We start from the raw sequence: 46,658 nt of genomic DNA on the forward strand, positions 1-46,658 counted from the left end.
GAGGCCGCGGCGACGTCGCGCGCGGCCCCGGGCGATGGGGCCGACGCCGACCTGAGCCGGCCCCGCCGAGGCCCTCGCGGGACGCGCGCCGAAGCCCTCACCCCGCCCGTCGCGAAATCGACGGGGCGCGGCGCCGGGACCGGCGCGCGCCGAGATAGCCATCTTAGCTCGATCGCACGAAAGGGTATGCTCATGCGCCTCGCGAACTCGCGTCTCGTCCCGGCCCTCGTCCTCATCGCCCTGGCGGCCCCCGCCCGCGCCGGCTTCGACCCCCAGGTCGGGCAGGCCGGCTCGCAGGGGATCGCCCTGAACAGCGGCGTCTTCCAGGGGTGGGCGACGTCGGTCGTCGACTTCTCCCCCGGCCCCCAGGATGTCGCCAACCCGGGCGGGCCGCTCGCCTCGGCCGGCTCGCCCGCCGGCGCGCTGGGGTCGGCCGCGAGCGGGCTCGTCTCGCTGGGGGACGGCGGCTCGATCACCCTCGGCTTCGACGCCCCCATCGCCGACGGCGACGGGGCCGACTTCGCCGTCTTCGAAAACGGCTTCCTCTCGGGGGCGGCGGGGCTCGCGTTCCTGGAGTTGGCGTTCGTCGAGGTCTCGACCAACGGGCTCGACTTCTTCCGGTTCGCGGCGACCTCGCTCACCCAGACGGCCGCGCAGGTCGGCGGCTTCGGGCCTATCGACGCCCGCGACATCAACAACCTGGCGGGCAAGTACGTCGCCGGATACGGCACGGGCTTCGACCTGGCCGAGCTGCGCGGGCTCTCGCCGCTGCTGGACGTCATGAACATCAACTTCGTCCGCCTGATCGACGTCGTCGGCTCGATCGACCCGGCGCTGGGCTCGCGCGATTCGCTGGGGAACCTGATCAACGACCCGTACTCCACGCCGTTCGCGTCGTCGGGCTTCGACCTGACGGGCGTCGGCGTCATCAATTACGCCTCCCCCACGGCCGTCCCCGAGCCGACGAGCCTGGCGACCGCCGCCATCGGCCTGGGCCTGGTCCTCGCCGCCCGCGCCCGGCGTCGGGGCTGACCGACGCGTGTCCCCCCTCCCACCCGCGCGAGGGGGGACGCGGCTCACAGCGTCTTGAGATATTCGATGACGTCCGAGCGCTGGGCCTCCTCCAGCTTGTCGCCGAACGCATGCCCGCCAATGCCCAGGCCATATCGCGAGGCGTCGAACAGCCGGCGCGGATCCTTCGGGTCCGGCGACTCGCCCTCGGGCGCCTCGACGTACTTCCAGCCGACGTCGCGCGTGTCGTAATGCTCGAAGTCGGTGGAAGGCGGCCGGAGGTAGCGGCGTGGTCGGCTCCTGGAGTCCAGCAGCAGCCGCAGGGTCGGGACGGACCCGTTGTGGAGGTACGGCGCGCTGGCCCAGATCCCGACCAGCGGCGGCGCCTGGTAGCCGCGCTCGCCGGTCATGTCGGCGGGGTGCTTCTCGCCGAACCACGTGGAGTTGTAGTACTCCACCGCGCGGTCGGACATCCCGGTGACCCGCGCGGGGTCGGTCCCGATCACGTCGAGCGGCACGACGACGTTGGGGTAGTCGACCGTGTCCCCATGCGTGCCGTGGCAGCTCGCGCAGGATTCCTCGAACACGGCGCGGCCGCGGTCGGCGGCGGCGCGGTCGATCGGGAAGGGGTACTTCGGGGCCTCGATGCTCCGGATATAGGCGTGGATGTCGGCGAAGTCCGGCTCCAGCTCGCGGAACTCCTCGGCCGTCTTGTCGGCCATCAGGAACTGCATGATCGAGCGGGCCGACGCGGCGGGCGTGCGGCCGTCGTGGTACATCGTCTCCTTGTACTTGAGGAGCCACCACGCCGGCGCGTCCAGCTCGGGGAGGTTCGACCCCATCGGCAGCGGCAGGACGCGCCTGGAGAGGTCCGGGTTCCGTAGGCTCAGCAGCGCCATCGAGAACATCCCCGCGTTGGTCGTCCCGCGCGTGGTGTTGAGCACGAACGGCAGCAGGGGGAGCGGGCGGCCGTCGGCGCGGAAGAGGTCGGGGAAGAATCCGGCGTAGTCGATCCGGGTGTTCGGCATGCCGACGTAGCTCTTGCCGCCGATCGAGCCGCCGTGGCAGACCAGGCAGTCGACCTGGAACCCCCGGGCCGTCCCGTCGGCGCCCTCGGCGCGTTTCAGGCCCATCGGCAGGCCGTCGTTGGGGAAGGGGGCGGGATGGAACCCGTAGCGCCCGGCGAACGCCCGCGCGTAGCCCTCGGGGTCGGCGTCGGGGTCGGGGCCGGGTTCGTCCCAGAGCCGGCCGACCGCCTTGTAGGCGGCGTCCGACCATTCGGCCGAGAGGAACTGCCGCCCCTCCATCAGCCGCCGCCCGCGCTCCACCGCCGCCGGGTCGGGCGCGTCGGCAGCGCGCGTCGGCGCGAGGGCCGCGAGCAGCAGCCATGTCAGCGCGACGCCCGCGCGAATTCCGACGTCGTCGATGCGCATCGTTGCACTACCAGGGGGTCGATCGATGGGTTTCCGTCCACCGCGTTGATTCTACGCGCGGCCCCCGGGGGGACAAGGGCCGCGACGGGCGACGACGTGCGGGAATCCCCGCACTTTCTCCTGGACGCGGCGGCCCGACGTGCGGTATCTTCCGCACATCGAGACGGAGGCCGATCCATGGCGCGACTGACTCGGGGCGAGTTGAAGGTGATGCGGCTCCTCTGGGAGCACGGCGAGATGAAGCCCGCGGAGTTGCAGGCGCGACACCCGGAGCCGATCAAGAACTCGGCGCTGCGGTCGCACCTGGCGACGTTGCTGGAGAAGGGGCACGTCACCCGCCGGCTGGTCGGCAAGGCGTACTTCTACAAGCCGACCATGCGGCGACGCTCGGCGTTCCGCGCGACGCTGGGCGAGCTGGTCGACGCCTACTGCGGCGGGTCGATCGAGAACCTGGTGATGAACATCATCCGGTCCGAGAAGCTGAGCGAGGATGACCTGATCGCCCTGCGACGGCTGGCGGAGCAGGGGGCGGATCAACCGCCCCCGGGCGGCGAAGGGGGGGCCGGGCGATGATCGGGCTCGATCGGCTCGCGGAGGCCCCGACGGGCCTGTTGATCGTCCTGAAGGCGACGGCCGTCCTGGCCGCGGCCTGGCTCTGCCACGCGGCGCTCGCGCGGGCGAACCCGCGATGGCGCGTCCTCACGTGGCGGTGCGCGACGATCGGGCTGGCCGCGGTGGCGGCGCTCGCCTTCGCGCCGCCGCTGGCGACGTGGCGCGTGGCCGCGCCGGCGGTCGAGCCCGGCCCGCCCGTTATTGCCTCGCCATCGTTCCCCGAACCGGGACGGCCTCGCGAGGTCGCGCCCCCCATCGCCCCTCCCATGCCTATCGCGACGCGGGTCGCCCCTCGCGTCGATCCGAAGCCGGCCTCGACGCCCGTCGGAGCGATCGATCGCGCCACCTGGTTGACGGTCGCCTGGCTGGCGGGGGTCGCGGTCGGGCTCGCGCGGCTCGCGATCGGCTCGCTGCGGCTGAGGCGGATCGTCCGGCGCGCGAGCGAGGCGCCGACGGCGGCGAGGGAGTCCTGCCTCGCGACGGCCGAGGGGTTGGGGCTGCGGCGTCGGGCACGGGTGGTCGTCTCCCCGGACATCGCGTCCCCCTGCATCGCCGGCCTGGCGCGGCCGACGATCCTGCTGCCGGCCGGGATGGGGCTCGACGCGCCGGGGCCCGACCTGGACGCGGTGCTCATCCACGAATTGGCGCACGTCCGGAACGGCGACCTGGCGTGGAACGACCTGCTGGGGCTGGCGAGCCTCGCCTTGTGGTTCCACCCGCTCGCCTGGCGGATCCGCGTCGCGCACGCCTCCGCCTGCGACGCGGTCTGCGACGCCGTGGCCGTCGACCGCCTCGGCGACGTGGCGACCTACGGCCGGGCGCTCGCGCGACTGGCGCTGCGGGCCTCGGCCGCCCCCCCCGCCCGCGGCCTGGCGATGGCCCGCGCCTGCGACTTGCGGCGTCGCGTCGAATCCCTGCAACGCATGGTGTATCGGTCCCCGCTCCCCCGGAGGCTCGTCATGCCCGCGCTTTTGCTCTCCGCCGCGCTCATCGTCCTCGTCGGCGGCGCCGCGGTCATCCGCGCCCAGGACGCCCCCGCGAACCCGGACGAGCCACCGATGAAAACCCTGACCGTCCGCGTCGTCGAGGCCGAGACCGGCCAGGCGTTGCCGGGCGTGGAGGTGACCTACCGTCATCACGGCCGCCCGGGATCGAAGCGGGTGGACGGCAAGTTGACGACCGATGCCGACGGGTCCGCGAGCGTGAAGTACGACCCGTCCCTGGCGTCATCGAACTTCGCCATCACGCTCCGCAAGCCCGGATTCGTCCCGGCGCATGTCCTCTGGAGCGGGGAGCGACGGCCGATCCAGATCCCGGACGTCAAGGAATTGAAGATGCCTCGCGGCACGACGATCGGGGGCGTCGTGACCGACGAGGCCGGTCGGGGCATCGAGGGCGCCACCGTGACGCTCAGCGTCCCGCCCACCGAATCGGACCTGGGCAACTACCGGTTTAGCCTCGCGACCCCGACGACCGACGCCCAGGGACGATGGCGGATCGACGAGGCGCCCTCGGTCTTGCAGGGGGTGGCCGTCCGGGTCGAGCATCCTCGGTATCGCTCGTCGCATGGCGGGCTCGCCCGCGGGCTCGACGGCGTGACGGCCGTGCTGAAGAAGGGGGGAACTGTGCGGGGGAAGGTCGTCGGCCCCGACGGCCAGCCCGTGGCCGACGCCGTGGTGTCGCTCGACCGCGCCGAGTTCTCGCCCGATCCTCCGACCTCGCGCACCGACGCCGCGGGCGGCTTCTCCCTGGAGAACTGCGAGGCCGGCCCTGGCTTCCTCACCGTCCAGGCCGAGGGCCTCGCGCCGGAGGTCCGCGCCGTCGAGGTCGCGGAGGGGGAGACCACGCCGCCGACCATCGCGCTCGGGCCCGGCTCGACGCTCCGGGTCCGCGTGGTCGACGTCCAGGGTCGGCCCGTCGTCGGAGCGTACGTCGCGGTCGATCGCTGGCGAGACCGACAGTCGATCCGGTTCCGCGCGAACACGGACGCGGAGGGGCGCGTCGCCTGGCGCGGCGCCCCCGGGGACGCCGTCCTGTTCGACATCTTCCTCGATGGCTACATGCGGGCCCGCCTCGTCCCGCTGACGGCGGGGGAGGAGCAGATCGTCGTGCTCTACCCGGCCCTGACGATCACTGGCGCCGTCACCGACGCGAAGACGGGGCGTCCCATCCCGAAATTCACCGTCTTCCAGGGGCGAACCGAGCAAGACCGCGACGGCGTGACCTGGCGTCGCGACGAGCCCGCGGAGTTCACCGAGGGCCGCTACGTACAATCGATGGACTTCCCGGCCCGGTCCCACCACCTGCGGGTCGAGGCCCCCGGGTACAGGCCCGCCGAGTCGCGGGCGTTCCGATCCGACGAGGGGGCGACGACGGAAGACTTCGCGCTCGAGCCGCGGCCCGGGCTCGACGGCGTCGTGCTGCTCCCCGATGGCCGGCCGGCCGCCGGGGCCGAGGTGGCGCTCGTCCTGCCCAACATCTACACCGCGCTGAGGGGCGATCACTTCGAGAAGTACCTCGAATCGTCCATCGCGAAGGCGGGGGACGACGGCCGATTCAACTTCTCGAAGCCCGAGGGACCGTTCACGCTGGTCGCGGCCGCCGACGCGGGCCTCGCCCTGGCGACGCCCGAGGAGTTCGCGGGATCGGCCACCCTGACGCTGCGACCCTGGGGCCGGATCGAGGGGAGGGTGATGATCGGGCGGGAGCCCGGGGCCGGCGCGGGGGTGACGTTCCAGCCCGATCCCAATCGGCTCCCGCGAACGGCGACGACGTGGTGCGAACTCGGGGCCTCGACCCAGGCCGACGCGGAAGGCCGGTTCATCCTCGACAAGGTCGCCCCCTTTCCCGGCTATGTGGGCCGGGTGCTCACCACCGATATCGGCGATGGCATGTCCTCGAACTCGTGGGTCGGGATGAAGGCCGTCGAGGTCAAGCCGGGCGAGACGACCCGGACGACCCTCGGCGGTGACGGCCGCCGCGTCGTCGGCCGGGTCGTGCTGGATGGGCCGGCCGCCGCCCCCGTCGACTGGTCGCGGAACGAGCCCGCCCGGATCACGCCCAGCCCCGGCATCCTCGACAGGCTCCTCGCCCGCAACACCGGCTCGTGGACTCGCTACGCCGGGAGCTTCGACGCGGAGGGGCGTTTCCGCGCCGACGACGTGCCGCCCGGCCCCTACTTGCTGACGGTGGACGTCACGACCCCGGCGCCGCCCGGCTCGCGGCGGATCCCCGAGACGATCGCCCGGGGCCGCCTGGAGTTCGTCGTCCCAGCGGGCGACGTGGCGTCGGCGGTGGACGTGGGCGAAGTCATCGCCAGGCTCGAACGGCGTCTCAACGTCGGCGACGAGGCCCCGGCGCTCGACCTGGAGCGGCTGGACGGGCCGAAGGGGCGATTCATGCTCGGCGACCGGCGGGGGAAAGTCGTGGTGCTGGACTTCTGGGCGACCTGGTGCGGGCCCTGCCGCGACGAGATGCCGGCGCTGATGGACTTGGCGAAGGCTCACGGCGGCGACCCGCGATTCGAGCTGGTCGGCGTCTCGTGCGACGAGGCGCCGGGCGTCGCGGCCGGATTCGTCGCGAAGGAGGGCCTGACCTGGACCCAGGCGTTCGCCGGCCCGATGGGTGCCGGCGCGGCCCAGGACTACGGCGTCCGCGCCATCCCGTCCACCTTCCTCATCGGCCCCGATGGCCGCGTCCTCGCCACGGGCCTTCGCGGCGAGCAACTCCGGGAGGCCGTGGCGAAGGCGCTGGCGGCGCTGGAGCCCTCGTCGACGCGGTGATCGCGGAAATCTGGACGCGAGTCCATCGACGGGGGACATGCGCGCGCCTACAATTGGTCGAATCGAGAGGAATCGTCGCGCGCCAATCGCTCGATGGGAGGACGTGCATGGGACCCGCGGAGATCGTCGCCAGCTTGCAGCAGCTTTGCGAGGAGAGGGGCCCCAGGCTGACCACCGAGCAAATCGTCGATTGGATCGAGGACCTCAACGGCTTCGAAACCGACGCCGAGCTGATCGCCTTCGCCAAGAAGATGAAGGCCCGCCAGTACGCCCGGCTGCTCGAATACGACGACCCGGACTACGGCCGGCGGTTCAAGCGGCTCTGGAGCTTCCGCGACAAGCGCCGCAACCGCCGGTTCTACTCCGACATCACCCAGCTGCCCGCCGCCGAGCGGCGTCGGCTGCTGGAGGACTACATCAAGTTCGCCGGCCAGCTCCGGACCGTCCGCCGCGCCATGAACGACGCCCTCGCCGGCCAGAACTTCTTCGAGTTCTACGGCGACGACGACCTCCCGATCGGCGAGCCCGCCGTCGCGGAGGCCTGACGCGACGGCGTCAGGGCACTCGGAACATCGCCAGGGCGTCGAGGACGGGGAGGATGATCGACGCGATCGCGGCGGCGTCCTCGGGGAGGGCGGGGCGGATGTCCATGGCCTTTCACCCTTGCCGCAGCAGCCTCACGACCGCCTGGGCGACGCCCGTGGTGCTGGTGGGGTTCTGGCCGGTGATCAGGCGGCCGTCCTCGACGACGTGGCTCCCCATCGCGAGCCACGCCTTGCTGTAGGTCGCGCCCCGGGCCTGCAGCTCCTCCTCCAGATTGTAGGGGACGGCGTCGTCGCGGGCGAACTTGACCTCCTCGTTCCAGGAGAAGCCGGTGGCGTTCTTGCCCGCGAGGAGGTACTGGCCGTCGCCCGCGCGGACGTTCAGCAGCCCCGCGGGGCCGTGGCAGACGGCCGAGACCACCTTGCCCGAGTCCCAGAAGGCGGCGACGAGCCCCTGCAACTCCCTGGAGTCGGTGAAGTCGAACATGGCGCCGTGGCCGCCGGCCAGGTAGATCGCGCCGTATTTCGACGGGTCGACCTCGGACAGCTTCAGGGTCGATTCGAGCCGGTCCATGAAGGCGCGGTCCTTGTAGCGCCCGGCCACCGCGTCGTCGAGGACCGACTGGGCCACGCTCTCGGGGTCGATCGGCGTCTTGCCGCCGGCCGGGCTGGCGATGTCGGTCGTGAGCGCGGCCTCCTCGGCGACGTCGACGAAGTGCGTCAACTCGCCGAGCCAGAGGCCGGTGCGGTAGCCCACCGTGGCATACTCGTCGGCGCTGGTGACGATGATCAGGATGTCGCTCATGGCGGCCATGGGGGGTTCCTCATTGGGGGGCTCGGGGACGGCCGAAGGGCCTACCGCCCATGCAAACGCCGGCCCACCCGGACGCCGAGCGTCGGGTACGGGGCTTGCTATCGGAGGTATAGCGGCCCTGTCCGCCCCGCGATCCCCGAGGCGACCGACCAGCCATGCGCCACGCCGACCCGAGGCTCATCGACCCTTCCTTGCTCCGGTCCATGCCCCTGCCGCGCGCCGACCCCGAGAAGGGGAAGGTGGGGCGCGGCAAGCTGCTGCTGGTCGCGGGCTCGCCCGGCCTCCCTGGCGCGGCCATCCTCGCCGCCAGGGCCGCGCTCCGCGTCGGCTGCGGGACCGTCCGACTGGCGGCGCCGAGGTCGATCGCCACGGCCGTCGGCGTCGCGGTCCCCGAGCTGATGGTCGTCCCGCTCCCCGAGCAAGGCGACCCCGCGTCCCTCGTGGAAGGGCTGCGGGAGCACATCGAGGCCAGCGACGCCGTGGCGATCGGGCCGGGCCTGGTCGACGACGCGACGACGGCCGCGTTCGCCTCGGCATTCCTCGCCGCGACGCCGCTGCCGGCGGTGGTCGACGCGGGCGCCCTCTCCGCGTGGGCTGACGGCGGGCGTCTGGGCGGCGCGGGGGCTCGCGTGCTCACGCCGCACGTCGGGGAGATGTCCCGGATCGCGGGGATGGAGGCCGGGGAGATCGCGGGCCGTCGCGCGGAGGTCGCGGGGCGGTTCGCCCATGAATGGGGGGTGGTCCTCGTCCTCAAGGGGGCGGAGACATTCATCGCGGGCGACGGCGGGGCCTACCTGAACCGGGCGGGCGCGGACGGCCTGGGGACGGCCGGGAGCGGCGACGTGCTGGCGGGGGTCATCGGCGGGCTGCTGGCGCGCGGGGCCGACCCCACCACGGCGGCCGTCTGGGGCGTGCATCTCCACGCCCTCGCCGGGGGAGCTGCCGCCGGGCGCCTGGGCGACGACGGCATGATGGCGAGCGACGTGGTGGACGCGCTGCCCGGGGCGCTGATGAAGCTCCACGCGACGCCATCGCGGGCGCCGGCGTCGCCGCGTCGCGACGGGCCCTAATCGCCGTCGGGCGGGATGGCCTCGCCGCCGGCGCGGGTCGCGTGGGCGCTGAAGGTCGCGGGGTGCATCGAGTCCTTCAGGAATCGAACCGAGCCGTCGACCATCGCGAAGACCGCGCCATCGGGGTGGGGGCCGCGGAAGGCGGCGTGCCCGGCGCGCGTCGAGTTGAGGCCCCGGGTCGACGGCGAGAGGGGCGAATCCGCGAAGCCGAGGACCATCGCGCGGGGGTGGCCGGACGACCGGACGGGCCACGTCGGCGCCGTCGCGTGGACCGTGCCCGGGACCACGCCGGCCCACGTCGCGTCGGCGAGGTCGCGCGAGCGCTCGCCCACCAGGAACGTGTGGGCCGCGCCGTCGACGGCGTCCCTCAGCGTCCGGACGACGTTCCGGCCGAACATGCCGTCGCCGCCTTCGGCCGGCGGATCGACCGCCGTCCCGCCGCAGCCGATGTAGGACGACGGGGGCAGGGGGTCGGGCAGGATCGCGTCCTGGGGCGCATGGAACGAGACGGGCCCCGGCCGGCCCTCCGAAGGGCACAGGAAAGTGCCCATCTCCGCCGTCCGCGCCGTGCGCGAGGCGGGGGCGGCGATCGGCAGGTGGAAGTTGATGGCGTTGTAGGGCGCCGCCATGCCTTCCATGTACCCCATGGCCATCGCCCCCCACGCCCATCCCGGCCCGACCTCGACCGCGCCCGCCACGTCCGGCGCCGGGCGGACTTCGGTGAGATATCCCGGCGGGAAGGCATTCCAGGCCAGATGGTAGTTGTGCAGGGCCAGGCCCAGTTGCTTCAGGTGCCAGCGGCACTGCGACGACCGCGCCGGCTCGTGAGCCCTTCGGACGGCGGCGAGGAGGAGCGAGGCGAGCACCGCGATCACGCCCACGACGACCAGCAACTCGACGATGGTGAACGCGCCACGACTCCCGTCGGATCGTCTCATGGTCCCCTCCGATCGTCGGCCCACGGACTGCCCTCGGACGCCCGTCATCGTCGCCGCCGCCGCCGCGATCGTCAAGGCTTCGAAACGAGCGGGGCCGCCCGCGTGGATCGCGGGCGGCCCCGGCGGGCGATGCATCGAGCCCCGGCCGATCGGCTCAGGCGTGGATGGAGAAGCCCTTGCGGTAGTCGCGGCGGATGAACTTGTCGGCGTCGGGGTTCCCCTTCACCTTCATGTTCTCGGCGTCCCACTCGACCCGGCCGCCGACCCGCAGGGCGACGACGCCCAGCAGGACGCTCTCGGTGAGCCGGCCGGCGTAGTCGAAGTTGGAGAGGGCCTTGGAGGGGTCGCCTGCCTGGATGGCCTCGACGAACTCCTTGAAGTGGCCGGGCGAGCGCGGGAGGCTCGGCTCGGGCTTCTTGAAGTCCTGGAAGTTCTCCTTGGGCAGGAGGGCGTGCTCGGCGCCGTAGTCGTTCTTGGAGAAGAACGAGCCCTTGTCGCCGATGATGAGCAGGCCGCTGCCGGTCGGGTCCTCGCCGTGGAGCAGCGACTTGTAGGCGCGCTTGTCCTCGGGGAGGTTGTTGCCGCCGTCATACCAGTTGAGCGTCAGCGGGGCGCGGCCCTCGCGCTCGCCGAAGTGGGTCTTGATGATGGACCAGGTCGGGAAGGTCTGGTCGTCGACGATGCCCGAGGTCTCCACGACCTCGGCGGCCTCGGGGTCGAAGAGGCCCAGGCCCATGGCGGCGACGTTGATGGTGTGGCAGGCCATGTCGCCCAGGGCGCCGGTGCCGAAGTCGAGCCAGCCGCGCCAGTTGAACGGGTGGTAGCCGTCGTGGTACGGGCGGTCCTGGGCGGGGCCGAGGAACTCATACCAGTGGACGTGGTTGGGGATGCCGGGGTAGTCCTTGAAGCCGGGGATCCCCTGCGGCCACACCGGGCGGTTGGTCCAGACGTGGATCTCCTTGACGCGGCCGAGGGCGCCGGCGCGGAGGAGTTCGACCCCCTCGCGGAAGCCGTCCTGGGCGGTCCCCTGGTTGCCCATCTGGGTGCAGAGCTTCTTCTCGGCGGCCAGCTCGCGCAGGACGCGGGCCTCCTCGATGGACCAGGTCAGGGGCTTCTGGACGAAGGCGTGCTTGCCCATCCGCATGGCCATGACGGCGGCGGGGGCGTGGGTGTGGTCGGGGGTGCTGACGGTGACGGCGTCGATCTTGTCGCCCATCTCCTCCAGCATCTTGCGGTAGTCGTAGTACTTCTTGGCGTTGGGGTACTTCTCCCCCATCTTGTCCAGGGTCTTCTCGTCGATGTCGCAGAGGGCGACGATCTCGCCGTGCTTGCCGGCGTCGTGGGTGTCGCTATCCCCCTTGCCGCCGACGCCGATGCAGGCGAACCGGACCTTGGAATTGGGCGACTCCTCGGCCGCCCTGGCGATCGCCGGCGCGCCGGCGCGGAGGAACCCGGCCGAGGCCCCGGCCAGGGCGGAATGGGTGAGGAAATCTCGTCGCTTCATCGGCACGACTCCTTCGAGATGGCGGGAAGGCGGCCACGCCCGGGGCGGGGGGCACGATCACCCAACAGGATGACGCGCCCCGAGGGCCGCCGCAAGCGCCAGGTGCCGCGTCCCGAGCCCGTCATGCCCCCATCGACGCCGCCGGTCCCTGGGGCGGCGGGTGGCTCGTGGGTTGGCTTCGTTCGCGCGCCGCGGCCCTCGCCTGCAACAACGCAACTTCTTGACAATCCAGGCTTTGAACCCAAATCGCGTTGGCTTCGTTCGTCGTCTTCGAAGTGTTTTTCGCTCGCCGATAGTGCCGGCAGGCGTGAAACGCCCGTCCCCTCCCCCGCCGGGAGAGGGCAGCCGCGCCAGCGGCGGGCGGGGGTCGTCGCAGCGGGGGGGGGGCGTCGGTCTCGCGATCGCGAACCGTCGCTGTTTCTACCGTCCGACGACCCTCCCCCGGCCCTTCGGGCCACCCTCTCCCGGCTGGAGCGGGGACGAATCAGGGCGGGCATTCGCCATGGGCCCGCGATGCCTAACTGCTTCCGGGATGTCAAGGAGCACCGTCATCGAACAACCCGTATGGTCCGCGGGGCGATCGGCGGGATTTCAGGAATCCGATTTTTTGCGGCGGAGGATCGCGGCGATCCATTCCGTGGCGTGGAACGGGGTGCAGCCCTTGGGGACCGGGCGGTCGTCGATGAGGCCCCAGCGGTCGCCGATGTCGATGGCGCGCTCGCGGTGCTCGGGGAACCGGACGGCGATCTCCACCAGGCAGCGCATCATGGATTCCGCCGTCTTCACCGGCGCCGACTTGCAACCCGCGTCGATCGTCTCCAGGATCTCGGTGCAGTCCTCCGAGGGGAGCCGCTTGCGCAGGAGCCTGGCGACGAGCAGGTTCCAGCCGGCGCGGCCGGTCAACTCGTCCTCGGAGGCCAGCCACTTCCGGCGAAGGTCGTCCGCGCCGGGGGATTCGGCGACGACCTTGTAGGTCAGCTCGTCCAGGATCTGGACGTCGGCGGTCGAGGCGAGCAGGGCGTCGGCTTCCTCGGGCGCGAGCCGTCGCGGCGACATGATCATCGCGGCCAGGAGCATGGCGTCGGCCCGATCCGTCTCCCAGAGTTGGAGCGCCAGGTCGTGGTCGACGCCGATCTCATTCGCCAGCGCCCGCAGCGGCCCCATCACCACCCGCGGCTTGCCCGCCCCCAGGGCGTCGAGCCGTCCGATCGCGTCCGCGAGCTTCATCGTTCCGCCTCCGTTCCCGGTCCCGGTCTTCGGCTCACTCCCCCCGATCCGCCGAGGCCCGCAGCATGGCGGCCATCCCCTCGAACAGCGCGCCGAGGGTCTCCGCGGCCTCCGGGGGCGCCTCGATGATCACGCCGCCGGCGTCGCTCCGGCGGATGCTGAGCGTCGAGAAAAGCCGGCGCACCTCGCCGTCGTCGAGCGCGGGCGCGCGGGAGGCGCGGGGGGCGGGGGAGGGGGAGGGGGCGTCGGTCGGCCCGTCGTGGGCGCCGGCGTCGATCAGCACGTCGACGGGGTCCGGGGCGTCGTCGACCACCTCGTCGTCGATCTCCAGGTCGGAGGGGTCGAACGCCTCGCCCTCGATCGAGTCGCCGCCGACGGCCGGGGCGGCCCCCTCGTACATCTTCTGGGCGCGGCTGAGGAACGAGCCGGCCTGGTCGAAGTGGACGACGTCGCTCTCGCCGTCGAACAGCCCCTTGAAGAAGGCCTGCTTGGAGCCGACGAGGTCGGCGATGCGCGACTCGATGCCCTGCTCGGCGACGAGGTTGTAGACGTCGATCGGCGACTCCTGCCCCAGCCGGTAGATCCGCCCGATCCGCTGCTCCAGCACGGCCGGGTTCCAGGGCAGCTCCAGGTTGATCACGCTGTTCGCGGCGCGCTGGAGGTTCAGCCCCACGCCGCCGGCGTCGGTGGCGAAGAGGACGCGGAAGGCGGGGTCGTCGTGGAACTCGACGATGTTCTGGGTCCGCCGCCCGGCCTTCTCGGCGCCGGTGAAGTAGCCGGCGCGGAGGCGAGATTCGGACAGGAGGTCGCCGACGGCCCAGTGCGCCAGGTGGAGCATCCGCCGCCACTGGCTGAAGACGACCACCTTCCGCCCCTGGTCGATCACCAGCTGACGGATCAGTTGCCGCAGCTCGATCAGCTTCGGCGCGGCGAGCCCTTGCAGGAGGGCGTCGTCGGGGCGACGGCCCTTCAGGGTCGGCCAGACCTCGTCGAACCGGAGCTGCGCCAGGCCGTTGGAGATGATCCGCTGGGTGGTCATCAGGCTCATCAGGCGGAGGAACTCGGCCTGCTTCAGCGGCCTCCGGCGGGCGACGGCCAGGAGCTGGGCGATGGGCTGGTTGAGCGACTCGTGCTCCTCCACCTGGGCGTCGGTCATCTCGATCGGGACGCGGACGTCGGTGCGGGGGGGGAGCTGGTCGAGCACCTCCCGGCGGACGCGGCGGAGCATGCACGGGGCGAGGCGCTGGCGGAGCGTCTCCAGGTTGCGGACGCCGACGACCTCCTTGCCGCCGTCGCCCCGGACGGCGTGGACCGAGGGGAGCCGCCACTTGGGCTCCAGGGCGTCGTCGTCGACCCACTCGACGACCGACGCCAGCTCCTCGACGCGGTTCTCCATCGGCGTGCCGGTCAGCACCAGGCGGTACTTCGGATCCAGCCCCTTCACCGAGAGGGCGGTTTTCGTCTGCCAGTTCTTGATCCGCTGCGCCTCGTCCAGCACGACGAGGTCCGGCGCCCAGCCCCGGGCGACGTCGAGGTCGCGGAGGAGTTGCTCATAGTTGATGACGAGGAAGCCTTCACGGGTCTCCTCGTAGGCGGCGGCGCGCTCGGCGGGAGTGCCGTCGACGACGCGGATCGGCAGGTCGGTGAAGCTGGCCCACTCGCGGGCCCACTGCGACTTGAGGCTCGCCGGGACGATCACCAACCCCTTCCGGACGCGGCCGAGCTTCCTCAGGATCGCGCAGCAGGCGATGGCCTGCGCCGTCTTGCCCAGGCCCATGTCGTCGGCCAGCAGCATCCGGGTGCGCCTAAGGAACAGCGAGACCCCTTCCTTCTGATAGGGGTAGAGCGGCCGGGAGAGGTGCCGGAAGGCCGTCTTCAACTCCGACGGCCAGACGGCGGCGTCGACCACGCGGCGGAGGCGGGCCTTCTCGCGGGTCAGCATCGCCAGGAGGGCGGGGTCGAACCGGGGGGAGTCGGGGTCGGCGGGGACGGCCTTCAGCAGGGTCTCGACCAGGTCCAGCCGCTTCTCGGGGGCGTCGGGGAAGGTGTTGCGGAGCACGGCGCGGCGGGGGCCGTCCTCGCGGAAGAGGTAGCGGACGTCCCCCTTGGCCTGGGAGAACTTGGGCAGCTTCTCGGAGCCCTCGTGCAGCACGCGGTCGAGCCAGTCGCCGGCGCCGACGAGGGGGCGGATCGGATCCCAGGCCAGGCCCTCGCCGGGGGTCGCGGCGGCCTGCTCCTTGCGGGCCTTCGCCAGCAGGTTGGGGCGGTCGTAAATGTGCCCGAGCGCGGCGAGGACGTGCTTGCAGATCCCCAGCGAGTTCTTGAGGAAGTCGGGGCAGTCGCAGCGGGCGTCGATGGGATCGACGCCGCGGACGAGGGTCCGATAGGGGCGATGGGCGGTCGTCCCCTTGCGGCCGGTGGCGTAGAGGCCCAGGGCGCGGGCCCCTTGGGGGCGGGAGCGGATCCGCAGCTCCTCCTTCCGGGCCGAGTCGAGCCGGCGGATGAGGGCGTCCATCGCGTCGGCCCGCACGGGCCATTCCTCGGCCGGGACGATCGCGGCGACGTGGCCCGCCAGCAGGTCGGCGGGGATCGGCTTCGCCCTGCCGCCGATCTGGCCCCGGAGCGCCTCGAACGCCTCCAGCTCGCGGTCCACCTGCTCGGCCTCGCGGCCCTTCAGGACCTCGCGCGCCCTCTCCAGCAACTCGACGATGGAACTCATTGGCGGTGCTCGGCTCGCGGTGGCGATGGACGGGTCGAGCGATTGTCCCAGGCCGAGGCCGACGCCGTCAAAGGCGGGCCGGCGAGGAGGCCCCCGCGCGTTCCGGTCGCGACGATCGCGGCGGGAGGGACGCCGTCAGGGCCCGTCGGCCGGCTCGACGAGGCGGTTCTCGCGGAGGAAGGACTCCTGGAGGTCGATGGCGGAGGCGCGGGAGCGGGCCATGGCCTCGGCGTGCCGCGCGAATCCCTTGGGGCCTTCCAGGTCGCGGGGGTCGCCCGAGCGGACGTATTGGCGGGCGGCCTCGACGGCGGCGATTTGCTCGCGCTGGGCCTCGGCCAGGCGGTCGACGACCGCGCGGAGCCTGGCGTCGGGGGTCCAGACGCGGCCGAGCGTGACGAGCACGGCGCGGCCCTCGCGCTCCTGCTCCGCGAGCCGCGCGGCCAGGTCGACCCGGACGGTCTCGTCGTCCCCCGACTGGATCTCCTCGGCGATCTCCATGACCCCCTTCACGGTCTCGATCTGGCGGTCCTCGATCGGGGCGAGCTGGATGGCGAGGTCGCGGAAGAGGTCCATCGGCGCGAGTGTGTCGGCCCGGCGCTCGATCGCGACGCCGCAGGCGACGGTCACGACCGCCGCGACCGCGCCGCAGGCGAGGATCGACCGCGCCAGCCCGGCCGTCGACGCCCCCCGGCGCGGCCAGGGCGGGGCCAGGGCCAGCCCGGCGAGGAAGCCCGTCGCCAGCCCCCCCAGGTGGGCCGCCTGGTCGATGGCCGGGACGGCCGCGCCGAAGGCGACGTTGAAGACCACCAGCGCGATGATCTGCGACCGCATCGGCTTCAGGATGCTCGCCGGGATCGCGCGGCGGTGGGCCAGCAGGAACGCCAGGAGCGCCCCCAGCACGCCGAAGATCGCCCCGGACGCCCCGACGCTCACCCGCGCGGGGCCCAGCATCGTGCTCGCCAGCGCCCCGCCGACGCCCGCGGCGAGGTAGAGGGCCGAGAACCGGAGCGTGCCGTACAGCCGCTCGACCATCGGGCCGATCCCGGCCAGCGCCCACATGTTCACGGCCAGGTGGAGGATGCCCCCGTGCAGGAAGACGCTCGCCGGCAGCCGCCACGCCTCCCCCTTCAGCGCAACCCGCAGGGCGCCGTTGGCTCCCCAGGCGATCAGCTCCTCGGAGTCGGGCTCGGCCGGGGAGACGCCGCTGGCGACCATCGCGCCCCAGACGGCGACGCAGGCGGCGATGATCGTCGGGGTCGCGTACGCGTGGGGCGAGGCCGCCAGCAGCTCGTCGCGGAACCGGGCGCGCTCCTCGCCGACGTTCGAGAGCCGGGCGTCCACCTCCCGCGCCTTGGGGATCGCGGCGGCGATCCGGTCGGCCAGGGCGGGGTCGATGGGCGGGGCCACGCCGGTCGTCGCGGCGCGGTGGAGGGCGCGGAGGGCGGTCGCGAGGGTCTCGGCCAGTCCGGGGTTCCCCGGGGGCAGCTCGACGACGCGGCCGCGGCCCAGGTCGACCGCGTCGCCGTCGGCCGATACCTCGGGGCCGAGGTCCAGGAAGTCCGCCATGCGGCCGTTGAGCACCGGGCGAGGGTCGGCGGCGCCGGGCGCGGGCTCGAACCGTTCGAACCAGATGACGCGGTGGGTCGTCAGCAGGACCGGCATCGAGTCGGGGCCGGGCGAGTCCGAGATGGCGGCGACGAGGAACTCCCCCGGCCCGCGCGGCAGCGGGATGGCCGCCGCCACGCCCAGGTCGGCCGGGCCGAGGTTCGGCGAGAGGCGGACGGGCCCGAAGGCCCCCAGCGGCGCGAAGGTCGCCAGGGCCAGCACGTCCCACGGCCTGACGCCTTCGGCCATCATCGCCCCCCCTCGTCCAGTCGAGGGCGTCCAGGCTCGCCGCCGACGATCATCCTTGCCACCGTCATTCCAACCTCTCGCAACGGCCGGACGGCCGACATACACGATCCCTTCTCCCCTGGTGGGAGAAGGTGGCCGAAGGCCGGATGAGGGGGAAGGCCCAGGCTTCCGGTCGCGCCCCCCTCATCCGCCCCTACGGGGCACCTTCTCCCACCAGGGGAGAAGGGATGTTGGTTTGGGACGTCCCTTCGGCGCGAGGACGAGTCCCCCCGCCGCTCAAATCAAACCTCGAAGCTTTCGTGCGGGCCCGGCGTGCGGACGGGGTTCCGGGTGAAGCGCTGGAGGACCGGGGCGAGGGCGTCCATCGGGCCGGGCTCGCCGTGGACGAGGAAGGCATGGTCGATGTCGCCGCCGGTCTGCTCGAACCACCACGCCAGGTCGTTGCGGTCGGCGTGGCCGGAGAAGCCGTCCAGGACATAGACGGCCGCGTTGAGGTCGTACCACTGGTCGAGGATCTGCACCCGCTCGACGCCGTCGGAGATCCGCCGGCCGAGCGTCCCCTCGGCCTGGTAGCTGACGATGACGATGGCGTTGTCCGGGTCGGAGACGACGTGCCGCAGGTGGTGGCGGATGCGCCCCGCCTCGCACATGCCCGACGAGGAGATGACGACCATCGGCCCCTGCTGGTAGTTCAGCCGCCGCGAGTCCTCGAAGGACATGCAGTACTCGACGTACTTGGAGCCGAAGTAGAGCGGATCCTGGTCCATCAGCGCCCTGGCCTCGGGCGTGTAGGCGTCCGGGTAGTCGCGATGGATGTCGGTCAGGCGGGAGGCCAGCGGGCTGTCCACGTAGACCGGGATCGGCCGGAGCTTGGTCGTGGCGAACAGCTCCTGCAGGCAGTACACCATGCGCTGGGTGCGGCCCAGGCTGAACGCCGGGATGACGATCTTCCCCCCCAGGCGGATGGTGCGCGCCACGATGGCGTGGAGCTGCTTCATCAGCTTCTCGTAGGGGTCCAGCTCCTTGTCGCCGTAGGTGCTCTCGCAGACCAGGACGTCGACGTCCTTGATGATGGCCGGGTCGGGCAGGAGGCCGGTGTTGCGCCGGCCGAGGTCGCCGGTGAAGACGAACCGCCGGGCGCGGCCCCCCTCCTCGTAGTCGATCTGGACGATGGCCGAGCCCAGGACGTGGCCGGCGTCCCGATACGTGAGGAAGACCCCCGGCGCGATCTCGCGGGGCTCCTCGTAGGGGAGGCGGACCAGCCGCTCGATCATCCATTCGACGTCGGATATCTCGAAGAGGGGCTGGGGGTCCTCGATCTCCGGGTGCCGGACGTGGGCCATCCGGACGTCCTCGCGCTGGATGCGAGCGCTGTCGCGGAGCATGATTCCGGTGATGTCGGCGGTGGCGGGGGTGGCGTAGATGTCCCCCCGGTAGCCCTGCTTCATCAGGAAGGGGAGCCGGCCGATGTGGTCGTTGTGGGCGTGGGAGACGACCACGGCGTCGAGCGAGCGGGGGTCGAATTCCAGCCGACGATTCTGCCCGGCCGGGTCGAGCCGATCGGAGTCGAACAGGCCGCAATCGAGCAGGATTCGGGAGGACCCGATCTCCAGGAGGTGGGCGCTGCCCGTGACCTGGCGCGTCGCCCCGTGAAACGTGATTCGCAAGCCTGTTCCTCCTGACGATCGGCGTCGGGCCGTGATCGCCGCTCGTCGTCGCTCCTCGCCCGGACTCCCACCCCGCCATCATGACACGATCCGCCCGGTCGTTCAAGGCAAACGGCGGGCCCAACCCCGCCCCGCCGCCCCAGAATCCCCGCGTCCCCGGCCCGCGCGCCCGGCGTGGCCGCCCGCCGGAGTTTGGCTTCGTTCGCGCGCCGCGCCTCCGGCGTGATTCCGCGCAAACCATTTGCTCCATTCATGCTGTGTCGAGATCGTGTTGGCTTCGTTCGTCATTTTCGACCATGTTTTCTCGACCTCCCCGGCGAGCGCGCCCGCCGCGCCATGCGTTCGGACGGGGCGCGACCGACCGCGCCGTCGCGAACCTTCCGCGTTGCGCGGGCCTCCTGTCTTCTGTTGAACCGATTCCAGGTTGCCAAAGAAAACTCCTATCGAACTCCCTCATGCTCCGCGGGGAATGGGGTCGGATTTCAGGTTTCTCATCTTTTTTCGAGGACCCCTGGAGGGGGCTCGTCCGATTTTCGGAGGTAGGAGTCACGTGGGGGGGGGTCGCGGATTCGCCCACCACATCAAGGATGGCATGCGTGCCGACCTCACGGATGGGCGCGGGATTCGCCGAGTCCCGTCTCGGCCGCGCCGGCGTAAGGGAGATAGGAGAGGGCGAGGCCATCGGCCGGATACCGTAGGGATTCGAGGGCACGGACGACCCCGTTTCGGAGAGATCACGCATGATTTCCGAATCGCACCCCCTGCACCGCATGTTTCGCGGGCTGACCGAATCCACCTTCATGACGGAGCTTGGCCTGGGCGACCCGTCGCTCGTCGGCTACGTCTCCAACCTGCTGGCGTCGTTCACGCCGGCGCCGGCGCTCGGCCGGATCCGCGACCGCGAGGGCCGGCCGCTGTTCGAGGTCGCCCGGATCCTCGCCGAGGCCGAGTCGGCCGAGGACGAGGAGCGCCGCGCCGAGTGTCACCGCCACCTCGGCGACTTCGCCCTGTTCTGGACGGGCCTGTATCCCGAGGCCCTGAACCGCATGACCGCCGGCACCGCCGACGGCCTGCTGGACTACCAGTACCAGGGGAAGCGCTCGTACTACCTCGCCAGCACCCTGGGCCCCGGCGACGACCGCCCGGTCCTGCGGAGCCTCAGCGAGCACTTCGAGCTGTGCGCCTTCGGCCTATCCAAGGTCCGCGGCGAGCTGGACCGCCTGGAAGCCGAGGGGGCCTCGCGCGCCGGCCCCGACCGCGCCATCTGGGCCTGACGCGGGGCAGGGGGGCCGCCCTCGATCCCGGGGCGTCGATGCAATTCCTGGGTGACTCGCGGACCAGGTCGCCACCGCCCCTCGACGGAAAGGTGGGAGGTTGGAGACGGAGGACGACGCGTGACTCGGAGCACGGAACGGGACTACTCGGTAAGTGGGCTCACCATCCGAGCGGCGATGGTCGACCAAGCGAAGCGACACACGAAAAGACAATCCAGGAAGCTGTCTATCCTCTGGGGCGGGCGTCATATTCAGACGTCGGACCTCTTCGAGGTTCCGTCGGAGGGGATCGTCCGGGCCGAGTTCCTCGCCGCGACGCCGGACGTGCCGCAAGGCTTCGACATGAAGCTCGACGGCTGGTTTCAGCTAGCCAAGGGCGAGCAAGTGCCCGTTCTACGGACCTGGAAGGACGACCGCTACGAGGACCGGGTCGAGTACCCATTCCACAGCCGAGATTGCCGCATCTTCGTCTGGAATGTGTATGAGATGATCTATCCCAGCGGAAAGCGGATTGAGGAGAAATGGACCGGGAATGCCGGGTTCTGGGTGGAGACCCATGGCGAAAGCGAGCGTATTTACCATTGCAGCCATGGCATGAACAATCCGCCCGACTTCGATTCGCTCGTCTTCAAGGTGTCCGTCGAGCCCAGGTAGCCATCGCTCCATCCGGCCCCGCGGGCGACCTTCCGCCGCTGGGGAAGAAGAGCGTTTCCGAGCGTCTTCCCCCCTCGCGGGGGAGGACACGCGGAGCGGTCGGGAGAGGGGGACGACCGGCGCGAGGGCCGCCGGGATTCGTAAGCCCGCCGTGGCCTTCGCGAATCTCGACGGCCGTCTCGCTTGGGTTCCCCCCGTCCGGCACTTCGGGCCCCCTTCCCCCGCGAGGGGGAAGGACGTTTATCATGTCTTCCCGACGTCCGAGACTTCCCCCTCGGCGCGCGGCGAGTCACAATGAGACGCCCGGCCGAGCCGCGTCGGATCGGTCTCGTCCCCAACGTCGACCCAGGCGCGAATCCATGGTCCTCCCCCTCGGCGACCTCCACCGGACGCGGATCTTCCCGGCGGTCACCTACGCGCTGATCGCGGCCAACGTCGTGATGTACCTGCTCCAGGCCCAGCGCGGGACGGAGTTCACGATGGCCCTGGCCTGCACGCCATGGGAGGTCACCCACGGCCGGGACATCGAGGGGCCGATCCCGCGCCCGGGGCTGCCCCCCGGCGCGATCATGCGGACGGCCGACGGCACCCTGATGATCGACGCCCGCGACGCCATCCCGCACGCCCCCAGCCCGATCCCGGTCTGGATGACGCTGTTCACCGCGATGTTCCTGCACGGCGGGCTGGCCCACCTCCTGGGGAACATGCTCTACCTCTGGATCGTCGGCGACAACGTCGAGGAGGTTTTGGGGGGCGTCCGCTTCCTGATCGTCTATCTGGCGTGCGGCCTAGTGGGCTCGCTGGCGCAGATCGTCGCCGCGCCCGATTCGACGCTCCCCACCCTGGGCGCCTCCGGCGCGATCGCGGGGATCATGGGGGCTTACGTCGTCTGGTTCCCCCACCACCAGATCCGCGTGCTGGTCTTCCGGTTCATCACGGTCCTCCCCGCCGTCATCGTCATCGGCGGCTGGATCGTGCTCCAGATCTGGCTGGGCATCCAGGGGATCGGCCAGATGGGCAAGTCCGGCGGCGTCGCGTATCTCGCCCACGCCGGCGGCGCGCTGACGGGCGTCGGCGTGGCCCTCCTCTTCTATGACCGCGCCCAGCACGTCAAGGCGATGGATGCCTACCACGACGGCTGGACGCCCCAGCGCCCCCACGGCTACTACTGACCGGGCGGCCGCCCGCAAGGTCGGCCCAGTCCGCCCGATCGAGGGTTCTCCGATATGGTATAGTGGTAAGGACCGAAGCCGGGACGAGCCACGACCACGGAGATTCAGCAACCATGTGCGGCATCGCGGGGGCCTTGGATCTGCGTGGTCGGCGTGAGTTCCCCATCGAGCGCCTCCGGGCGATGCTGGGGGCGATCGCGCATCGCGGGCCCGAGGACGAGCATTTCCACGCCGAGCCGGGGGTCGTCCTGGGGGCGCGTCGGCTCGCCATCGTCGACCTGGCCGGCGGCCGGCAGCCGATCTCCAACGAGGACGGCTCGGTCTGGGTCGCCCAGAACGGCGAGATCTTCGAGTACCCCGAATTCCAGCGCGAGCTGATCGATCGCGGCCACAAGCTCTCGACGCGCTGCGACACCGAGCTTTGGGTCCACTTCTACGAGGACCACGGCCGGGGGATGTTCGACAAGGCGCGCGGCCAGTACGCCGTCTCGCTCTGGGACCGCAAGGAGCGGCTGCTCTTGCTGGGCCGCGACCGGGTGGGCATCTGCCCGCTCTACTACGCGGAGGTCGACGGCTGGCTGCTGTGGGGCTCCGAGATCCGGGCGCTGCTGGCCTCCGGGATGATCGACGCCCGGGCCGACCGCAAGGGCCTGGACATCTTCCTCAACACCTTCTGCGCCCCGACCTCGCGGACCTTCTTCGAGGGGATCAACATCCTCTCGCCGGGCCACTTCCTGGCGGTGAGGGACGGTCGGATCGAGAAGGTCCGCTACTGGGATCTCGACTTCCCGGACGCCGGGGACGAGGTCCGCATGAAGGACCCGACCCCGCTGATCGACGAGCTGGAGCACCTGATGCGCCAGGCCGTCGAGCGTCGCCTGCGGGGCGACGTGCCGGTGGTCAGCTACATCAGCGGCGGGCTGGATTCGACGGTCGTGCTGGGGCTCAGCTCGCGCGAGCGCGGCTACGCCGTGCCGTCGTTCACCATCGGGCTGGACAGGGCGGGGCCCGACGAGCGCTCGCAGGCGGTGGAGTCGGCCGAGGCGCTGGGCTCCAAGCTGACGATGGTGACGATGACCCGCGCCGACATCATGGGCGCCTACCCCGAGCTGATCCGCGCGGCCGAGGGGCCGGTGATGGACTCCTCGGCCGCGTGCCTGATGCAGCTCGCCAAGGCGGTCCACGCGCAGGGCTACAAGGTCGCGCTGACGGGGGAGGGGGCCGACGAGGCGCTCGCCGGCTACCCCTGGTTCAAGTCGCAGCAGGTGCGCAACGTCCTGCGGAAGGCGCTCGGAAACTGGGCCCCGGCGAAGATCCGCGACGTGATCGTCGGCTCGATGCGGGGGAACCCCGCCCACCTGCCGCCGCGGCAGGGCTTCCACGGCGTGCGCCCCGCGCAGCAGGACGTGTACGACCTGATGGCGCAGGCGCGGACGTTCCTGTACTCGGACTCGATGTGGGACGACCTGGACGGCTACGCCGCGTACGACGAGCTTGGCGTGGACAACGAGCGGATGTCGCGATGGGCGCCGCTGAACCAGTCGCTGTACGTCGGCTACAAGGTGATGCTGGCCGGGCTCCTGCTGCACGGCAAGGGGGACCGGGTCGCGATGAATTCGTCGGTCGAGGGGCGTTATCCGCTGCTCGACGAGGACGTGGTGAAGTTCTGCGCGTCGATCGCCCCCGAGTACAAGCTGAAGGGGCTGACCGACAAGTGGATCCTGCGGCAGGTGGCCGCGCGGACGTTGCCGAAAAAGATCGCCAACCGACCCAAGACGATGTTCCGCGCCAGCCGGTCCGAGGCTTTCTTCGACGCCGGCCGCCCCGCGTGGGTGGACCAGCTCCTCAGCCCGGAATCGCTCCGCGAGACGGGGTATTTCGACCCGGAGAAGGTGGCCAGGGAGGTCGCCGCGCACGGCCGGTTCCCCCGGTTCGCGCCCAAGTCGATCATCATGGACCTGAGCCTGACCTGCGTGGCGGCCACCCAGCTCTGGCACCACACGTTCCTCGGCGGGGGCCTCTGCGACCTCCCCACCTGGACCCCCATCCCCGAGGGCGTCGGCGTCACCGGCGTCGACCTCAGCATCTCCACCTACGACCACGCCGCCGCGGCCGGGTCGTGAGTCGGCTCTTGTCGGGCGGGGCGGGCGTCGACCGGCGTCCGCCCGCCCTCTCCGCCCGGGAGTATCGCGGAGAGGACTCCGGGCCCTGGAGCCGCGGCACGACGGATGCGGAGTTCCGATGAGGCCGACGAACCGTCAGGCCTTCGGGACGGGCCCGCCCGCGCGGGATTCCGCGCCCGTCGACCTCCCGGGGCGATCCACGTCGGCCTTCAATGGGGCCGGGCCCGACCGCCATCCCCGACGAGGCTTACATCATGAGAGCGGTGCTGGATCGCGTCCGCCGATTTACGAACCACCCCGCCACCCGGCTGGCCACCGGACTGATCCTGGTCGTCTGCTCGATCGCCGAGGGGTACGACACATTCTTCGACGACGTGCGCCACGGCCGGCTCCGCGCGCACCACGGGCTCCTCATCTTCGGCCTGATGAACATGCTGAGGAGCATGCCCGACTTCGTCGAGGGGCTTGAATCGGCGACGGAGGCCCTCGCGGCCGGGGAAGGGCTCGAAGTCGCCGAGGAGGACTTCAGTCGCGGCGGCCCCTCGCCTCCTGATCGCCACGGCGATCGGCCGCCCGCCTCGATCGCCCGCGCGGCGGAGGGATGCCGCGTCGCCGACGGGGCCGAACACCACGAGACGCCGTAGGCCCCGTCCATCATCGGGGCGGGGGAGGTGGATCGGCCCTCGGCGGACAGGCCGGTCGACCCGGCCCGCCCGGCTTCCAGGAGCGAGCCATGGGTGCCGACCACACGCTCGTCTTTTATGGCGTCCGTTACAAAATCGCCGAAGCCGAGATCGACGCGCTGGAGGCCAGGACCGACCCGCGGCAGGTCCTGGCGCGCCAGCATCGTCTGCGATCACGGTGGGGTCGCTTCGCCACGGTGGACGGCGGATCGACCCACTACCTCTTCATCGGCGAGGAGCTGGGGATCGTCGGCCTTGAAGGATCGTTCGAAGTCGCCCGCGACGCCGGCCAGATCGCCGGGATCGTCGCGGGCGTCGCCGAGCGGCTCATCCGAGCCGGCATCGGCGACGCACCCCGGCTCTACGTCCAATTCAGCCCCGACGCATGACGCCGGGGGCTCCGTCACGGCTCGGCTTTCGGGAAGTCCGGGCCGCCACCGCGAAGATCGGGGATTCGATGGCCCGCGTGGTCATCGAGGAAGAACGGGCGGATCGCTCCTGAGTCTGCCCCCCCGCGACCGCCCCATGCTCCGAGGGGTCGCGAGGTGGGGGTTGCGTTCGTCACCGCCCGCGGCGGAGGCGGATCGCGACGCCGCAGAGGGACAGCGACCAGGAGACGCCGAAGATGGCGTAGGAGTACTGGTCGAAGGTGGCCATGAGCAGGCCGGTGGCCCACATCTGGACGGCGGGGATGAAGAACAGGGGGGAGAACAGCCAGGCCAGGGAGGCGAAGAAGAAGGTGCTGAGCGTGCACCAGGCGGACTTGAACCAGGGGGGATCGATCCCCATCAGCGAGTTCAGCGACACCAGGCTGAACGACAGGATCAGGAACGTCGTCCAGAACTTGGCCGCGAGGTTCACCGCGGCGCTGCGGCGGATCCAGTGCCGTCCCGCCAGCAGCCGCATCACCCCGAACACGGCGACCAGCTCCGCGAACCAGACCGCCAGATAGCGGAGATCGCGGCGGGGGATCGGCTCGTAGAGCGCCTGGCAGACCATGAACGCCAGGAAGTGGACGACCGCCACCCCGACCAGGGCGCGGGGCCAGCGCGGGTCGGCCATCTCGCGGGCCATGTCCTCGCGCAGCAGCCTACGCCACGCGACGAGCGCGGCCGAGGGGTCCGGGGTCGCCGTCCGGGCCGCCCGGTCATCCGCCTGCCTCGCGTCCCCCGCGGGCTTCATCATCGGTCGAGTCACGATCGCCATGAATCCTCCCCCTCGCGCCGATCCCTCGGGCGGCTTCGCTCCGCCATCCCTGCGAATCAGCCTCTATTCTACCCGACCGCGTGGTAAGATGAGATGACTGCGGAACATGAACCATTGCCGGTTATGCTTGACGGACGGACTGGGACGACCCACGGGCCGAGGCGAGCGGGCACCATGGCGAACGCGACCATCGCTGGCGGAGTCGAGACGGCGGCCGACTGGACCTGGGAGGAGACCCACCGGGCGCTCGTCCCGCTGCTCCGGGCCGACAACCACACGAACATCCGCTACATCCTGGGAGAATACGTCGGCCTGATCGCGACGCTCGCGGGCTGCGCGTGGCTCTATCGGGCGTGGGGGGCGGGGACGGTCTCGGGGTGGGGGTTCGCGGCGCTGGGGGCGCTCGGCGTGTTCGTCGTGGCGGTGTTCCAGCATCGGCTCTCGGGGCTGGGGCACGACGGCTCGCACTACGCGTTGTTCCGCAACCGGGTGGCGAACGAGCTGGCGTCGGACCTGCTGTGCATGTTCCCGATCATGGGGATGACGCAGCGGTTCCGGGTCACGCACCTGGCCCACCACCGGTTCCTCAACGACGCCGAGCGCGACCCGGACGTGGCCCGGCTGCACTTCGACGGCGACCGCTACCCGTTCCCGATGCCGCGGCCTCGCTTCTGGTATCGGTACGTCGTCCAGGCGGCGTGGTGGCCGACGCTGGTCCGCTACCTGGCGGGGCAGGCGAAGAACGCCAACGTCACGCTGGGCCTGCGCGAGCCGAAGGCGCCGTATCGCTTCAAGGTGGGGCGATGCCTGCGCGGTTCGTACTGGCTGCCGATGCTCGCCCTCGTCCACGTCACCGGGTCGTGGCCGATCTTCTTCCTGTTCTGGGTGCTTCCGCTGCTGACGGTCTATCCGTTCCTGATGCAGCTCCGCGAGATCGCGCACCACAGCAACGCCCCGGCCGAGGGGGAGTTCGCGCACTCGCGGAACTTCCACTGCAACCCGCTGTTCAACTTCTGCGTCTTCCCCTACGGGCAGGACTGGCACCTGCCGCATCACGTCTTCGGCGTGATGCCCCACTACAACCTCGCCGAGGCCGACCGCGTCCTGCGGAACTACCGGCCCTACCGCGAGCAGGCCGTCTCCTGCCACGGCTACTTCTTCCGCCGCTGGGGCAAGCCGGGGCCGACGGTCCTGGAGGCGCTGGCCGAGCGGCGAGGGGCGGCGCCGGCGACGGCGTAACCTGCAAATCGAGCGCGAAGCGCGTCCCCTCTCCCGCCGGGAGAGGGTGGCCCGGAGGGCCGGGTGAGGGTCGTCGGACCGGTAGAGATAGCTCCTGGTCCGTGCCCGCGCCCGGCGCTCCATCCGCGCTCCGACGACCCTCACCCGCCGCTGGCGCGGCTGCCCTCTCCCGGCGGGAGAGGGGACGCGGAGGGTGTGGGCGAGGGTCGGCGGGCCGCGTCGCTCAGGGCGTCGCGGCGGCGCCCGCGCCCGCGCCGACGGCGGCGGCGGGTTCCGGCTTGTCCCGCTTACCCTTGGCCTTCAATTCCAGGCCGGGCTCGAAGATGGTGGTGGTGAGGTGGTACGGCAGGCCGTCCAGCTCGTATTCGAGGTCGGCGTAGACGGCCTTGCCGCCGGACTCGGGGGCGGTGACGAGGGCCGAGACGACCGCGCCGGGCTCCAGCGGGGCGCTCGCCCACTTCGACTCGCGGAAGTCGCGGTTCTCGGACTCGGCCGTCCAGAGCCGGGCCGACTTGGGGGCGGGATCGGCGCTGACCTTCAGCATGTACTGGCCCTTGGAGCCCGGCTCCAGCTCCCATTCGAGCTTGGGGAGGGGCTTGCCCGCGACGCTGCTCCGGAAGAAGGCGGCCAGGCCGTTGAAGACCCAGGAGCGGTCGCCGTCGAGGCCGTGGCCGGCGTTGGGCATGAACATGACGTGCTTGGGGCCCGGGAGTTCGTCCCAGTAGAGGTCGATGGCGTTGGTGGTCCAGTAGGGGTCGTTGGCGCCGTTGAGCAGGAACTTCGGCTTGTTCGCCAGGCGGTCGCGGTAGGTGAAGGGGTCGACCATCCGCCAGAGCTTGGTGCCGGGGCCGGTATTCATCTCCTCCATCAGCCCGCGGCGGACGTAGTCGTCGATCTGCACGCTGTAGGCGCCCCAGACGTCGAGTTGGTTCGGCCCCTGCGCGCCCAGGTTCAGCATGACGATGACCATCGGCGCCAGCGCGACGACGCGGTCGTCCACGGCGGAGGTCAGCCAGGTCGTCCAGCCCCGCTTCGACGCGCCGGTGACGACGAACTTCGTCACGTCGACCTGGCGCTCCTGCTTGGCCCAGGCCTGGACGGCGTCCATGGCGCGGACGGCGCTCTTGACCATGGGGAAGAGCAGGGGCCAGTTCTCGTCCTTCGTCTCCAGGTACTTGACGAAGGTCTCGGCGATGAGGTCGTCTTCCTTCTTGCCGTCGAGCAGCGGCTGATTCGGCACCTGGCTGAGCAGGGCCACGCGCGCGCCGGCGAGCCTGGACAGCGTGAAGGCGAGCATCTCCATGTCGGCGCCGGGCTTCTTGCCGGTGCTGCCGCCGGTGATGAACAGCAGCACGGCGTCGTCGTGGGCGGGCTTGCCGGCCTCGTAGACGCGCAGGCTGTGCGTCCAGGTGATCCCCTGCCAGACCTGGGAGGTCAGCTCCAGGGCCGCGACCTTGCCCAACGGGGTTTCCTGGGCCTCGACCTGCTTCCAGGCGTAGGCCGGGTCGGGCTTCTTGACGTATTCGTCCAGGTCCGCGCGGCAGGGGGCCGCCGCGGACGCCAGGGCAGCCGCGACGAACGCCGCGACGCGAGAACCGCGAGAGAGAATGGACCGCACCTGATCAGGCTCCTGGGAGAAAGGTCCGTCCGATCGCCGCGCCGCGATGAAGCCCCCCGATCGTCCCGGAGAGCCCGCGGACGCCGCGATCATATCATGGAGGCTCCGACCCCGACAATCCGGCCGGTCACGCGGATATACCCTTCGATTTCGGCGACCCTTGGCCACGAGGCCCGAGGCCGAAATCGAAGGGCACGCGCGGTCAGGCCGAGCGGAACGTCGACAGCCCCGGGTCGTCGCCGCGGGCCATGACGGCGCGGCCGTTGGCGGCGAGGTGCTCCAGGACGAGATAGACCGTCTCGGCGGCGTCGGGCGAGCCGACGGCGGCGGCGACCTGGTCGGCGGTCCGGGGCTCCGACGAGAGCGCGGCGACGGCCTTCGTCTGCAGCTCCAGGACGCTCGCGGCGGCCTTCTTGCCGGCCTCCACGCCCGGCTGGTGGTAGGCGTTGACGCCGACGAGGCTGGCGTACAGGCCGACGGCCCGCTCGAACAGCGCGATCAGGGCCCCGACCGTCCGGGCGTCGACGCGCGGCACGGTGATCGTCACCGACCCGCGATCGTTCTCGAACAGGGCCTCGCGCGTCCCCAGGAGGAAGCCGTGGAGGTAGTCGCCCGAGGTCGCGCCCGGCTCGACCTCCAGGGCCGAGCCGCCGTCTTCCAGCACGCGGACGAAGGTGACGAAGAAGTTGTTGACGCCGTCGCGGAGCTGCTGGACGTAGGCGTGCTGGTCGGTGGAGCCCTTGTTGCCGTAGACGCTGATGCCCTGGTCGACGCGGTTGCCGTCCAGGTCCAGGCGCTTGCCCAGCGACTCCATCACCAACTGCTGCAAGTACCGGCTGAACAGCAGCAGGCGGTCCTTGTACGGCAGGACCACCATGTCCTTGGCCCCCCTGCCGTCGGTGGCCAGGTACCACGTCAGGGCGAGCAGGGCGGCGGGGTTGGCGGCGACGTCGTGGACGCGGGTGGCGGCGTCCATCGCGGCGGCGCCGGCCAGCAGGCCTTCCATGTCGAGCCCCTGGAGCAGGCCCGGCACGATCCCCACGGCCGAGGTCTCCGAAGTCCGGCCGCCGACCCAGTCCCACATCGGGAAGCGGGCGAGCCAGCCCTCGTCGGTCGCGGCCCGGTCCAGCCTCGACCCCGCGCCGGTGACGGCGGCGGCGTGCTTGCCGAAGTCCAGCCCGGCGGCGCGGTAGGCCTCGGCCGCGACGAGCATGCCGTTGCGGGTCTCCGGCGTGCCGCCCGACTTGCTCATCACCAGGACCAGCGTCTCGTCGAGCGCGTCGCCGATCGCGGCCAGCTCGCGGGCGATGCCGTCGGGGTCGGTGTTGTCGACGAAGTGGGGACGGAGTTTATCCGTCGTCGGCCCCCCCAGGGCGTCGGCCACGAACATCGGCCCCAGCGCCGAGCCGCCGATGCCGATCGAGAGGATCCGCGTGAATTTCGGCTTCCGCTCGGGCTTCACCGCGCCGGAATGGACCTTCGCGGCGAAATCCCTGGCGGCGGCGAGGGCGTCGCGGATCTCGGCGGAGATCTCGGGCGTCGGGGCCAGCTCGGGCGCCCGCAGCCAGTAATGGCCGACCATCCGGCCCTCGTCCGGGTTGGCGATCGCGCCCTCCTCCAGGGCGTCCATCGCGGCGAACGCCTTATCGAAGGCGGGCCGCATGCGCCCGACGGCCGCGTCGTCGATCGCCATCCGGCTGACGTCCAGCGAGACGTCCAGCGCGGGGACGTGGCACAGGGAGGATCGGAACCGCTTCCAGAGGTCGGCGTTCATGGGATGGCTCGTTGATGCGTCTAGTAGGTCAGGATCAGGATCGTCATGGCCGCCCCGGCGACCGCCAGGACGCCGGCGACGACGAGGGGGGTCCGCAGGCGCAGCTCCGGGTTCGAGACGCCGGCGCGGAGGGACCGGACGTAGGCCAGGTGCCGGGCCGCCGCGACGACGCAGAGGACGACCCCGAAGGCCACGATCGCGCCGCCGAGCCACGAGGAATAGGACGGGTGGCGGGGATGCCTCGACTCCATCATCTCCAGCTGCCGCACCAGGTACCCGAAGCGGGCGATGAGGAAGCCGAAGCCGATCAGCCCCAGCGACGTCCGCACCCAGGCCAGGTAGGTCCGCTCGGCGGCCAGGTAGACGCGGGGGTCGTCGACCGGCCTGGGGGGTTCGGCATCCATGGGTTCCTCTCGGATCGGGGGATCGGGCCGAACGTCGCGGGCCTGAGAGCCATCATAGCGGCCTTCCCCCCTGGAGGGGGAAGACAGACCGCGGAGCGGTCAGATGAGGGGGAGCTGCCCACGAGGTCTCGCGTTTCGCGGCCCGGCCCAGGCCGACGGCGATCGGATCGCCCCACCGAATTCCGACGGTCGCGTGGCTCGTCCCCCCCTCATCCGGCCCCGCGGGCCACCTTCCCCCTCCAGGGGGGAAGGCCGCTATGATGCCCGCTCGGAGAGTCCGAGTAGCGCCCCATCATCGCACGGAACCCCCGGCCGAGACAGACCGCACCCACCCCGAGGACGCCCCGATGCTCGCGCCTTGCCTCGCCATCCTCCTCCCGGCCGCCCTGGGGGCCGCCCCCCCGGACGACGTCCGGCTGAACCAGATCCAGGTGATCGGCTCGCACAACTCGTATCACGTCGAGCCGGCGCCGGGCGTGTCGGCCGTGATCGCGAGGGCCCGGCCCCGCGACGCCGAGGCGCTCCAGTACACCCACCCGCCCCTGGCCGAGCAGTTCGAGGAGCGGGGCATCCGCCAGATCGAGCTGGACGTCTTCGCCGACCCGGACGGCGGCCTCTTCGCCGACCCACCGATCCGCAGGGTCGCCGAGCTGGCGGGGGGGGACGTGGGCCCCGATCCCGACCCCGACGGCGCGCTGCGACGGCCGGGGATGAAGGTGCTGCACGTCGCGGGGATCGATTACGGCACCACGACGCCCACGCTCATCGACGCGCTGGAGCGAGTCCGCGGCTGGTCGCGGGCCAACCCTCGGCACGTCCCGATCCTGATCCTGCTGGAGTTGAAGACCCCGCGCGATCCGGGGTTGATCCCCGTCGTCCGGTTCGACGCCCCCATGCTCGCCGCGCTCGAGGCCGAGATCCTCTCCGTCTTCCCCCGCCCGGAGATCCTGACCCCGGATGACGTCCGCGGCGACTTCGACACGCTCCCCGAGGCCATCCGGGCCCGTGGCTGGCCCCGGCTGGACGACGTCCGCGGGCGGGTCATGCTGGCGCTGGACAATACCGACGGGACGCGCGACGCTTACATGGAAGGCCATCGCGCCCTCGCGGGCCGGCTGATGTTCGCCAGCGTCGCCGAGGACGACCCGGCCGCCGCGTGGTTCAAGCGGAACGACCCGATCGGGGGGTTCGACGACATCCGCCGTCTGGTCGCCGCCGGCTTCCTCGTCCGCGCCCGCGCCGACGCCGACACCCGCCAGGCCCGCGACGGCTCGACCGTCATGCGCGACAGGGCCCTCGCCAGCGGGGCCCAGTTCGTCAGCACCGATTACCCGGTGGCCGATCCCCGCTTCACCGACTATCGCGTCCAGCTCCCCGGCGGGGTCGTGGCACGCTCCAACCCCGTCTCCGGCGACCGCGCCTGGGACGGTCTCGACCTGGAACGGGGGAGGTGATGCATCGACGAAGCGCCTCGCGACCGAACCTCCCGGACGAATCGCTTCAAGCCGCCCATCGCGACGGGTCGATAAAGCCGGCATGAGCGATGCGCCCGCGCCATCGGCGAGGGGGCGGGTCCGTGGAGATGGGGGTGCGAACCGTGGCGACAACGGCGACCGTGGGCGGATGGAAGTCGGGCGCGATCAGGGCCATGGCCCTGACGCTCGGCCTCCTCGCGCCCTGGGGCCTGGCCGCGGCGCAAGAGGCCCGGGACGGCGTGGCCCCGATCTACCACAAGGAGAAATCGTTCCGCATCCCGTTCGACCTGGACGGCCAGAAAGTTCGGCTCATCAAGGAGTTGCAGCTCTGGGTCTCCGAGGACGCGGGGTTCAACTGGGACCAGATCAGCCGCGCCACGCCCGACCAGAAGGAGTTCATGTTCCGGGCCCGCCGCGACGGCGAATACTGGTTCGCCGTCCGGACGATGTCGTCGGCGGGGCAGCTCTCGCCCCCCGCGGACGAGACCATCCGGCCCGCGCTCAAGGTGATCGTGGACACCCGGGCCCCGAGCCTCGTCCTGGAATCGGACGGCAGGCAGGGGAGCGTGGCGAGGGTGCGTTGGGAGGCGAGGGACGAGAATCTGGACCTGCGGACGCTGACCCTGGAGTACCAGGTGGCCGGCGCGAGGGACTGGAAGCGCGTGCCGCTGCGTCGCCCCGCGGCGGTGGGCTCGGAGAGCTGGGACGCCGGCACGGTCGAGTCGGTCCGGGTCCGCGGGACGGTGGCGGACAGGGCGGGGAACGTCCAGGAGACCGAGGTGTCATTGTCCGAGGGGGCGTCGGTCCCGCCCGACATGGCGTCGCTCGGCGCCGACGTCAACGCGCCCCCGGTCCGGCCCATCGGCGGCCGGTCCCGCTCGCCCATCCAGGCCGATTCCAGCTTCACGCCGGTCGAGGACCCGGCCGGGCCCGCCTCCGCGGCGGCGTCCGCCGCCTCCCAGCGCGGCGCGGAGGGTTGGGGTGCCGAGGCCGGCCGGCGGCCGATCGCCCGCCAGGCCCGCGCCGGGTCGGACGCGCTGGTCAATTCGTCCCCGCCGGCGCCCGACTGGGACTCGGCGACGAATTCGAACTCCGGGGCCGACGCCTTCGAGGCGGCCCCGCCGCCGGAGCCCCCGGCGGACTTCTCGACGCCGTCGCGTCCCCCGGGCTTCTCGGATCCGTTCGCCGCCGAGGCCCCCGCGGCCGCGCCGACGACCCCGGAGGCCGAGGCGGGGGGGGGCGAGATCCCGACGATGCTGGTGGGTGGCCCGAGGTTCCGCCTCAAGTACGACATCCAGGACGCCGGGCCCGACGGCAAGCCGGCGATCGTGGAACTCTGGGTCACCCGCAACGGCGGCCGGAGTTGGAGCCGGCTCGGCGCCGACGACGACCGCGTCTCCCCCTTCGACGTGAGCCTGCCGGACGTCGAGGGGACCATCGGCCTGACGCTGGTCGCCCAGTCCAGCTCGGGGCAGGGGGACCTGCCCCCCGCGCCCGGCGACCGCCCCGACATCTGGGTGGAGATCGACTCCACCCCGCCCCGCGTGCATCTCTACCCGCCCCAGATCGGGTCGGGCCAGCACGCCGGCAAGATCGCCATCGCCTGGCGCGCCGAGGACGCCCACCTGGGGGAGAAGCCCGTCTCCCTGTTCTGGCGTCCGGACCGCCCCGGCGACCCCTGGGTGGCGATCGCCGACGCCCAGGGACGCGAGGGGGTCGGCCAGTTCGTGTGGGCCGTGCCGCCCAACTTCCCGCCGCGGTTCCACGTCCGCGTGGAGGTCGTCGACGAGGCCGGCAACAAGGGCTTCTCGGAGACCCCCGAGGGCTCCCCCGTGATCGTCGATCGCAGCCGGCCCCGCGGCAAGATCATCGGCCTGGACACCGGCGACGCCCCCAGCGCCCGCGTCAGCCGCTAACCAGCCGTCGCGTCAATCGGCGTAGGGTCCGATGCCCGGCCCGAACCCCGGCGCGTAGACGCCGATCGGCGGCGGGGGGGCGATCTGGTCCGGGGTCAGCCCCGTCCCGGACGTGACCGGGAACGTGCGATACGAGTGGCGACCCGTCGGCCGGCCGTAGACGTCGCCCGGGGCGCTGAAACCGGGCCGCCAGAGCCCCACGCCGTATCGCCCCGGCATGTAGGAGTAGGGGCGATAGTTGGCGTAATACCCCGACCACGGATGCGCCGAGAACTCGGAGTGCGTGCGGGGGACGCCGTAGCTGGCGTAGCCGTAGCTGGTGCCGTACAGCCCCGGCGCGGCGAAGTAGTCGCTCGGCCGGGGCGACCCCACCGACGGGCCCGCCGCCGGCGCCATCTGGGCGGAGGCGATCGGGACGATCCCCAGAATGGCGGTCGCGGCCAGCAGGGCGAGTCGTCTCATGGTGTGGATCATCCCGGGGCAAACGGAGGGGGGAGCGGCCCGCGCGAGCCGTCGGCGTCTACCCATTCTAACGCGCGGCGCGGGGCGAGGTCGGGCGATCCGGGGGTCATCCGCCGAACAGGGCGGCGATCTCGGGCAGGATCGGCGCCAGCCCCGCGTTGACCGCGAAGACGGCCAGGGTGGACCGGACGACGCCCCGAGTGGCCGCGTGGCCGACGGCCTCGGCGGAGCGATCGGCCTCCAGGCCGACCCGGCACGCGACGATCCCCACGGCCAGCCCGAACGCCGCCGTCTTGAGCGTCGCGGGGACGACGTCGGAGAGCCGGAGGAATACCAGCGACTGCCGCCAGAAGACCTGGGCCGAGAGCTTCCCCGCCGTCGCCTCGGCCGCCAGCGCCCCGACCAGCGCGGAGGCGTCGACCAGCACGGTCAGCAGCGGCAGGGCCAGCACGCAGGCCAGCGTCCGGGGGGCGACGAGCCCGGCGATCGGGTCCGCCCCCAGCGCGACGCGGGCGTCGATCTCCTCGTTGAGGTTCATCACCCCCAGCTCGGCCGCGAGCCCCGCGCCGACGCGGCCGGCGGCCAGCACGCCGGCCAGCAGCGGGCCGAGTTCCACCACGACCGCCACGGAGAGGAAGCTCGGCAGCGCGGCCTCGGCGCCGTGCGCCGCGAGGAGGCGGTGGGCCTGGAGCCAGGCCACCAGCCCGACGCTCAGCCCCGCCCCCGCCACGATCGGCAGCCCCATCACCGCCACCCGCTCGAACTGCCGCGCCACCTCGCCCGCCTGGCCGATCGCCGCCCCCGGCAGCGCCAGGAGCACCCGCCACGCGAACCCCAGGGACCGCCCCAGGCGGGCGAATGGATCGATGATGAACGTCGACAAGGTCCGCCCTCCGGGTGAAAGACGCCGTCCCTCGCCGACGGCCCGCCCGGAATAATATAGGGAAGCGGCGCCGCCGGCGGATCCGCGCCAACCCGGCTTGTGGGGTTCGGGCGTCAAGATTAGAATCCCGCCGCCCTCGACCCCGAAGCGCCGGCGCGCCGCGACGGGTCGGCCTGGACGAGTGGCCGGATCGGGCCGGCCGGATGGGAGTGCCAAGGATGGTGAAGTCCCCGAGAGCGGGCCGTCGCGCGGCGGCGGCCGTGACCCTGGCGGTCGTCTGCCTCAGCCTGGAGACGGGCTGCGTCGTCCGCCGCTACACGATCCGCACCGAGCCCCCCGGCGCGACGGTGATCGTCAACGACGAGGAGATCGGGCCGACGCCCGTCTCGCGGTCGTTCACGTACTACGGCGACCGCGAGGTCACGCTGATCAAGGACGGCTACGCGACCAAGACGCTCATCCAGCCTGTCCCCGCCCCCTGGTGGGACAACCTCCTGACCGAGTTCTTCACCGAGAACCTCGTCCCGTTCACCCTGCGCGACGAGCGCGAGTTCGCCTATCAACTGGAGCCCGCCCAGCCGCCGACGGCCGACGACCTCCACAACCGGGCGGAGGCGATGCGGGCCGAGGCCCTGGCGCCGCCGCCCCCGCGTCGCCGCGGCCTGCTCGCCTGGCTCGGATTCGACTGATCGAACGACCGAACCGACTCGACGCCGGCGCGGCCCGACGGAACGGGCTCAAGACGCCGGCCCGCCGCGTCCGATGCCATCGGAAGCCGCGGAGTCCCCGCGTTCGCCGACCCCACGGATGTGGAGGTGGACCCTCGTGAAGCTGACGACCGCCGCCGTCCAGATGCCCAGCGAAGTGCTCGGCCTCTCGGCCAACCTCCAGCTCGCCGACGATTACCTCCGCCGGGCCCGGGACGCCGGGGCCGAGCTGGTCGTCCTGCCGGAGCTGTTCAACACCGGCTACAGCGCCTGGCCGGACTTCGGCCCCCACGGCGAGTCGCCCGACGGCCCCACGCTCTCGTACCTCCGCGGCCGGGCCCGTCGCTGGAAGATGCACATCGCCGCCGGCTACGTCGAGCGCGAGGGGCGGCACCTGTACAACTCGATGGCCTTCTGCTCGCCCGACGGCGACCTGCACGTCTACCGCAAGCGGAACCTCGTCTTCTGGGAGCGATTCCGCTTCCACCCCGGCCGCGAGCCGCTGGTCGTCCAGACCCCCTGGGGCCGCGTCGGCTTCGCCGTCTGCGCCGACATGATCTATCGAAAGGTGTGGAAGGATTACCGCGACCGGATCGACCTCGCGGTCATCTCCTCCGCCTGGCCCGAGTTCGCCGACCGCGACTCCGGGCGCTGCCACTGGCTGCTGGGGCGCGTCGGGCCGATGTGCGACGGCATCCCGGCGCGGGTCGCCGAGGACCTGGGGATCCCGGTGGTCTTCGCCAACCAGTGCGGCGAGACCAACACCCGCATCCCGCTGCTGCACACCACGATCCGAGACCGCTTCGCCGGCCGCAGCAGCATCTGCGACGGCCGCCACGGCGAGCCGCTGAAGGCCGGTCTCGAGCCCGATCTCCTGGTCGCCTCCGTCACCATCCATCCCAAGCGAGGTATGAAGTCGTGGCATTCTACGTCCCCCTCGGCCCGCGCGGCGGAGTCTTCCGCCTCGGCACGTTCCTGATCGGCATCATGGGGGGCATGGCCTACCGCAAGGCGTATCGCCGCCGCGAATCGGCCTTCAGCGACCCCTCGCTCCCCCGGCCGCTGCTCGACGCCCTCGACGCCGAGTGACCGCGCGGGACGCTCCTTGCCGCCCCGACACCCGCCCCCCTAGACTGGACGCCCGGGCGGCGAGGCCGGTTTTGGGGGAGACGCCATGAGCACGCGCGGGGGAGGGGGAGACGCCTCGGGCCCGGCGACGGGGGTCGGCCGCGGCCGGGCCTTCGACCTGCGGACGGTCGTCGCCGTGGCGGCCGTCGGCCTCGCCCTGTACTGGGCCGTCCGCGAGATCCGCGACGCGATGGTCCCGGCCAAGGCCTGGACGCGGCAGCTCCGCGACGGCGACGCCGACCGGCGCGTCGAGGCGGCGCGGGGGCTGGGGTCGGACGAGGTGGGCCCGGACCTCCGTCCCACGGCGGCCGAGGCCCTGGCCGCCGCGCTCGCCGACCCCTACCCGGAAGTCGCCGCCAACGCCGCCCAGTCCCTGGCCGCCCTCATCCGGGCCGAGCCCGACGCCGAGTCGGCCCGGTCCTGGTCCGAGGCCCTCGCCGCCGGCCTCCGCGACCCCAGGCCCGACGTCCGCGGCGCGACCGCCTCCGCGTTAACCTACGCGGCGTCCTCGCCGGCGGCCCAGGATTCCCGGTTCGTGTCCGACGCCCTGGCCTCCCTGCTGGACGACCCGGACGAGGGCCTCCGCCGCATCGGGATCGCCGCCCTGGCCGACTGGAGGGCGGGCGAAGCCGGCCTGCGGGCGCTGGTGAAAGTCCTGGACGACGACCCCATGGCGACGACCCGGGCGGCGGCGGCGCGGGCGCTGAGCGGCTATCCCGGCCACGAGGACGAGGCGACGCGCGCCCTGCTACGCGGGCTGAGGTCCGGGGGAGACGCGGGCGTCCGCCACGCCTGCGTCGACGCCCTGGGCGCCCACCGGCGCGGGACCGACGGCCCTCGCTGGTCGACCGCGCTGGTCCCCGACCTGGTCGCGGCCCTGTCCGACCCCGACCGGACCACCCGGGAGCGGGCCGCGATGATGCTGGGGGAGACGGGCCCCGGGGCCGTCGCCGCGGTCCCGGCCCTGGCCGCCATGCTCGGCGAAACCGACGACGGGCCCGGCGAGTTCGTCCCGGGCCCATTCGTCGCCCCGCCCCCGGCCCTGGCCGCCGAGGCGCTCGGGAAGATCGCCCCCGGCACGACGGGGGAGGACGAGGCGGCCGAGGCGCTGGCGGCCGTCCTCCAGGACCCCCGGAGATCCGGGCCGGGGGACGCCGCCGCCCTGGCCCTCGCCCGCTTCCCGGACCCCCGGGCGGACCTCGTCGTCCCGCGACTCGTCGCGATCCTGGACGCCTGGGCGGATGGGGCCGGCGGCGAGCCGACCACGCTCGACGAGATGCGAGCCCGCGAAATCCTGGGCGAGAACGCGATCGGGGCCGTCGAGGCGCTGGGGCGTCTCGGCCCGATCGCGAAACCCGCCTTGCCGCGGCTGCGAGAGATGGAGAAGCTCGAAGGCTCCCGGTTCCGACGGATCGCCGAGGAAGCCGCGCGTCGGATCGAGGGAGCGGCCCCCGCCGCCCCGTCGGGGGGGCGCGAATAGCCCCGCCGGGCTCAACTCGGAGCGGAAAGGAATCCCCCATGTGCGGCATCGCCGGAGCCTACGACCTCACCGGCCAACGCGAGTTCCCCCGCCGTCGCCTGCTCGCCATGACGGCCGCCATCGCCCACCGAGGGCCGGACGACGAGCAGATCCACATCGAGCCGGGCGTCGCCCTGGGGGCGCGCCGGCTGGCGATCATCGACCTGGCCGGCGGCCGGCAGCCCCTCTCCAACGAGGACGGCTCGGTCTGGGTCGCCTTCAACGGCGAGCTGTTCGAGTACCCCGAGCTGCGCCGGAAGCTGCTGGATCGCGGCCATTCGCTCTCCACCCGATGCGACACCGAGGCCTGGGTCCACCTGTACGAGGACCGCGGCGAGGCCATGTTCGAGGAGGCTCGCGGGCAGTTCGCCGTCTCGCTCTGGGACCGGAAGACCCGGACGCTGATCCTCGGCCGCGACCGGATCGGCATATGCCCCCTCTACTACGCGCAGGCCGACGGCTGGCTGCTGTGGGGGTCCGAAATCAAGGCGATCCTCGCCTCCGGGCTCGTCCGGGCCGAGGCCGACGCGCGCGGGATCGATCACCTGTTCACGTTCTTCTGCGCCGGCACGTCGCGGACGTTCTTCGACGGCGTGACCTCCATCCCCCCCGGCACGTTCCTGAAGGTCCAGGGCGATCGGATCGAGCCCCGGACCTACTGGGATCTCGACTTCCCCGACGCCGGGGACGAGGTCCGCGTGGACGACCCCGCGCCGCTGGTCGACGAGCTTCAAGGGCGGCTGGAGACGGCCGTCGAGCGGCGGCTGCGCAGCGACGTCCCGGTCGTCACCTACATCAGCGGCGGCCTCGATTCGACGGTCGTGCTGGGCCTGTGCGGCCGGCTGCGGAAGGAGCCGATCCCGTCGTTCACGATCGGGTTCGACCGCGCCGGGCCGGACGAGCGGGCGCATTCGACCGAGGCGGCCGAGACGCTGGGCTCGCCGCTGACGACGGTGGTGATGGACCGGGCCAAGGTGGCCGACGCCTTCCCCGAGCTGGTCGTCGCGGCCGAGGGGCCGATCGTCGACACGTCGTGCGCCGCGCTCCTGCGGCTGGCCCAGGCGGTCCACGCCCAGGGGTACAAGGTGACGCTGACGGGGGAGGGCGCCGACGAGGCGCTCGCCGGCTACGTCTGGTACAAGACGCAGAAGGTCCGCGACGCCGCGTACAAGGTCGTCGGCCGGACGCTGCCGCGGATCGGCCGCAACCTGGCCGGTCGTTCCATCAGCGGCCGTCACTTCGCCGTGCCGCCGGAGGGCGCCATCCACGGCGTCAGGACGGCCCAGCAAGATATGTACGAGATGATCGCGCAAACCAAGCCGATCCTCTACTCCGACCGGATGCGGCTCTCCCTCGCCGGCCACGACCCCTACGCCGACCTGGACGTGCCGAACGAGCGGATGTCGCGGTGGGCGCCGCTGAACCAGTCGCTGTACGTCGGCTACAAGGTGATGCTGGCCGGCCTGCTGATGATCTCCAAGGGGGACCGGATCGCGATGAACGCGTCGGTCGAGGCCCGCTATCCGTTCCTCGACGACGACGTGGTCGACTTCGCCCGGACGCTGGCCCCGGAGTACAAGCTCCGCGGGTTCACGGAGAAGTGGCTCTTGCGCCAGGTGGCCGCGCGGATCCTCCCCCCGAAGATCGCCAACCGCCCCAAGACGATGTTCCGCGCCAGCATGTCGGGCACGTTCATCGGCCCCCAGCGGCCGGCGTGGGTGGACCAGTTGTTGAGCCCGGAATCGCTCGCCAGGACCGGCTACTTCGACCCCGCCGCCGTCGCCCGCCAGCGGGCCATCCAGGCCCGGATGCCGCGGATCACGGTCGCCCGCGGCGTCTTCGACGTCGGCCTGACCTGCGTGGCGACCACCCAGCTCTGGCACCACATCTTCCTCGGCGGCGGCCTCTGCGACCTCCCCACCTGGTCCCCCCCCGTCGCCCCGGCGTGACGCCGGGGGTTGGCTTCGTTCGCCGTGGGCGACGAACGAATCCAACGGCGCAAGTCGTTGCGACGAAGGGGATTGACCTCGATTTCGCGTGGGTTCGCTCGCGTGCTTCGAAGTGATTTTCGCTATGAGCGAACGTCCTTCTCCCTGATGGGGAAGGACGGACCACGCAGCGATTAGACGATGGGGAGCCTGCCCGCCGAGCATTGCAGTTCGGAACGCCGACCGGGCCGTCGACCGGGGGAGGCCCCTCGAACTCCGATGGTCGTGCCGATCGTCCCCCCCATTTGATCATTCGGCGTGCCCTTCCCAAGAACTACGTCCGCTCCCAGGGCACCCCGACGACGGCCGTGGGCACTCGCCTCATTGTCCGCATGCGAATTGTCAAAGAGCCGACAGGCCTTCCTTTCACATGATCACTCCATCGTGCGAGAGGATTTCATGAATCGCGGAATTCCAGGATGCGGCTCATCAGCCCTTCTTCAACGTCAGCCTGACGAGCGATTCGACACGCCGGACGTCTTCGATGTCGAGGAAGCCTTCCCTGAACGGCCAATCCTGGAAGACCACGTCGCCCTTCCCGTCGCTACCCTCCCAGACCCTCATTCGTTCGGGGCCGAACGAGAGATTTCTCGTCCTTCGGAGGAACCGCGGCCTCACGACGATGGCCCGTTGGCCGGTCAACACATAACGGACCGGGCGGGCCCTTGACCGGATCAGCCCGGCCACGATCCCGCACCCCCCGAAGGCCGTCCAGGCGCGCGCGACCGGCTTCCACCAATGGACAATTCGGCCCTGCTTGTCCCTTGGAACGTCGGGTCTTAGGGCCACCAAGCCCATGACGGCGAACACGGCGCCGCAGAGGGCCAGTTGCATGCCCCGGCGCCTGGGGCAGGGCTCCCGCCACGACCAGACGACGGTCTCGCCGGGCTGTAGCAGGAAATCGAGCTCGGGGTCGGGTTCGTGCTCCATGGCGGAGGAAGATCTCTTCAGCGGAGAGGGTCAATCCTGGCCCGAGGCCCGGCGAGCCCGGCGAATGCGTCACCCCGCCGGCGGGGACGCCGGGATGGGCTGGGTCGGGCCGTCGGGGAGGGGCGGGCCGGGGTCGATTTCGGGGGCCTTCCCGTCGAGGGTCTCCTGGACCCATCGGTGGAACTGGCCGTCTCGCAGGTAGCGGTCGAAGTCCTTGCCGGGGCAACTGGTCTGGCCGGAGGCGGCGTCCTTGTGGCCGCGGACCCGAGACTGGTCGATGCGGTATCGCTCGCGGAGCCAGGCCGTCAGCTTGACGCACGAGGCGACCTGGCGCGGGTCGGGGCGCTGGGAGCCGAAGTCGCCCATCATCTCGACGCCGATGTTCCCCTTCAGCGGATACTTCGTGTTGGACTCGGGCTCGTAGTCGAGCGGGCGGCCCTCGAAGATCCGGCCGTCGGGGGCGATCAGGAAGTGGTAGGGCAGGTCGGGCCAGCCCTTCTCCCTCTGGCCCCACGACTGCATGTTCCGCACGAACACTTCCGGCTCGACCTTGGCGGTCCAGGTCACGCCGGCGTGGTGGATGGTCACGAATTCCGGCGAGTGCTTGCGGGAATCCGGGATCTCCTGGGGCTTCGACCCCCATTCGGACGCCGAGACGATCTCCGGCCGAGGCACAGCCGGCGCGTCCCGGCCCGGGGCGTCGGCCGCCGGGATCTGCCATGCCAGAACGGCGGCGACGATGGACAACCCCATCATGATGCGGACTCCCGGGGACGGGTCGAGCGGCGTCGCGGGCGAGGACGCCGAGGTTCTTCGGCGACCCTGATTATCCGCGGGACGGCCGACCCTCGGCAAGCGGCCGGGCGACCAGGCGGCCCGAAAGCCCCTCCCGAACGCGATCCACGACTTGTCGTCCGCGCGGGCGAGGCGAATCATGGGAGTGGTCCCGTGGAGGATAGAGGACGCGGAGGGGCCGATCCCGGGCCGAGGCGGAAGGGCGGTGCGACATGGCGCGGGGCATGGGGCGGTGGCGGGTGCTGGCGAACGTCGCGTTCGCGGCGGGGGTGCTGGCGCTCGCGGGGTTCGGGGTGTTCCAGGTCGCCAACCGACGCTGGCAGGTCCAGCCGACGTTCCACGTCCGGGCCCAGTTCCCGAACGTGGTGGGGGTGGAGCCGGGCCATCGCGTGCGGTTCCAGGGGATCGACGCGGGGGTGGTGGCGAAGGTCGTCCCGCCGGGGCGGCCCGGCGACCCGGTGGAACTCGTGCTGCGGATCGACGAATCCCTGCGCCGGCTGGTCCGCGAGGACGCCACGGCGCGGATCGTGGTCGAGGGGATGATCGGGGCGCGGGTCGTCGACCTCAAGCCCGGCGAGCCCGACGCGCCGGCCGTCGCCGACGGGGCCCTGATCCGCTCCGAGCCGGCGGCGGACCTGGCCGACCTGATGAGGCGCGCGGGGGAGTCGCTGCGGGAGTTCGACGCGACCGCGACGGAGGCCCGCGCCGGGCTGGAGCACCTGGCCGCGCTGGCCGCCGACGTCCGCGACGGCAAGGGGAGCCTGGGCAAGCTGATCCGCGACGACGACGTGTACGACAACCTCGTCGCCCTGACCCGCCGCGGCGAGAAGGCCGTCGAGAAGCTCGACGACGACCTCATGGCCGTGAAGCAGACCTGGCCGATCTCGCGATACTTCGAATCGCGGGCGTACTACGAGCGCGACAAGGTCCTGTATCGCCCCGGCTCGCATCGCGAGAGCCGCACGCTGACCGCCGAGGAGCTGTTCGAGCCCGGCCGCGCGATCCTCACGCCCGTCGGCCGGACCCGGCTGGACGAGGTGGGGCGATGGTCCAAGGCATCCGGCCGGAGTCGCTCCGAGATCGTCATCGCCGCCTTCACCGAGCCCGGCCCCGAACCCGAGCTGGACGAGGCGCTCACGCAGGAGCAGGCCGACGCCGTCCGCAAATACCTGATCGACCGCCACGGCGTCGACTCCGCCGGCTGGTTCCGCAAGCGCAAGATCGCCGCCGTCGGCTTCGGCGCCGAGCCCCCCCGGTTCGAGGACGAGACGGCCCAGGCGCCCTCGCGGCGGGTGGACATCATCCTGTTCACCCCGCAGGCGTGAAGGGGGAGCGACCAGGGCCACAATTCCAAGCTGGGCCTCCGGCCCGAGATTCGTCCCCTCTCCCGCCGGGAGAGGGCGGCCGCGCCAGCGGCGGGTGAGGGCCGTGGCGCTTCGGGGGTCGCGCCGGCCGCGCATGGGATGAACCGTCACTACTTCCGAAACGCGACGGCCCTCACCCGGCCCTCCGGGCCGCCCTCTCCCGGGGGGAGAGGGGACGCGCGTTGCACGCTCGTTCAACAGGGAACGCCGGCCGCGCCAACCATCAATCGTCGCGATTCCCGAATCGCGCTCGCGTGAACACGCGGTCGCGCGGTCCGTTGACGGCGCTTCTGGCATGGGTTACGGTGACTTGCATCGGATAAACCAGCGGAAGCCTCACGCGCGCGGGGAGATCGAACCGACGTGGCCTCCTTGTTCGTCATCCAGGGGGCCGATCAGGGCAAGCGATTCGAGCTGCGGTCCGGCCCGATCGCCCTGGGACGCGATCACTCCAACGCCATCCGGCTGCACGACACCGAGGTCTCGCGCCGGCACGCCGAGATCCGGCTCGACGACGAGCAGTATCGGGTGGTCGACCTGGGCTCGGCCAATGGCACGTTCGTCAACGGGCACATGGTCGACCAGGCCCCCCTGCGCACCGGGGACCGGCTCCAGCTCGGCCAGACGGTCATGCTCTACAACGAGGGCTCGCTGGGGAACCGGCGCGACCTCACGGCGCGGGTGGACCTGCTGAGCAAGAGCAGCCCGGAGGACCGGTCGGCGATCCTGCGGAGCATCCCGTCGGACGAGGGCTCGCGGGTCCTGGCCCAGCCCGACGGCGCCGCGGGGTGGCTGCGCGAGCGGCTGATGAGCCTGTCGGTCATGTACCGCGCCACGCAGGCCGTCAGCAACATCCTGGACGTCGATTCGCTGCTGCCCCAGGTGCTCGAACTGGTCTTCGAGTCCATCGGGGCCGACCGCGGCGCCATCCTCCTGCGCGACGAGGCGGGGACGCTGATCCCGAAGGCCGTCCGCTGGCGGACGCCGGCCGAGGCGGGCGAGCGGATGACCATCTCCAGCACCATCACCGACTACGTGCTGGAGCAGGGGCAGGGGGTCGTCACCACCGACGCGCCGGGGGACCAGCGGTTCGGCCCGGCCGAGTCGATCGTCGACTTCCGCATCCGAGAGGCCATCTGCGTCCCGGTGCAGGGCCGCCACACGACGCTGGGGGTCCTCTACGCCGACATCCAGGCCGACGGCTCCGCCCTGCTCGCCGCCGGCAACCCGGCGCGGCACGGCAAGTTCTCGCAGGATCACCTGATGCTGATGGTGGCGATCGGCCACCAGGCGGGCCTGGCGATCGAGAACACCACGTTCTACCACGACAAGATCCAGGCCGAGCGCCTCGCCGCCGTCGGCCAGACGATCGCCACGCTGTCGCACCACATCAAGAACATCCTGCAAGGCGTGCGCGGGGGGAGCTACCTGATCGACCTGGGGCTCAAGGAGAAAGACGAATCCATCGTCCGACGGGGCTGGACGATCGTCGAGAAGAACCAGACGAAGATCTACAACCTCGTCATGGACATGCTCTCGTTCTCCAAGGACCGCGAGCCGGCGCTGGAGCCGACCGACCTGAACGAGACCGTCGACGACGTGGTCGAGCTGATGCGCGCCCGCGCCGCGGAGTTCGAGGTGGCGCTCGACTGGGAGCCGGCCCCCGACCTGCCCAAGATCTGGGTCGACCCCGACGGAATCCACCGCGCCGTGCTGAACGTCGTGACCAACGCCATCGACGCCGCCGAGGGGGCCGTCGACGCCCGCGTGGTCGTCTCGATCCGCCACGACGCCGACGCCGGCGTCGCGAGGATCCTCGTCCGGGACAACGGCCGCGGCGTGGACGAGGCCGACATCCCCGGCATGTTCCAGATCTTCACCAGCAACAAGGGCTCCCGCGGCACCGGCCTGGGCCTCCCCGTCTCCCAGAAGATCGTCCGCGAGCACGGCGGCGCCATCCACGTCGTCGGCCAGCCCGGACAGGGCTCCACCTTCACCATCGAGCTGCCGGCGCTGCGAAGGCCGGAGGCGAAGGAGGGAGAGGGGCCGGAAGATTGAACCGGAAGTCCCCTCTCCCCCCGGGAGAGGGCAGCCGCGCCAGCGGCGGCTGAGGGCCGGCGCGCTTCGGAGATAGCGCCGGTTCATGGCGGGCGCGGCCGGCGCTATCTCCG

The 46,658-nt window shown here is 71.7% G+C and carries 37 protein-coding genes; 21 read left to right on the forward strand and 16 right to left on the reverse strand.

From position 1 onward, the window contains the following. Positions 1-192 precede the first annotated feature (192 nt). Positions 193-1,032 (forward strand): PEP-CTERM sorting domain-containing protein, encoded by an 840-nt coding sequence (locus tag WG209_RS05105; RefSeq protein ID WP_337173931.1) that lies wholly within the window; start codon positions 193-195, stop codon positions 1,030-1,032. A 44-nt stretch (positions 1,033-1,076) separates the two neighbouring features. Here WG209_RS05105 and WG209_RS05110 read toward each other — a convergent pair whose 3' ends face one another. Continuing rightward, entirely contained in the window at positions 1,077-2,444 is a 1,368-nt protein-coding gene (locus tag WG209_RS05110) for a hypothetical protein (RefSeq protein ID WP_337173932.1), read from the reverse strand. A gap of 177 nt (positions 2,445-2,621) precedes the next feature. On the opposite strand from WG209_RS05110, the gene WG209_RS05115 reads away from it, so the two are divergent. The 3 genes from WG209_RS05115 (at position 2,622) to WG209_RS05125 (ending at position 7,383) form a co-directional block, all read left to right on the forward strand. After that, positions 2,622-3,017 (forward strand): BlaI/MecI/CopY family transcriptional regulator, encoded by a 396-nt coding sequence (locus tag WG209_RS05115; protein ID WP_337173933.1) that lies wholly within the window; start codon positions 2,622-2,624, stop codon positions 3,015-3,017. Continuing rightward, complete coding sequence (locus WG209_RS05120) at positions 3,014-6,838, forward strand: carboxypeptidase regulatory-like domain-containing protein (RefSeq protein WP_337173934.1); 3,825 nt, start codon at positions 3,014-3,016, stop codon at positions 6,836-6,838. The genes WG209_RS05115 and WG209_RS05120 overlap by 4 nt, the downstream gene beginning before the upstream one ends. A 107-nt stretch (positions 6,839-6,945) precedes the next feature. Next, positions 6,946-7,383, forward strand: coding sequence for a hypothetical protein (locus WG209_RS05125; protein ID WP_337173935.1), 438 nt, complete (start codon positions 6,946-6,948; stop codon positions 7,381-7,383). A gap of 112 nt (positions 7,384-7,495) precedes the next feature. On the opposite strand, the gene WG209_RS05130 is transcribed toward WG209_RS05125, so the two are convergent. Beyond that, positions 7,496-8,194 (reverse strand): type 1 glutamine amidotransferase domain-containing protein, encoded by a 699-nt coding sequence (locus WG209_RS05130; RefSeq protein ID WP_337173936.1) that lies wholly within the window; start codon positions 8,192-8,194, stop codon positions 7,496-7,498. Between the two features lie 155 nt (positions 8,195-8,349). Here WG209_RS05130 and WG209_RS05135 point away from each other — a divergent pair, with 155 nt between their 5' ends. Continuing rightward, on the forward strand, positions 8,350-9,264 hold the full coding sequence (locus tag WG209_RS05135; RefSeq protein ID WP_337173937.1) for an NAD(P)H-hydrate dehydratase: 915 nt from the start codon (positions 8,350-8,352) through the stop codon (positions 9,262-9,264). Here WG209_RS05135 and WG209_RS05140 read toward each other — a convergent pair. From WG209_RS05140 to WG209_RS05165, 6 genes are all read right to left on the reverse strand, one after another. After that, on the reverse strand, positions 9,261-10,202 hold the full coding sequence (locus WG209_RS05140) for a DUF1559 domain-containing protein (protein WP_337173938.1): 942 nt from the start codon (positions 10,200-10,202) through the stop codon (positions 9,261-9,263). The two genes, WG209_RS05135 and WG209_RS05140, sit on opposite strands and share 4 nt — an antisense overlap. A 154-nt stretch (positions 10,203-10,356) precedes the next feature. Beyond that, positions 10,357-11,706 (reverse strand): Gfo/Idh/MocA family oxidoreductase, encoded by a 1,350-nt coding sequence (locus WG209_RS05145; protein WP_337173939.1) that lies wholly within the window; start codon positions 11,704-11,706, stop codon positions 10,357-10,359. Between the two features lie 591 nt (positions 11,707-12,297). After that, the gene (locus WG209_RS05150) at positions 12,298-12,933 is read right to left on the reverse strand and encodes a DNA alkylation repair protein (RefSeq protein WP_337173940.1); all 636 of its coding nucleotides are present in this window, start codon (positions 12,931-12,933) and stop codon (positions 12,298-12,300) included. 34 nt (positions 12,934-12,967) lie between these two features. After that, positions 12,968-15,652, reverse strand: a complete 2,685-nt coding sequence (locus WG209_RS05155) for a DEAD/DEAH box helicase (RefSeq protein ID WP_337173941.1) — start codon at positions 15,650-15,652, stop codon at positions 12,968-12,970. A 135-nt stretch (positions 15,653-15,787) separates the two neighbouring features. Beyond that, positions 15,788-17,509: a rhomboid family intramembrane serine protease gene (locus tag WG209_RS05160; RefSeq protein WP_337173942.1), complete on the reverse strand. Its 1,722-nt coding sequence runs from the start codon at positions 17,507-17,509 to the stop codon at positions 15,788-15,790. 278 nt (positions 17,510-17,787) lie between these two features. Further along, positions 17,788-19,173 (reverse strand): MBL fold metallo-hydrolase, encoded by a 1,386-nt coding sequence (locus WG209_RS05165; protein WP_337173943.1) that lies wholly within the window; start codon positions 19,171-19,173, stop codon positions 17,788-17,790. Positions 19,174-19,913: 740 nt separating this feature from the next. Here WG209_RS05165 and WG209_RS05170 point away from each other — a divergent pair. From WG209_RS05170 to WG209_RS05195, 6 genes are all read left to right on the forward strand, one after another. Further along, entirely contained in the window at positions 19,914-20,447 is a 534-nt protein-coding gene (locus WG209_RS05170; RefSeq protein WP_337173944.1) for a hypothetical protein, read from the forward strand. 177 nt (positions 20,448-20,624) lie between these two features. After that, complete coding sequence (locus tag WG209_RS05175) at positions 20,625-21,101, forward strand: hypothetical protein (RefSeq protein WP_337173945.1); 477 nt, start codon at positions 20,625-20,627, stop codon at positions 21,099-21,101. Between the two features lie 359 nt (positions 21,102-21,460). Further along, entirely contained in the window at positions 21,461-22,273 is an 813-nt protein-coding gene (locus WG209_RS05180) for a rhomboid family intramembrane serine protease (protein WP_337173946.1), read from the forward strand. Positions 22,274-22,386: 113 nt separating this feature from the next. After that, on the forward strand, positions 22,387-24,396 hold the full coding sequence (gene asnB, locus WG209_RS05185) for an asparagine synthase (glutamine-hydrolyzing) (protein ID WP_337173947.1): 2,010 nt from the start codon (positions 22,387-22,389) through the stop codon (positions 24,394-24,396). Positions 24,397-24,650: 254 nt separating this feature from the next. Then, a complete protein-coding gene (locus tag WG209_RS05190) occupies positions 24,651-25,040 on the forward strand; it encodes a hypothetical protein (protein WP_337173948.1) in 390 nt (129 codons plus the stop codon). Between the two features lie 89 nt (positions 25,041-25,129). Beyond that, positions 25,130-25,468: a hypothetical protein gene (locus WG209_RS05195; protein WP_337173949.1), complete on the forward strand. Its 339-nt coding sequence runs from the start codon at positions 25,130-25,132 to the stop codon at positions 25,466-25,468. A gap of 172 nt (positions 25,469-25,640) precedes the next feature. Here the strand turns inward: WG209_RS05195 and WG209_RS05200 are convergent, their stop codons facing one another. Continuing rightward, positions 25,641-26,285, reverse strand: coding sequence for a hypothetical protein (locus WG209_RS05200; RefSeq protein WP_337173950.1), 645 nt, complete (start codon positions 26,283-26,285; stop codon positions 25,641-25,643). 174 nt (positions 26,286-26,459) lie between these two features. Here WG209_RS05200 and WG209_RS05205 point away from each other — a divergent pair, with 174 nt between their 5' ends. After that, the gene (locus WG209_RS05205; RefSeq protein WP_337173951.1) at positions 26,460-27,524 is read left to right on the forward strand and encodes a fatty acid desaturase; all 1,065 of its coding nucleotides are present in this window, start codon (positions 26,460-26,462) and stop codon (positions 27,522-27,524) included. A gap of 223 nt (positions 27,525-27,747) precedes the next feature. Here WG209_RS05205 and WG209_RS05210 read toward each other — a convergent pair whose 3' ends face one another. The 3 genes from WG209_RS05210 to WG209_RS05220 form a co-directional block, all read right to left on the reverse strand. Next, positions 27,748-29,142 carry a PhoPQ-activated protein PqaA family protein gene (locus tag WG209_RS05210; RefSeq protein ID WP_337173952.1) on the reverse strand — a complete coding sequence of 465 codons (1,395 nt, stop codon included), beginning with the start codon at positions 29,140-29,142 and terminating at the stop codon, positions 27,748-27,750. Between the two features lie 202 nt (positions 29,143-29,344). Further along, on the reverse strand, positions 29,345-30,916 hold the full coding sequence (locus tag WG209_RS05215; protein WP_337173953.1) for a glucose-6-phosphate isomerase: 1,572 nt from the start codon (positions 30,914-30,916) through the stop codon (positions 29,345-29,347). Positions 30,917-30,936: 20 nt separating this feature from the next. Further along, entirely contained in the window at positions 30,937-31,320 is a 384-nt protein-coding gene (locus WG209_RS05220; protein WP_337173954.1) for a DUF202 domain-containing protein, read from the reverse strand. Between the two features lie 347 nt (positions 31,321-31,667). Here WG209_RS05220 and WG209_RS05225 point away from each other — a divergent pair, with 347 nt between their 5' ends. Both WG209_RS05225 and WG209_RS05230 read left to right on the forward strand, forming a co-directional pair. Continuing rightward, the gene (locus WG209_RS05225; protein ID WP_337173955.1) at positions 31,668-32,774 is read left to right on the forward strand and encodes a phosphatidylinositol-specific phospholipase C1-like protein; all 1,107 of its coding nucleotides are present in this window, start codon (positions 31,668-31,670) and stop codon (positions 32,772-32,774) included. 194 nt (positions 32,775-32,968) lie between these two features. Continuing rightward, a complete protein-coding gene (locus WG209_RS05230) occupies positions 32,969-34,711 on the forward strand; it encodes a hypothetical protein (protein WP_337173956.1) in 1,743 nt (580 codons plus the stop codon). Positions 34,712-34,723: 12 nt separating this feature from the next. On the opposite strand, the gene WG209_RS05235 is transcribed toward WG209_RS05230, so the two are convergent. After that, positions 34,724-35,173, reverse strand: a complete 450-nt coding sequence (locus WG209_RS05235) for a hypothetical protein (RefSeq protein WP_337173957.1) — start codon at positions 35,171-35,173, stop codon at positions 34,724-34,726. Positions 35,174-35,279: 106 nt separating this feature from the next. Next, a complete protein-coding gene (locus WG209_RS05240) occupies positions 35,280-36,056 on the reverse strand; it encodes an ABC transporter permease (RefSeq protein ID WP_337173958.1) in 777 nt (258 codons plus the stop codon). A 218-nt stretch (positions 36,057-36,274) separates the two neighbouring features. On the opposite strand from WG209_RS05240, the gene WG209_RS05245 reads away from it, so the two are divergent. The 5 genes from WG209_RS05245 to asnB (WG209_RS05265) all read left to right on the forward strand — a co-directional run bounded on the left by WG209_RS05245 (position 36,275) and on the right by asnB (WG209_RS05265) (position 41,359). Beyond that, positions 36,275-36,745, forward strand: a complete 471-nt coding sequence (locus tag WG209_RS05245; protein WP_337173959.1) for a PEGA domain-containing protein — start codon at positions 36,275-36,277, stop codon at positions 36,743-36,745. Positions 36,746-36,881: 136 nt separating this feature from the next. Continuing rightward, complete coding sequence (locus WG209_RS05250; protein ID WP_337173960.1) at positions 36,882-37,742, forward strand: carbon-nitrogen hydrolase family protein; 861 nt, start codon at positions 36,882-36,884, stop codon at positions 37,740-37,742. Continuing rightward, the gene (locus WG209_RS05255; RefSeq protein ID WP_337173961.1) at positions 37,682-37,852 is read left to right on the forward strand and encodes a hypothetical protein; all 171 of its coding nucleotides are present in this window, start codon (positions 37,682-37,684) and stop codon (positions 37,850-37,852) included. Before WG209_RS05250 ends, WG209_RS05255 begins: the two co-directional genes overlap by 61 nt. A gap of 85 nt (positions 37,853-37,937) precedes the next feature. After that, positions 37,938-39,371 (forward strand): HEAT repeat domain-containing protein, encoded by a 1,434-nt coding sequence (locus tag WG209_RS05260; protein WP_337173962.1) that lies wholly within the window; start codon positions 37,938-37,940, stop codon positions 39,369-39,371. Between the two features lie 38 nt (positions 39,372-39,409). Next, positions 39,410-41,359 (forward strand): asparagine synthase (glutamine-hydrolyzing), encoded by a 1,950-nt coding sequence (gene asnB / locus WG209_RS05265; RefSeq protein WP_337173963.1) that lies wholly within the window; start codon positions 39,410-39,412, stop codon positions 41,357-41,359. Between the two features lie 468 nt (positions 41,360-41,827). Here the strand turns inward: asnB (WG209_RS05265) and WG209_RS05270 are convergent, their stop codons facing one another. Both WG209_RS05270 and WG209_RS05275 read right to left on the reverse strand, forming a co-directional pair. Beyond that, a complete protein-coding gene (locus WG209_RS05270) occupies positions 41,828-42,328 on the reverse strand; it encodes a hypothetical protein (protein ID WP_337173964.1) in 501 nt (166 codons plus the stop codon). A gap of 69 nt (positions 42,329-42,397) precedes the next feature. Next, the gene (locus tag WG209_RS05275; RefSeq protein WP_337173965.1) at positions 42,398-43,084 is read right to left on the reverse strand and encodes a peptidoglycan recognition family protein; all 687 of its coding nucleotides are present in this window, start codon (positions 43,082-43,084) and stop codon (positions 42,398-42,400) included. Positions 43,085-43,335: 251 nt separating this feature from the next. Between WG209_RS05275 and WG209_RS05280 the strand changes: the two genes are divergently transcribed. Both WG209_RS05280 and WG209_RS05285 read left to right on the forward strand, forming a co-directional pair. Beyond that, positions 43,336-44,448 carry an MlaD family protein gene (locus WG209_RS05280; protein ID WP_337173966.1) on the forward strand — a complete coding sequence of 371 codons (1,113 nt, stop codon included), beginning with the start codon at positions 43,336-43,338 and terminating at the stop codon, positions 44,446-44,448. Positions 44,449-44,850: 402 nt separating this feature from the next. Beyond that, positions 44,851-46,545, forward strand: a complete 1,695-nt coding sequence (locus WG209_RS05285) for an ATP-binding protein (RefSeq protein ID WP_337173967.1) — start codon at positions 44,851-44,853, stop codon at positions 46,543-46,545. Positions 46,546-46,658: the final 113 nt, after the last annotated feature.

It is taken from the genome of Paludisphaera sp., assembly GCF_037189885.1.
In the GTDB taxonomy this organism is placed as follows: domain Bacteria; phylum Planctomycetota; class Planctomycetia; order Isosphaerales; family Isosphaeraceae; genus Paludisphaera.

What these genes read in the sequence shown, in the direction of transcription:
- asnB (WP_337173947.1), top strand. Translation starts at nt 22,387, where the DNA reads ATGTGCGGCATCGCGGGGGCCTTGGATCTGCGTGGTCGGCGTGAGTTC.
- WG209_RS05225 (WP_337173955.1), top strand. Translation starts at nt 31,668, where the DNA reads ATGCTCGCGCCTTGCCTCGCCATCCTCCTCCCGGCCGCCCTGGGGGCC.
- WG209_RS05110 (WP_337173932.1), bottom strand. Translation starts at nt 2,444, where the DNA reads ATGCGCATCGACGACGTCGGAATTCGCGCGGGCGTCGCGCTGACATGG.
- asnB (WP_337173963.1), top strand. Translation starts at nt 39,410, where the DNA reads ATGTGCGGCATCGCCGGAGCCTACGACCTCACCGGCCAACGCGAGTTC.
- WG209_RS05190 (WP_337173948.1), top strand. Translation starts at nt 24,651, where the DNA reads ATGAGAGCGGTGCTGGATCGCGTCCGCCGATTTACGAACCACCCCGCC.
- WG209_RS05130 (WP_337173936.1), bottom strand. Translation starts at nt 8,194, where the DNA reads ATGGCCGCCATGAGCGACATCCTGATCATCGTCACCAGCGCCGACGAG.
- WG209_RS05205 (WP_337173951.1), top strand. Translation starts at nt 26,460, where the DNA reads ATGGCGAACGCGACCATCGCTGGCGGAGTCGAGACGGCGGCCGACTGG.
- WG209_RS05195 (WP_337173949.1), top strand. Translation starts at nt 25,130, where the DNA reads ATGGGTGCCGACCACACGCTCGTCTTTTATGGCGTCCGTTACAAAATC.
- WG209_RS05220 (WP_337173954.1), bottom strand. Translation starts at nt 31,320, where the DNA reads ATGGATGCCGAACCCCCCAGGCCGGTCGACGACCCCCGCGTCTACCTG.
- WG209_RS05155 (WP_337173941.1), bottom strand. Translation starts at nt 15,652, where the DNA reads ATGAGTTCCATCGTCGAGTTGCTGGAGAGGGCGCGCGAGGTCCTGAAG.
- WG209_RS05280 (WP_337173966.1), top strand. Translation starts at nt 43,336, where the DNA reads ATGGCGCGGGGCATGGGGCGGTGGCGGGTGCTGGCGAACGTCGCGTTC.
- WG209_RS05270 (WP_337173964.1), bottom strand. Translation starts at nt 42,328, where the DNA reads ATGGAGCACGAACCCGACCCCGAGCTCGATTTCCTGCTACAGCCCGGC.
- WG209_RS05135 (WP_337173937.1), top strand. Translation starts at nt 8,350, where the DNA reads ATGCGCCACGCCGACCCGAGGCTCATCGACCCTTCCTTGCTCCGGTCC.
- WG209_RS05245 (WP_337173959.1), top strand. Translation starts at nt 36,275, where the DNA reads ATGGTGAAGTCCCCGAGAGCGGGCCGTCGCGCGGCGGCGGCCGTGACC.
- WG209_RS05120 (WP_337173934.1), top strand. Translation starts at nt 3,014, where the DNA reads ATGATCGGGCTCGATCGGCTCGCGGAGGCCCCGACGGGCCTGTTGATC.
- WG209_RS05230 (WP_337173956.1), top strand. Translation starts at nt 32,969, where the DNA reads ATGGCCCTGACGCTCGGCCTCCTCGCGCCCTGGGGCCTGGCCGCGGCG.
- WG209_RS05260 (WP_337173962.1), top strand. Translation starts at nt 37,938, where the DNA reads ATGAGCACGCGCGGGGGAGGGGGAGACGCCTCGGGCCCGGCGACGGGG.
- WG209_RS05140 (WP_337173938.1), bottom strand. Translation starts at nt 10,202, where the DNA reads ATGAGACGATCCGACGGGAGTCGTGGCGCGTTCACCATCGTCGAGTTG.
- WG209_RS05170 (WP_337173944.1), top strand. Translation starts at nt 19,914, where the DNA reads ATGATTTCCGAATCGCACCCCCTGCACCGCATGTTTCGCGGGCTGACC.
- WG209_RS05145 (WP_337173939.1), bottom strand. Translation starts at nt 11,706, where the DNA reads ATGAAGCGACGAGATTTCCTCACCCATTCCGCCCTGGCCGGGGCCTCG.
- WG209_RS05160 (WP_337173942.1), bottom strand. Translation starts at nt 17,509, where the DNA reads ATGATGGCCGAAGGCGTCAGGCCGTGGGACGTGCTGGCCCTGGCGACC.
- WG209_RS05180 (WP_337173946.1), top strand. Translation starts at nt 21,461, where the DNA reads ATGGTCCTCCCCCTCGGCGACCTCCACCGGACGCGGATCTTCCCGGCG.
- WG209_RS05125 (WP_337173935.1), top strand. Translation starts at nt 6,946, where the DNA reads ATGGGACCCGCGGAGATCGTCGCCAGCTTGCAGCAGCTTTGCGAGGAG.
- WG209_RS05115 (WP_337173933.1), top strand. Translation starts at nt 2,622, where the DNA reads ATGGCGCGACTGACTCGGGGCGAGTTGAAGGTGATGCGGCTCCTCTGG.
- WG209_RS05175 (WP_337173945.1), top strand. Translation starts at nt 20,625, where the DNA reads ATGGTCGACCAAGCGAAGCGACACACGAAAAGACAATCCAGGAAGCTG.
- WG209_RS05235 (WP_337173957.1), bottom strand. Translation starts at nt 35,173, where the DNA reads ATGAGACGACTCGCCCTGCTGGCCGCGACCGCCATTCTGGGGATCGTC.
- WG209_RS05200 (WP_337173950.1), bottom strand. Translation starts at nt 26,285, where the DNA reads ATGGCGATCGTGACTCGACCGATGATGAAGCCCGCGGGGGACGCGAGG.
- WG209_RS05275 (WP_337173965.1), bottom strand. Translation starts at nt 43,084, where the DNA reads ATGATGGGGTTGTCCATCGTCGCCGCCGTTCTGGCATGGCAGATCCCG.
- WG209_RS05150 (WP_337173940.1), bottom strand. Translation starts at nt 12,933, where the DNA reads ATGAAGCTCGCGGACGCGATCGGACGGCTCGACGCCCTGGGGGCGGGC.
- WG209_RS05105 (WP_337173931.1), top strand. Translation starts at nt 193, where the DNA reads ATGCGCCTCGCGAACTCGCGTCTCGTCCCGGCCCTCGTCCTCATCGCC.
- WG209_RS05215 (WP_337173953.1), bottom strand. Translation starts at nt 30,916, where the DNA reads ATGAACGCCGACCTCTGGAAGCGGTTCCGATCCTCCCTGTGCCACGTC.